The sequence below is a fragment of the Pantoea sp. KPR_PJ genome (assembly GCF_041386365.1).
In the GTDB taxonomy this organism is placed as follows: domain Bacteria; phylum Pseudomonadota; class Gammaproteobacteria; order Enterobacterales; family Enterobacteriaceae; genus Pantoea.
Map to the genome: position 1 here is coordinate 461,374 of NZ_JABMIK010000002.1, position 57,671 is coordinate 519,044.

Here is a 57,671-nt window from a genome sequence, read left to right on the forward strand (position 1 = left end):
AGTCACAACACACTCGACCGCTAAGGAATAATTTCTGGCATGAATCGAAGAATGTTTATGAAAGCGTCAATGGCCTTTTCCGCCGTCAGCGGCATGACTGGCCTGTCAACGCTGTTTGCGCAATCCGCCTGGGCAGAAGATGGTATTGCTGACGGTGCCGCCGTTCGCTTCGATTTCGATGTACTGAAAAAGAAAGCCGCTGCACTGGCCAGACAGCCCTGGGGCGGTGCGCCGGGTGCCCTGCCGGAAACGCTGGCGACCCTGTCCCCGCAGGCGTACAACGAAATTCAGTACGACGCTGGTCACTCGTTGTGGAACAACATTCCCGACCGCGAACTCGACGTGCAGTTCTTCCACGTTGGCATGGGCTTTAAGCGCCGTATCCGCATGTTTTCGGTGGATGCCGACAGCCGTGAAGCGCGGGAAATTCACTTCCGTCCTGAGTTGTTTAACTACAACGATGCGAAAGTCGATACGCAGCAGCTGGCAGGCAAAAACGATCTGGGCTTTGCCGGTTTTCGTGCCTTTAAGAAACCTGAGCTGGCGCGTCGCGATATTGTCTCTTTCCTCGGCGCCAGCTACTTTCGCGCCGTCGACGATACTTATCAGTATGGCCTCTCTGCCCGCGGCGTAGCGGTTAATACCTTTAGCAACGGAAATGAAGAGTTTCCGGACTTTACCGCATTCTGGTTTGAAACGCCGAAAGGTGATGAGACCACCTTTGTGACCTACGCCCTGCTGGATGGTGCCAGCCTGACCGGTGCCTACAAGTTCACTATCCACTGTGAGGCGGAGCGTGTGGTCATGGAGGTGGAAAACCATCTCTATGCGCGCAGGGAGATCCGCCAGCTGGGTATCGCGCCCATGACCAGCATGTTCAGCTGCGGGACTAACGAGCGCCGCATGTGCAATACCTACCATCCGCAGATCCATGATTCCGATCGTCTGGCAATGTGGAGCGGCAGCGGCGAATGGATTGCCCGCCCGCTAAATAACCCGCAGAAATTGCAGTTCAACGCCTATCAGGATGAGAATCCACGCGGGTTCGGCCTGTTGCAGCTTAATCACGACTTTAAAGACTATCAGGACGTTATTGGCTGGTACGACAAGCGCCCCAGCCTGTGGGTTGAGCCCGTCGGCAAATGGGGCAAAGGGGCTGTTAATCTGATGGAGATCCCGACGACCGGTGAGACCCTGGATAATATTGTCTGCTTCTGGCAGCCAGCCGAGCCGGTGAAAGCCGGAAGCGAATTCAGCTTCTCCTATAAGCTCTACTGGAGCAGCCTGCCGCCGGTTCGCAGTGGCCTGGCACGCGTAGATGCGACACGCACGGGTATTGGCGGCTTCCCGGAAGGCTGGGCACCGGGCGAGCATTTTCCTGAGCAGTGGTGCCGACGCTTCGCTATCGACTTTGTCGGCGGCGATTTGAAAGCCGCAGCATCAAAGGGAATCGAACCGGTGATTACCCTCTCCTCAGGCACCTTTAAGCAGGTTGAGATCCTCTACGTTGAGCCGATGAACGGCTATCGCATTCTGTTCGACTGGTATCCCAACAGCGACGCCACCACGCCAGTAGAGATGCGTCTGTTCCTGCGAACCAAAGAGGAAACCCTGAGCGAGACCTGGCTCTATCAGTACCTCCCGCCGCCGCCGGATCAGCGCAAATACGTTGATGACCGTCAGATGACGGTGGGCTAAACGAGACGCGGCAAGCCAGCAGGCTTGCCGTTTTTATTTGCGCATATCGATATGCGGGATAGCGTCTTCAAGGTAAACCTCACTGCACGCCTCAAAACCCAGCCCGCGGTAAAAGCGCTGCAAATGCGCCTGCGCAGAGAGATAAACGCTGCGCCCTGGCCAGTGCTGTTCGCAGCTGAGTAGCGTCTGCACCATCAGCTGATAACCCAGATTCAGGCCGCGCGCGCTGCCCGAAACAACCACTCGTCCAATCGCCACCGGCGCAGCCTTATCGGCAGGCGTCAGAATACGCGCACAGGCCACCAGTTCATCGTCACGCATTCCCAGAATATGTCGGTTCTCTGCAACCAGATCCTGTCCGTCGACGTCCTGATAGGGACAGCTTTGCTCAACCACAAATACGGCGCAGCGCAGCGCCAGTACGGCATAAAGCTGCTGCGCGCTCAGATCGCGATGGTGCATATCGTGCCAGATGATTTCCACAGCTTCTCCTTCAGACAAAAAAAATCAGGCCCGCAGGCCTGATTTATTTGGGGACAGAAACAGTTTACATCAGCGGCTGAGCCATCTGCACCAGCGTAATCAGCGGCTGCGGATAGACGCCAAGCAGCAGGACCAGAATCGCTGAAATCAGTACCACCACACCGCCAGCGGTAAGCGCCCAGTTGGCTGGCGTATCACGCGTATGCAGCTCCGGCGGGCTAAGGTAGAGACTGACCGTCACGCGCAGATAGTAGTAGAGGCCGATGGCGCTGCCGACGACGACCGCTGCGGTCAGCCACCACAACTGCGCATTGACGCCTGACGCAATCACATAAAACTTGCCCATAAAGCCCAGCGTGGCCGGGATCCCTGCCAGCGACAGCATCATCACCGTCATTACCGCTGACAGAACCGGACGATGCCAGAACAGGCCGCGATAAGAGTAAAGCGAATCGGCGTCTGGACCGCGGTACGGGCTGGACATCAGGCTCACGACGCCAAAGGCACCCAGGCTACTGAACAGATAACCCGCCAGGTACACCCCTGCGGTCTCCAGCGACAGCTGATGGGTTTTCACCGCAATCAGCGCCACCAGCAGATACCCCAGATGCGCAATCGAAGAGTAACCCAGCAGACGCTTGATGTTGCTCTGCGAAATCGCCATCAGGTTACCGAACAGAATCGATACAAAGGCAATCAGGCCCAGCACGGTGCGCACCGCTTCGCTGTCGGTCAGCGGCGCATACATGAACAGACGCATAATGACGCCAAAAATAGCGATCTTGCTGGCGGTAGCGAGGAAAGTCGAGACCGGGGCAGGCGCACCCTGATAGACATCCGGCGTCCAGAGATGAAACGGCACCAGCGACAGCTTAAAGCCGAGGCCGATAATCATCATCCCCAGACCAACCAGCAGCAGCGGTTGCTGAATCATAGTGTCGTTCAGGCTCTGGCCAAGTCGCACAAAGCTCAGGCTACCGGAATCGGCATAAACCAGGGCAATACCGAACAGCAGGAATGAGGAGGCTGCGGCGGAGAGGATCGTGTATTTCAGCGCCGCTTCCAGCGAGCGCTTCTGGCGGAAGGCATAGCCAATCATACCGAACAGCGGCAGCGACAGAAGCTCAACGCCGATAAACAGCGACGCCAGATGGTTAGCGCTTGCCAGGACAATGCCGCCAAGCGCCGCAATCAGCACCAGCAGATAGAACTCATCCTTGTTGTCCGGGAAGCCAGAGAGCCAGGGATAGGCAAAGGTACAGGTGGCCAGGCTCGCCAGGATCACCAGCGCGGTATAGAACACGGCATAAGGATCGACGCGCAGCAGCGGCGTCACATCCATGGCACCCGCCTGCGCGACAAACCAGAGTGAAACCAGCGCCAGGTTCAGGCCGATGACCGTCAGCGTGGCGTTGACAAAGTGGTTGCGTCGCCAGGCAATGGACAGCATCACCACCACCACTGTCAATCCGACGATTAACAGCGGCAGTAACGCGATCAATTGTTGAAGAGTTATTGTCATGGCGAATTACGGCCTTGTAGTTGAAATTGAAGCGGTAAACCACTGCTGAATATTACTCATGGCAGCATGGGACGTATCCAGAATCGGCTGTGGATAGACGCCCAGCAGCACCAGCAGAACCACCAGCACCATGATGATGGTAAATTCACGCGGTGACATGCCCGGCAGCGGATCTTTCGATTTCGCTTCGCCGTAATAGGCGCGCTGCATCATGATCAACGAGTAAACCGAGGCGAACACCAGACCAAAGGTCGCAATCACAATGATGACCGGCACCACCTGGAAACTGCCCGTCAGAATCATAAATTCGCCCGCAAAGTTACCTGTGCCCGGCATCCCCAGATTGGCAACCGCAAAGAAGAGCGACAGGCCTGGGATCCACTTGATACGCGACCAGAGACCGCCCATCAGACGCATGTCGCGCGTATGCAGACGCTCATAGAGCTGGCCGCACAGGATAAACAGCGCCGCTGCCGACAGGCCATGTGCAATCATCTGCACCACCGCCCCCTGGAAGGCGAGCTGACTGCCGGTATAGATGGCGATAAGAACAAAGCCCATATGTGAGACAGATGTATAAGCAATCAGGCGTTTGATGTCAGTCTGTGAGAATGCCATCCACGCGCCATAGAAGATACCGATAACGCCGAGCCACATGGCGATGGGCGCAAACTCCGCCGACGCATTGGGGAACAGCGGCAGGCTGAAGCGCAGCAGGCCGTAGGCGGCGGTTTTAAGCAGAATCCCGGCCAGGTCAACTGAACCTGCGGTCGGTGCCTGGCTATGGGCATCCGGCAGCCAGCCGTGCAGCGGCACCACCGGCATTTTTACCGCGAAAGCGATAAAGAAGCCGAGCATCAGCAGGTATTCCACCGTATGCGACATCGGCGTTTTTAACAGCTGCTCATAGTTAAAGGTCCAGACGCCAGTGGCGTTATAGTGCACAAACACCAGCGCCAGAATCGCAATCAGCATCACCAGACCTGAAGCCTGGGTATAGATGAAGAATTTGGTGGCGGCGGTGATACGGGTTTTACCGTCGGATGCCTTATGACCCCAGAGTGCGATAAGGAAGTACATCGGCACCAGCATCATTTCCCAGAAAAAGAAGAACAGGAACATGTCGATGGCAAGGAACACGCCGATGACGCCACCGAGTATCCACATCAGGTTAAGGTGGAAAAAGCCCTGATACTTCTCAATCTCATTCCAGGAGCAGAGCACCGCCATCAGACCCAGCAGACCGGTCAGCACCACCATCAGTAGCGACAGACCGTCAAGCGCCAGATGGAAGTTGATGCCGAAACGCGGGATCCAGGCGGCGGCAAACTCTGACTGCCACTGCGGCATACCTGCCGCCTGCGTCAGTGAATAGCCACCCTGCAGCCAGAGCTGCATGGAGAGTGCCAGCGTCAGGCCCATCGTGATCAGGGCTATCCAGCGCGGCGTTTTTGCGCCAAGGCGCTCAGCCAGCCAGCAGAGCAAACCGCCGACAAATGGAATGATTATTAGCCAAGGTAATAGCACTGAAGTCTTTCCCTTTTTTCTGCCTGTATACGGCTGTCTGGCTGGCCATTTTGCAGCTGGCTGAGCCGAAACCACACATATATCAGGCAATTTTTAACATTCTTGACCTGGGACGCCTCACCGAAACGCCCCGCTCATCAACCTTAAACCACCAGCATCAGCGCCAGCACCACCACGGCACCAATGCTCATTGAGGCGACATACCAGCGCAGGTAACCGCTTTCGCTGACCACCAGGCCTTTGTTGCCAATACGCGACAGCAGCGCAGGCAGGTTCATCACCGCATTGAGCGGATCGCGCTGAAGCAGCCACGCGATGCCAAGGTAGGGTTTGACGAAAACCTTGTCGTACAGCCAGTCAAAGCCCCAGGCAGCAAACCACCAGGTTGCGAAGAAGCGCCCCGGAGCGCTGTTGGCCACGCGGCTAACCAGGTCGCGTTTGCCCAGCCAGAGCGCCGCCGCAATCAGAATACCGACCACAGCAACGACGCCAGAGGCGATCTCCAGCCCGACTTTGCCCGTTTCGCCTGCTTCACTCTGCGGCAGGACGCCCGCCAGCGGCGGGGTAATCAGCGCGCCCACAAAGGTTGACAGTACCAGCAACACAATCAGCGGCAGATGATGAGTAATCCCTTTACCCGCATGGGCATGGATCTGCTCTTTACCGTGGAAGACGATAAAGATCATGCGGAAGGTATAAACAGAGGTCAGGAAAGCACCGACCAGGCCCGCCACCATCAGATTGATATGGCCATTAGCCAGCGCACCGAACAGAATTTCATCTTTACTGTAGAAGCCCGCCGTAATCAGCGGCAGCGCGGCCAAGGCAGCGCCACCCACCAGGAAGCAGGCATAGACCAGCGGAATACGCTTACGCAGGCCGCCCATTTTAAAGATGTTCTGCTCATGGTGGCAGGCGAGGATCACGGAACCCGACGAGAGGAACAGCAGCGCTTTAAAAAACGCATGCGTCATCAGATGGAAGATTGCCGCGTCCCACGCCTGAACTCCCAGCGCCAGGAACATGTAGCCAATCTGACTCATGGTTGAGTAGGCCAGCACGCGCTTGATGTCCGTCTGCACCAGCGCGGCAAAACCCGCCAGCACCAGCGTGATGGCACCCACGATGCCCACCAGGTGGAGCACGTCGGGAGTCAGCAGGAACAGGCCGTGGCTGCGGGCGATCAGGTAAACGCCCGCCGTCACCATGGTTGCAGCATGAATAAGCGCAGAGACCGGTGTTGGACCAGCCATTGCATCCGCCAGCCAGGTCTGCAATGGCAGCTGGGCTGATTTACCCACTGCACCGCCTAACAACATCAGCGTGGCCCACTGCAGCATGGTGTTGTCTGCGGCGAAGTGCTGCGGTGCCAGTTCCATCATCTCGCGGAAGTTCAGGGTGCCCAGTTCGTTGTAGAGAATGAACAGCGCAAACGCGAGAAAGACGTCGCCAACGCGGGTGATGATAAAAGCCTTCATCGCCGCTTTGCCATTTTCCGGATTGCTGTAGTAGAAGCCGATCAGCAGGTAAGAGCAGAGCCCTACCCCTTCCCAGCCGAGATACATCAGCATCAGGTTGTCGGCCAACACCAGTACCACCATGCTGGCGATAAACAGGTTGGTATAGGCAAAGAAGCGGGAGTAACCCTCTTCTCCACGCATATACCAGGAAGCAAACATATGGATCAGGAAGCCGACACCCGTGACCACCGACAGCATGGTCAGCGAGAGACCATCCAGCGCCAGATTGACTTTGATGTCGAAATTGCCCACCTGCATCCAGGTCCAGAGGGCCTGATTAAAAGGTTGCTGGCCCTGAGCAAAAAAGTCGATTCCGACATAGAGCGTGACCAGCGCCGCCAGGCCTACCGAGCCCATACCTACCGCGGCAGACAGGTTCTCCGACCAGCGGCCACGGGAAAATGCCAACAGCAAAAAGCCGATCAGCGGAAACAGGATTGTTAAGTAGAGAAGATTCATCCGCGCATCTCGCTCACAGTATCAATGTTCAGCGTCTGACGACGACGATAGAGCTGGAGCAGCAGCGCCAGACCGATGCTCGCTTCCGCTGCGGCGAGGCTGATCGCCAGGATATACATTACCTGCCCGTCTGCCTGCCCCCAGTAGCTGCCCGCGACCACCAGCGCCAGCGCGGCCGCGTTGATCATGATTTCAAGACCAATCAGCATAAACAGCAGGTTGCGACGCAACACCAGTGATGTCAGTCCAAGGACAAACAGCACGGCGGCAAGAATTAAGCCGTGTTGTAACGGGATCATGCGTGCTCCTCCTTATTGGCGTCGCGATGACTCAGCACCTCGCCCTGACGCTCTTCGCGTCCGACGTGGAACGCTACGACCAGACCGGCCAGCAGCAGCATAGAGGCCAGTTCAACCGCCAGAACATAGGGTCCAAACAGGCTGATACCGACCGCTTTCGCGTCGATAACCGTTCCGTCGATGCCCTGATCGTTGGCCGTCAGGATGGCATAGACCATGACCACCAGCAGCAGCAGTGAAACGATGCCCGGCCCAATCCACAGCGACGGCTGTAGCCAGTCACGTTCCTGCTTCACGGTCGCGCTGCCCAGGTTAAGCATCATGACCACAAAGACAAACAGCACCATGATGGCCCCGGCGTAAACGATGATCTCCAGTGCTCCGGCGAAGTAAGCGCCAAGCGAGAAGAAAACGCCCGCTACCGACAGCAGCGACACGATAAGGTACAACAGCGCATGTACCGGATTGGTGTGGGTGATAACGCGCAGTGTTGTCAGCACCGCCACCAGACCGCAAATATAAAACGCAATTTCCATGCCGGGCTCCTTAAGGTAACAAGCCTTTGACGTCGACAGGCTTGGCTTCATTTTCCGCTTCGCCCTTCTCTTTCCCTTCGATCGCCATACCTGCCATGCGGTAGAAGTTGTACTCAGGGTATTTGCCCGGACCAGAGATCAGCAGATCTTCTTTCTCATACACCAGATCCTGACGCTTGAACTCACCCAGCTCAAAATCTGGCGTGAGCTGAATGGCCGTTGTCGGACAGGCCTCTTCACACATGCCGCAGAAAATACAGCGGGAGAAATTGATGCGAAAGAACTCTGGATACCAGCGCCCGTCTTTGGTTTCTGCTTTTTGCAGAGAAATACAGCTGACCGGACAGGCAACCGCGCACAGGTTACAGGCGACGCAGCGCTCTTCCCCGTCAGGATCGCGCGTTAATACAATGCGTCCGCGATAGCGTGGCGGCAGATAGACCGGCTCTTCCGGATACATCTGGGTTTCGCGTTTGGCGAAGGCGTGCATGCCTATCATCCAGATACTGCGCACTGTCGTGCCGAAGCCAACGACAATATCTTTTAAAGTCATCTCAAAAACCCCTTACTGCGCGTTGTACAGAATCACTGCGGCGGTCGCCAGCAGGTTCAACAGCGTCAACGGCAGACAGACTTTCCAGCCGAACGACAGCACCTGGTCATAGCGTGGACGCGGAAGCGCAGCACGTATCAGGATAAACATCACCATAAAGAACGCCGTTTTCAGGGCGAACCAGATGAACGGCGGCAGGAACGGACCATGCCAGCCGCCAAAGAACAGCGTAACGATCAGCGCTGACACGGTGGTGATGGCAACATATTCACCCACAAAGAAGAGGCCGAACTTCATCCCGGCATATTCAATGTGATAACCGTCAGCCAGTTCCTGTTCCGCTTCCGGCTGGTCAAACGGGTGGCGGTGACAGACTGCCACGCCAGCGATGCAGAAGGTCAGGAAACCAAAGAACTGCGGAATGATGTTCCACAAATGCGTCTGGCTCTCAACGATCGCATTCATATTGAAAGAGCCTGCCTGCGCCACTACGCCCATCAGCGACAGGCCAAGAAACACCTCGTAGCTCAGCGTCTGGGCAGACGCTCGCATCGCCCCCAGCAGCGAGTATTTATTGTTACTTGACCAGCCCGCGAACAGCACCGCATAGACGGCCAGACCGGCCATCATCAGGAAGAACAGCAGGCCGATGTTGAGATCGGTCACCATCCAGCTCGGCGATACCGGCACAATAGCAAAGGCCAGCAGCAGCGAGACAAAGGCAATAACCGGCGCAAGGGTAAAGATAAAGCGATCGGTAAACGGCGGAACCCAGTCCTCTTTAAAGAACATTTTGATCATGTCCGCCGCCAGCTGGAGCGAGCCGCCCCAGCCTACGCGGTTCGGCCCATAACGGTTCTGCCACAGGCCAAGCAGACGACGCTCGGCGAAGCTCATAAAAGCCCCACAGGCAACGACAACCAGCAGAATCACGATCGCCTTGACCACGGCCAGAATGATGTCGATAACATCCGGTGTTAACCAGCTCATTGTGCCGCCTCCTGCAGTTTGTCAATGCTTGCGCCCGCAAGGAAAGGCGGTACGCCCGGCATCCCCAGCGGCAGGCCAACCTGCCCTGGCTGGAGGGCGCTGGAGAAGCGCACCGGCAGTCGCAGGGTTTCACCTGAGCAGGTGCACTCAACGGCCGCGCCTTCATTGACGCCAAGCTTCAAAGCATCCTGCTGGTTAATCACCAGCATGGGCTGCGGCATGCGTTTCTGGAAGACCGCTGAACGCTGAGACATCTCCTCACTGCCGAACAGCTGGTAGTAAGGAGCCACGCGCCACTGTTCACCGCCGACAAAAGCGGTCGGCACGTTGGTGAACCACGGCAGGGAGGCTTCGCCCGCGTCAAACAGTCGCACACCCGGATCGCCATTGCGCAGCTTGCCACCCACTTCAGCCTGGAATTTATTCCACGCCTGCGGCGAGTTCCAGCCTGGTGCCCAGGCGAACGGGATTTGCGAACGCGGTGCGCTCGGCTGGTTATTCCCCTCCATGGAGAAGGCAAACATGGTATCGCGGTCCTGCGGCTGGCGCGGCTCGTGCACGCTGATATTGGCGCGCGCGGCGGTACGTCCACTGGAACGAATCGGTGAGCGCGACAGCTTTTGCCCACGAATGCGGAAGCTGGCGTCAGGTGCCGCATCCTTGATGCCTTTCAGCTGGGGCAGCTTCGCCACCACGGCGTCAATAACGTGATCGAGCTGCGTCCAGTCGATGTGACGGCTTTCCAGCGCGCTGTGCAGCGAGTGGAGCCAGCGCCAGCTCTCCAGCATCACAATGCTGTTGTCATAATAGGCGGGATCGTAAACCTGGAAGAAACGCTGCGCACGGCCTTCATGGTTGATCGAGGTGCCGTCACTTTCTGCAAAGCTGGCGGTAGAGAGCACCAGGCCCGCTTTCTCCAGCGTGGCGGTATGCTGATGATCGACCACGATCACGTTTGAAACGTTGGCCAGCGCGGCATCGACCTGCGCTTTTGGCGCGTGGCGATAAAGATCGTTTTCCAGTACTACCACGGCATCCGCTTCACCGCCGCGCAGCTGTTCCAGCGCACTGTCGAGCGTATTACCGCCCATCAGACCCAGGCCCATGCTGTTTGCCGCACCGGCCAGCAGAGTAATGCCGACATCCGCTCCGCGCGCTTTCAATGCTTTCGCCACGTTGGCTGCGGCTTCAATCATCGCCGAGCTACCCGAATGGGTGCCCGAGATAATCAGCGGCTTCTTCGCCCCGGCAAGCGCCTGGACGACCACGTCCAGTTTGCCGTTCAGGCTGCGGTCGAAATCGCTTACCGCCGGTGCACTCTCATCCAGCGCACTGGCAATAGCAAAGCCAAGACGCGCCTGGTCCTCTACCGGCGCGCGATAGCTCCACGCGGCGATATCATCAAGGCGGGTTTCATCAACGTTAGTCACAAACAGCGGATGCTTAGCGTGCTGACCAATGTTGAGAATGGCCGCAATCTGCCAGTCGGCAACTTTTTGTGCCGCAGCCATCTCGCGCGCCTTGCCCTTCACCGCCTGACGCACCGAGAGCGCCACGCGTGCGCCAACCTGGGTCAGATCTTCGCCCAGCACCAGCACCGCATCGTAGCTTTCCATTTCGCGCAGCGATGGCGTATAGATGCCGCTTTCACGCAGCACCTTGATCATCAGTTCCAGACGCGCCTGTTCCCCCGCAGGCATGCCGGTTGAGAAGTTTTCTGCGCCCACCAGCTCACGCAGCGCGAAGTTGCTTTCAATGCTGGCTCGGGGAGAGCCGATACCGATCACGCGTTTTGCCTGACGCAGAACGTCAGCTGCGGCGTTGACCGCCTGCTCTGCGTTCAGCATCACGCGGTCATTACCGCGCAGCAGCACCGGATGACGTGGACGATCTTTGCGGTTGACGTAGCCATAGCCAAAACGGCCGCGGTCGCAGAGGAAGTAGTGGTTTACCGTGCCGTTATAGCGGTTTTCAATGCGGCGCAGTTCGCCATAGCGCTCACCCGGGCTGGTGTTACAGCCAACGCTGCACTGCTGGCAGATGCTCGGCGCAAACTGCATGTCCCATTTACGGTTATAGCGCTCAGAGTGGGTTTTGTCAGTGAAAACGCCGGTCGGGCAGATCTCCACCAGGTTACCGGAGAATTCGCTCTCCAGCGTGCCCTCTTCCGGACGACCGAAGTAGACATTGTCATGCGCGCCGTACACGCCCAGATCTTTGCCGTCAGCATAGTCTTTGTAGTAACGCACGCAGCGATAGCAGGCGATACAGCGGTTCATCTCGTGAGAAATGAACGGGCCGAGATCCTGATTCTGGTGAGTACGCTTGGTAAAACGGTAACGACGGAAACTGTGGCCCGTCATCACTGTCATATCCTGAAGGTGGCAGTTGCCCCCCTCTTCGCAGACGGGACAGTCGTGCGGGTGGTTGGTCATCAGCCACTCCACCACGCTTTCGCGAAACTCTTTTGCCTCGCCGTCGTCGATAGAAATAAAGGTGCCGTCAGAGGCCGGCGTCATGCAGGACATAACGAGACGACCACGCGTATCTTCGGCATTCTGGAATTGCTTCACCGCGCACTGGCGGCAAGCCCCAACGCTGCCCAGCGCCGGATGCCAGCAAAAATAAGGAATATCAAGGCCCAGAGAGAGACACGCCTGTAGCAGGTTGTCCGCTCCGTTCACATCATATTCTTTACCGTCTACATGGATTGTAGCCATAGTGAACATGCTTCCGTAAGGCTCGTCGGAGACGAGCGTTAATCATATTCTCGCCCTGGTTCCAGGGCAGCGGCGCAGAGCCGTTTCCGTATGCTGCGGTGAATTACCAGCGGGCTTTCAGCAGGTTAGGCTGAATACCGCCAATCGCGCGCGTATTGCCAAAGACCTGTGGTGCCATACCGGCTTCAAACTCTTCACGGAAATATTTAATCGCGCTTTGCAGCGGCTCTACCGCACCGGGTGCGTGGGCGCAGAAGGTTTTACCGGGCCCAAGCTGGCGGCAAAGCTGCAACAGGGTTTCAATATCGCCCGGCTGACCTTTACCCTGCTCCAGAGCGCGCAGAATTTTCACGCTCCACGGCAGGCCGTCACGGCATGGTGTACACCAGCCGCAGGATTCACGCGCAAAAAACTCTTCCAGGTTGCGCACCAGCGACACCATATTAATCTCGTGGTCCACCGCCATCGCCAGTGCGGTTCCCAGACGGCTGCCTGCCTTACCAATGCTGGCAAACTCCATCGGCAGATCGAGGTGCTGCTCGGTCAGGAAGTCGGTGCCTGCACCGCCCGGCTGCCATGCTTTAAAGCGTAAACCGTCACGCATGCCGCCCGCATAGTCTTCCAGAATCTCACGTGCGGTAATGCCGAACGGCAACTCCCAGACGCCGGGATTTTTTACGCGGCCTGAAAAGCCCATCATCTTGGTGCCGGCGTCTTCGCTTTTCGACAGGCCTTTGTACCAGTCGACGCCGTTAGCCAGAATCGCCGGGACATTGGAGAGCGTTTCCACGTTGTTTACGCAGGTCGGCTTGCCCCATACGCCTGCGCTCGCCGGAAACGGCGGCTTGGAGCGAGGATTCGCACGACGGCCTTCCAGCGAGTTGATCAGCGCCGTCTCTTCACCGCAAATATAGCGGCCTGCACCGGTATGAACGATCAGTTCAAAATCGAAACCCGTGCCGAGAATATTTTTACCGAGGAACCCCGCTTCCGTTGCTTCAGCAATGGCGCGGCGCAAGTGCACTGCTGCTTCAATATACTCGCCGCGCAGGAAGATGTAGCCGCGATAGGCTTTCAGAGCGAAGGCGCTAATCAGCATGCCTTCCACCAGCTGATGCGGCATCTGCTCCATCAGCAGGCGGTCTTTATAGGTGCCCGGCTCCATCTCATCAGCGTTACACAGCAGATAGCGGATATTCATGGATTCGTCTTTCGGCATCAGACTCCACTTCAGACCGGTGGAGAAGCCCGCGCCGCCACGCCCTTTCAGGCCGGAATCTTTTACCAGCGAGACGATCTCGTCAGGTGCCATGCCGTTTAGCGCTTTTTCTGCACCCGCATAGCCGTTTTTACTGCGGTACTCTTCAAACCACACCGGCTGCTGATCTTCACGCATGCGCCAGGTCAGCGGATGAGTTTCCGCAGTACGAATGATCTGTTTCATCGTCATTGATACTGCTCCAGTAGCGAGGCGATGCCTTCCGGCGTCAGATGAACATGAGTATCTTCATCCACCATCATGGTCGGGCCTTTGTCGCAGTTGCCCAGGCAGCAGGTCGGCAGCAGCGTAAAGCGACCGTCCGCGGTGGTCTGGCCAGGCTTAATATTAAGGTTTTGCTCCAGCGCGGCCTGAATTCCCTGATAGCCGGTGATGTGGCACACCACGCTGTCGCAGTAGCGAATAACGTGACGGCCAACCGGCTGGCGGAAAATCTGGCTATAAAACGTCGCCACGCCTTCTACGTCGCTGGCCGGGATGCCCAGTACGTCGGCAATCGCGTGGATGGCACCATCCGGTACCCAGCCGCGCTGCTTCTGCACGATCTTCAGCGCTTCGATTGACGCCGCACGCGCATCTTCATAGTGGTGTTTCTCGTGCTCGATAGCGTGATGCTCTTCTGCGCTCAGCACGAAGACCTCAGTTGGGTCGATCGTATGAATGGCAATTTTTTGATCGTGCATAATTAGCGGTCCACGTCTGACATAACAAAATCGATACTACCGAGGTAAACGATCAGATCGGATACCAGGCTGCCGCGGATCACCGACGGGATCTGCTGCAGGTGCGGGAAGCTCGGCGTGCGCACGCGGGTGCGGTAGCTCATGGTGCTGCCGTCGCTGGTCAGGTAGTAACTGTTGATCCCTTTGGTTGCCTCAATCATCTGGAAGGATTCATTGGCCGGCATCACCGGACCCCAGGATACCTGGAGGAAGTGGGTGATCAGGGTTTCAATGTGCTGCAACGTACGCTCTTTCGGCGGCGGTGTAGTCAGCGGATGATCGGCCTTGAACGGGCCTTCCGGCATATTGTTCAGGCACTGCTCCAGAATGCGCAGCGACTGCCACATCTCTTCCATCTTCAGCTGCACGCGCGTGTAGGCGTCGCTGATACCCGCGCCGACCGGGATCTCAAAGTCGAAGTTTTCATAGCCGGAGTAAGGACGCCATTTACGCACGTCAAAGTCGAGGCCGGTAGCACGCAGGGCAGCACCCGTGGTGCCCCAGGCAAGCGCTTCATCCATGTTATAGGCGGCCACGCCTTTAGAGCGGCCCACCAGCACGCTGTTGCGCAGCGCGGCCTTGTCATACTCTTTCAGGCGTTTCGGCATCCAGTCGAGGAACTCGCGCAGCAGGCGCTCCCAGCCTTTCGGCAGGTCGTGCGCCACGCCACCGATGCGGAACCATGCCGGGTGCATACGGAAGCCGGTAATCGCCTCCACCACGTCATAAATTTTCTGGCGATCGGTAAAGGCAAAGAACACCGGCGTCATCGCCCCGACGTCCTGGATGAAGGTTGAGATATAGAGCAAGTGGCTGTTAATGCGGAACAGCTCAGAAAGCATTACGCGGATGACATTCACGCGATCTGGCACCACGATACCGGCCAGCTTCTCTACCGCCAGCACATAGGGCATTTCGTTGACGCAGCCGCCAAGATACTCAATGCGATCGGTGTACGGGATGTAGCTGTGCCAGGACTGACGCTCGCCCATCTTCTCGGCACCACGATGGTGATAGCCGATATCCGGTACGCAGTCGACTATCTCTTCGCCGTCGAGTTGCAGAATGATTCGGAAAGCACCGTGCGCTGACGGGTGGTTCGGCCCCAGGTTGAGGAACATAAAGTCCTCACTGCTGGTGCTGCGCTTCATCCCCCACTCTTCGGGCTTGAAGGTCAGCGCCTCCATCTCCAGATCTTCTTTTTGTTTGGTCAGCGTAAAGGGGTCAAACTCGGTGGCACGCGCCGGGTAGTCTTTACGCAGCGGATGTCCTTCCCATGTCTGCGGCATCATGATGCGCGTCAGGTGCGGGTGACCATCAAACGTAATGCCAAACATCTCCCAGGTTTCACGCTCATACCAGTTAGCGTTGGGGAAGATTTTGGTCAGCGTAGGCAGGTGCAGATCGTTTTCCGACAGCGCCACTTTAAGCATGATGTCGCGGTTACGTTCGATCGACAGGAAATGATAGAAAACGGAAAAATCCGCGGCGGGCAAACCGGCGCGGTGGGTACGCAAGCGCTCATCCATACCATGCAGGTCATACAGCATGATGTAGGGTTTTGGCAGCTTACGCAGGAAGGACACGACCTCCAGCAGCTGTTCGCGCTTGACCCACACAACAGGAATACCTGTACGGGTTGGCTGAACGGTAAAGGCATCCGGCCCAAAACGGTTACGCAGCTCGCCAATCACCGGGTCATCCAGGTGATCCCGGGTTTGCCATGCTGGTTGAGCGAGATCGTGCGTGGTTAAATCTGTCATACGTTACTCACCATTCCGGCCTGTCGCCAGGCACTCAAAAGAAGGCGTCAGGATGGGGCCGCGCATTAAATTGTGATGTTTTGCTGCGGGCCTGAAGTCCATCCATGTACGGTGTTCTTACACTTCGTCAGGCGTGCGAAGATTGGTAACAGCGATGCGCTCGCCGCGTTTCCTTTCACGTTCCGACTGCATGTTGGCGCGATACACGCCCTGGTCGCCCACGACCCATGACAGTGGACGGCGCTCTTTGCCAATCGACTCACGTAGCAGCAACAGCGCCTGCATATAAGCTTCCGGGCGTGGCGGGCAGCCAGGAATGTAGACGTCAACCGGCAGGAATTTATCGACACCCTGCACCACGGAGTAAATGTCATACATGCCGCCAGAGTTCGCGCAGGCACCCATTGAGATAACCCACTTTGGCTCCAGCATCTGGTCATACAGACGCTGTATGACCGGTGCCATTTTGGTAAACGGCGTGCCGGCAATCACCATAAAATCTGCCTGACGCGGTGAGGCGCGCATAACTTCCGCACCAAAACGCGCAACGTCGTGCACAGCAGTAAATGAAGTGGTCATCTCTACGTAACAGCAGGACAGACCAAAGTTGTAGGGCCACAGAGAGTTTTTGCGTCCCCAGTTCACCATGTCATGCAGGGCATGTTCGAGCTTGCCCATGTAGACGCTGCGATGAACGTGCTGCTCAAGGGGATCGGCGACGACCTCCTGTTTTTGCAGAGGATAACGGTCGTTCTCACCACCGTTAGGGTCTATGCGGGTGAGCGTATAGTCCATCAGATTGCCTCGCTTTTACTGCTTATGAGGGTTGGTGTGACCGATCGGGCTGGATTTGACCACCACGCGACGGCGTGCAGGTGCCCAGTCCAGCGCGCCAATACGCACCAGATAGACCAGTCCTGCCAGGAGCACCAAAATGAAAATTGCGGCTTCCACAAAGCCGACCCATCCACTTTCGCGGATTGAGGTCGCCCATGCGTATAAAAAGAGAGCTTCTACGTCAAAGATGACGAAGAACATGGCGACAAGGTAGAACTTCGCCGAGAGGCGGATATGGGTATCACCCACAGATTCAATACCGGATTCAAACGGGGTTTCTTTATGACGGGCGCGAGCGCGACCGCCTAAAAGCCATCCTCCGGTAAGCATAAAGGCGCAAAGGCCGAAAGCGATAATGACAAATATGATAAACGCCCAGTGATGAGCGACGACTTCGGTGGCTGTTGACATACTCTTTGCTTACTCATCAAAAGTGGCGATGGCATCCTGCGCGGGTCACTTGCAGCAAACGCACCACATCGATTCAAGGGAAGGAAAAAAACCTTATAAATTATGCTGTCATTATCAATTAGGCAGCAATTTTATGGGGTTTTTTACTCCTTTCTATAACCTTTTGTCAACTTTGACAAAAGTATCCAAACATTATTTTACACGCGCATCAAAATTTTAACATATGATGCGCGTGATGCCAGCTAAATCGCTTCAGTCTGTAAGGTCTTTTGAAGATAGCGGGAAATCAAATGCATGGATCGTGCATTTATCCAACATATTTTGGCAGGGTTTAGCGCTTTTTCCTTCCCCTTAGCAGGGATATTTTTTTGATCCAGAACACAAAATCAGGCTTTTTGTCCTTTTTTTCAGCAATTGACAGCCAAATACGAAACAGTGCTTTCACTTGAGCAGCTAAAACATTTCATCTTTTTTTAAAAAGGAAGCAGCGTTTTAATTTGTTGTTACCAGAATAAAAAACAGGCTCTGTTTCGCCCAAAAACAGAAAGCTGAAGAGATAAAAAAAGCCCTTCGCAGTAAAAAAATTGCGAAAGGCTTTTTTATTACACTTTTAACAAGTGAACAGCGCTTTAAAAAGCGCCGGGAACAAGATGCTATGAATTACTCATCATCATCCAGCAACAACGTCCCGTCTGGATTTGCACTCAGATTGTAGGGATCGTTAGTGGACTGCATGGCATTGAAGATGGCCAGCGCCAGTTCGTTCTCGCTGTCAGGATTACGACACAGCAGATACTGGGTATCCGGCAGTACCGGCAGGCCTTCCGCAGCCCCCATAACGCGCAGCTCAGGACTCATCATCTCAACCGGACGCGCCGTAACGCCCAGCCCGGCTTTCACCGCAGCTCGTACGGCAGCCAGCGTGGAGGCCACATATGAGATGCGCCATGGGATGCCCGCCTCGTTAAGATGATCGATAGCCATATCACGGTATGGACTCGGTTCATCCAGCAGAACCAACGGGATCGCTTCGCCGCGTTGAAAAATGTAATCTGCCGCGCAGTACCACAGTGTTGGAGACGTACGCAGTACCTGATGGGTAAAGCTGCCAGGACTTGACGTGGTCACCACCAGATCGACTTCGCCCTGATTCAGCATCTCCATCATAAAGGGATTACGCTTTACGCGGACATCAATCGCCAGTTTTGGATAGACCGAGGTCACGCGGTTAAGCAGAAATGGCAGGATGGTATCTGAGGTATCATCGGAAGCGCCAATAGTCAGAACGCCCTGAATATTGCTGTACATCAGAGACGTGCAGGCTTCGTCATTAAAACGCAGGATCTTCCTGGCGTAGCCCAAAAGCTGAATACCGTGCTCGGTTAATAGTTTATTACGTCCATGTCTGGCAAACAGCTCTTTACCTACCAATTGCTCCAGACGCTGCATCTGCTGGCTGACTGCAGACTGAGTTCTGCACACAGCCGCAGCCGCAGCCGCAAAAGTGTTCAGGTCCGCAACGGCAACAAATGTTCTCAGCAGATCGAGGTCGAGATTCAGTATCGGACGATTTGCATTAGTCATGTTTTCTTCACTTATAAGATTTTTAAAATACTACTACCCTGGTGTAATTACGCGTTTTATCAAAGAGATAAACGGTAATGGTGCTCATTGTTGGTCCTGTGTGAGACCAGCAAAGAAATTTGTGTCAGGTGAATACCGACAAACGCGCATCCTGACCTGGCAGGACAACAGCGTTGAGCAGACAGAAACAACTTCTGGACTGACAGCGCGGGAGCGCAAATGCAGGAAGCTGCGTTGTTGTCTAAAGTCCCCCTGTTTTCAATAGACAGAAGGAAAACTCGCTACAAGAGTATGAAGTGCGTAGCAGTAAAAGGCGACAAATAATAAATTATACTTAATCATTTTTAACTTCAAAATGGAAATGATTTTGTGAAAACCATCGTAATTTTTGACCAAATCGCATTTCTCGGTCCTCCTGGCCTGCCACTGATTGCTTTTTGACCAGCCCATTTCTAAAAGTCGAGGCAAAGTCAGAAGATACGCCTTAAATACCTTTTATCTGATGCAAAATGGTCCTTCCAGATACGGAACTTTTCTGGTTCATAACGTCCCTGCAGATGGCCGTAACGGGCTGGCTGCTTCCGGGCTGGCTTATTAGCCATCCAGTCCTGCCACTATTTTGAGCTTTCCTGTAAAAAACCTTAACTGTTTCGGTATTGACACATCTGCCTGCCAGCGTCTATCGCTCACTAAAATTACTCGATTGGAATGTCAGACGCCGGACAGCGTTGTTTACAGCTAATCGCTCACAGCATGGTGCAATATACTAAATAACGAAAGCATTGCAGTTTTTTTATCTAGTTTATTCAAAAGGAATTTCTGTTTACGCTACAGGAAAGGCAAAAAAAGATGACAAACACGCCAAAACCTGCCGCTGCCCTTCTTTTGTCACGATGAGGAGAGTACATTGTGCTGGTTTGATTTCTGCGGCAGTAAAAGGATTCTGCCCCTAAAGGCGATTAAAAATGACTTTTCAAATTGATAAATCCGGCAAACTGGAAAATGTCTGCTATGACATTCGCGGGCCGGTACTTAAAGAGGCCAAACGTCTCGAAGAAGAAGGTAACAAAGTTCTTAAGCTCAACATCGGCAACCCCGCCCCTTTTGGTTTTGAAGCTCCCGATGAAATCCTGGTCGATGTGATTCGTAACTTGCCCAGCGCGCAGGGTTACTGCGATTCCAAAGGGCTCTATACCGCACGCAAAGCGATTATGCAGCACTATCAGGCACGAGAAATGCGCGATGTGACGGTTGAGGACATCTATATTGGCAACGGTGTTTCTGAACTGATTGTGCAGGCGATGCAGGCCCTGCTTAACAGCGGCGATGAGATGCTGGTACCGGCCCCCGACTACCCGCTCTGGACGGCAGCCGTCTCCCTCTCCAGCGGCAAAGCCGTGCACTATCTGTGTGACGAGTCCTCAGACTGGTTCCCGGATCTGGACGATATCCGCAGCAAGATTACACCTCGCACACGCGGGATTGTGATCATCAACCCCAATAATCCAACGGGCGCGGTATACAGCAAAGAACTGCTGCTGGAGATCGTTGAGATCGCACGCCAGCATAACCTGATCATTTTTGCCGACGAAATCTACGACAAAATCCTTTACGATCAGGCGCAGCACCATTCGATCGCCGCGCTGGCACCCGATCTGCTGACCGTCACCTTCAATGGCCTCTCCAAAACCTACCGCGTTGCCGGTTTTCGTCAGGGCTGGATGGTCCTCAACGGACCGAAAAAACATGCGAAAGGGTATATTGAAGGGCTGGAGATGCTGGCGTCCATGCGCCTGTGCGCTAACGTGCCGGCACAGCATGCCATCCAGACTGCACTGGGCGGCTACCAGAGCATTAGCGAATTTATTGCTCCGGGTGGACGTCTTTATGAGCAGCGCCAGCGTGCCTGGGAACTGATTAATGATATTCCTGGCGTCACCTGCGTGAAGCCAAACGGCGCGCTCTATATGTTCCCACGCATTGATGCGAAGAAGTTTAATATCCACGACGATCAGAAAATGGTGCTCGACTTCCTGCTACAGGAGAAAGTGCTGCTGGTTCAGGGAACCGCCTTTAACTGGCCGTGGCCGGATCATGTGCGTATTGTCACTCTGCCTCGCGTCGACGATCTGGAAATGGCTATCGGCAAGTTTGACCGTTTCCTGCAAGGCTATCGTCAGTAAAACTGGCCGCGTATACTGACAGCATTTGGGGAAGCGCGATGCTTCCCCCGCTTGCAGACAGGATAACGCATGACCCGTAGCCATTTTTTTGCCTATCTCTCCCGCCTCAAACTGATTAACCGCTGGCCGCTGATGCGTAACGTGCGCACTGAAAATGTTTCGGAGCATAGCCTGCAGGTTGCGATGGTGGCGCATGCGCTTGCCGCCATAAAAAACACGAAGTTCAACGGTAATCTCAACGCCGATCGGATTGCGATGCTGGCGCTCTATCATGACGCCAGCGAAGTACTGACCGGTGACTTGCCCACGCCGGTAAAATATTACAACGCGCAGATTGCACATGAATACAAGCAGATAGAGAAGATCGCCCAGCAGAAGCTGATTGAGATGCTGCCGGAAGCGCTTCAGGATATATACCGTCCGCTGCTGGATGAGCATCAGCACAGTGAAGAGGAGCAGTCGGTGGTCAAGCAGGCAGACGCGCTATGCGCCTACCTGAAGTGTCTGGAAGAGCTATCGGCGGGTAATAATGAGTTCCTGCTGGCGAAGGCACGACTGGAAAAAACGCTACAGCAGCGGCGTTCGCCAGAAATGGACTATTTTGTCGAGGTTTTTATTCCCAGCTTCAGCCTGTCGCTGGACGAGATCTCGCAGGATTCGCCGCTGTAACTCAGCGTTTCACACCGAGCGTAAAACCACCCTGCGCCTGCGGAGTCACCACCAGCGATTCCAGCGTGGTGAGTTGCAGCAGTGACTCATTCAGGCGCGGCGCATCGGCCGGGGCATTCACAGCGACAACGGCACAGCCTGCATTCAGACCCGAGAGGATCCCCGCTGGCGCATCTTCAACCACCACGCACGCTCTCGCAGGCAGCCCCAGCTTTTCCGCGCCCAGCAGATAGGGATCGGGTTCAGGCTTGCCTCTGGCAACCTGCTCTGCCGTGATAAAAACCGATGGCAGTGGCAATCCGGCAGCCTTGTGACGGGCATGTGCTACCGGCAGGGTGCCTGACGTCACAATCGCCCAGGGGATCTGCATCTCATTCAGTGAAGTGAGCAGCGCCTGCGCGCCCGGCAGCGCGCGTACGCCATCAGTGTCCTGCGCTTCACATTGTTCCAGCAGGTGAAATTCGGCCTGAATAGCGTCATCGGGCTGGCCCGCCATAAAATGGCGCAGCGAGGTGATGGCCTGCTTGCCGTGTATAAAGTTCAGGATCTCATCCGCTGCAATGTTGTGACGCGCACCCCAGTTGCTCCATGCACGCTCAACCGCGGGCAGGGAATCAACCAGCGTGCCATCCAGATCAAACAAAAAACCACTATAGGTCACAGGCTGCTCCCGTCAGGCATTAATAATCTGCGCAATTTCAGTCGCGCACAGGTGATATTGACGGGGACAAGTGTGCCATACTGCCAGCATGCGTTGATACTTTTCCCACATGGGAACCTGTGCATTGAACCCATGCGTACCTGAGTCGAAGTGGGTGTAGCGCCCCTCGGTATTCACCATAAAGCGCACGTAGCCGAGAAAGCGCGCTTCGGTGGCCGCATCAAACCCCATGAATGCCAGCCGACGTGCGTCGAGCTGAGAGGTGTCGCTGAGATTTGACCAGGAGACATGCAGCGCATGGTGCATCTCCATCACATCGATAATGGTGCGGCAGGTCTCTTCGGAAAGTTCGCCAAACTCTTTGTCGAGCTCGCGCATCTGCAACCCATAACCGCGCTCAATAATGGTCTGATAACGGCGATAGCGTTCCGCATTGTCCGGCTCCAGCATGGCCATTATTTTATACTGGTTAGAGAGAATAAGACGCTGGGCGTGGGTCATTTCCATCACAGGCTCCTGGCCAACTGGCCGCTCAAGAATCAGGCGAAAATGATGGCACAAGGCGAGTGATGCGGGTATGCCCGCATCACTATTCTTTGATTTAAACCGGGTAGAGAGAAGAATTCTCTGCGAAAGAAACGCGCTCAGGATCAAAGATCGTCGAGGAAGGTACGGTCCAGCTGTTTAAAGGCACGCTTAAGCAGATCGGCCAGCGCCTGATAGGTGGGCTTTCCTTCTACGGGGGCGATAGCCTGCCCCGCTTCTTCGAGGCGGGCACGCACTTCATGAAACCAGTGCAGCAGCGTAGGCGGCAGCGGCGTCACTGAGCGTTTACCCAGCCACCACAGCCCCTGCATCGGCAGGCTACAGGCAAAGAGCGCTGTCGCGACCGCTGGCCCCAGCTGCCCACCCAGCGCGATTTGCCAGGTCAGCGTGAACACCGCCAGTGGCGGCATAAAGCGGATAGCGAAGCGTGTGACGCTCGATACGCGGTTTTCAGGAAAGATCGGCGCGAGGCGTTTATCATTCGGCCAGGTCTTCATATAGTGCTGGCCGTTTTGAAAAGTACGGACCCAGCCAGTATTGCCAGAATCATTCGCCATTGCGGACCTCAACTAAAACAGCAAAAAATAAAAACATTTTATAACTACACAACTTTACGTGACTTCCTTCAAAATTTTTTGTCTTTAAAGGGGACACTCGCTATTCTGACCCGCATCTATACCGTACGGGAAGCGTGTCAGGCCGTAAATAACAACCGTAGCGGCTCGGTTTTGCTAAGTAAAATTCAAATTTTTGCGTAAAATTACCGAAATTTTTTTGCGGAGAAGCAACATTTTGACTACCGCAACGAGGTTATGATTAATCTCACCGCTTTCATGGACTACGCTGATAGTCTGATTGCTTTATTTTTCGCCACTTTTAACAAATAGGTACTTCCATGTCGAGTAAGTTAGTACTGGTTCTGAACTGCGGCAGCTCTTCCCTGAAGTTCGCCATCCTGAATGCCGCCAGCGGAGACGAATATCTCTCGGGCCTGGCTGAATGCTTCCATCTGCCAGAAGCACGCATCAAATGGAAACTGGATGGAGAGAAGCATGAAGCGCCTCTTGGCGCGGGTGCTGCACACAGCGAAGCGTTAAACTTCATTGTTAAAACTATTCTGGCACAAAAACCAGAGCTTTCGGCACAAATTGCTGCAATTGGTCATCGCATTGTGCACGGCGGCGAGCAGCTGACGGAATCGGTCCTCATTACGGATGCCGTAATTCAGGGAATCAAGGATAACGCCTCCTTTGCCCCGCTACATAACCCGGCTCACCTTATCGGTATTGAAGAGGCCATGAAAAACTTCCCACACCTGTCGGATAAAAATGTGGCGGTTTTTGACACGGCTTTCCATCAGACAATGCCGGAAGAGTCTTACCTCTATGCCCTGCCCTATGCACTTTATAAAGAGCACGGCGTCCGCCGCTACGGCGCACATGGCACCAGCCATTACTACGTGACGCATGAAGCGGCAAAAATCCTGAACAAACCCGTCGATGAGCTGAACATCATTACCTGCCACCTGGGTAATGGCGCATCTGTGGCGGCAATACGTAACGGCAAATGCGTTGATACCTCTATGGGACTGACGCCGCTGGAAGGCCTGGTAATGGGCACCCGCAGCGGTGACATCGATCCAGCCATCATCTTCTATCTGCACGACACGCTTGGCATGAGCGTCGATGCCATTAACAAGCTGCTGACCAAAGAGTCCGGCCTGCTGGGTCTGACCGAAGTCACCAGTGACTGCCGCTACGTGGAAGATAATTACGAAACCAAAGAAGACGCGAAGCGCGCCATGAATGTTTTCTGTCATCGTCTGGCAAAATATATCGGCAGCTACAGCGCCATGATGGACGGTCGCCTGGATGCGGTGATTTTTACCGGCGGCATCGGCGAAAACGCCGCTATGGTACGCGAACTGTCCCTGAAAAAACTGGGCCTGCTCGGTTTCGAGGTGGATCACGAGCGCAATCTGGCCGCGCGCTTCGGCAAGTCCGGCTTCATTAACAAGGAAGGCACCCGCCCGGCGATTGTCATCCCGACCAATGAAGAGCTGGTCATTGCCCAGGATGCGGCGCGTCTCACCGCCTGATATCTCCTTCACCGTCAGCTCAGGCTGACGGCGTCGTTTTTGACACTACCTAAAAGCGAGGTTTAAACGTGTCACGTACAATTATGCTTATTCCGACCGGCACCAGCGTCGGTCTGACCAGCGTCAGCCTTGGCGTTATTCGTGCCATGGAGCGTAAAGGCGTTCGTCTTAGCGTCTTCAAACCTATCGCGCAGCCGCGCGCTGGCGGTGATACACCTGACCAGACCACCATGATCATCCGCAAAAACTCATCGATTCCCGCCGCCGACCCGCTGAAGATGTCGCGCGTGGAGTCACTGCTGAGCGCAAACCAGCAGGATGTTTTAATGGAAGAGATCATTGCCCGCTATCACGAAAACACCAAAGATGCGGAAGTGGTTCTGGTAGAAGGCCTGGTGCCCACGCGTAAACACCAGTTTGCCAACGCGCTCAACTACGAAATTGCCAAAACGCTGAACGCTGAAATTATCTTTGTGATGTCACTGGGTAATGACTCCCCGGCCCAGCTGAAAGAGCGTATCGAGCTGACGCAAAGCAGCTTTGGCGGCAGCAAAAACAAAAACATTACCGGCGTCATCATCAACAAACTGAATGCGCCTGTTGATGAGCAAGGCCGTACTCGTCCAGATCTGTCAGAAATCTTTGATGACTCTACCAAGGCCAGCGTCGCGAATATCGATCCAAAACAGCTGTTTGCCGATAGCCCACTGCCGGTATTAGGCTGCGTGCCCTGGAGCTTTGACCTGATTGCTACGCGCGCCATTGATATGTGCCGCCATCTGAATGCAGAGGTGATCAACGAGGGTGAGCTCGCTACGCGTCGCGTGAAGTCGGTGACCTTCTGCGCGCGCAGCCTGCCGCATATGCTGGAACATTTCCGCCCTGGCTCGCTGCTGGTGACCTCTGCGGACCGTCCGGACGTGCTGGTGGCTGCCTGTCTCGCCGCGATGAACGGCGTGGAAATTGGAGCCATCCTGTTAACCGGCGGCTATGAGATCGATAGCCGCATTGCAAAACTATGCGAGCGCGCCTTCCAGACCGGTCTGCCGGTATTTATGGTGAAAACCAATACCTGGCAAACCTCGCTCAGCCTGCAAAGTTTCAACCTGGAAGTGCCGAGTGACGATACCCAGCGCGTTGAGAAAGTGCAGGAGTATGTCGCGAACTATATTAACGCTGACTGGATTGAGTCGCTGACCGCCGCGTCTGAACGTAGCCGTCGCCTCTCACCCCCTGCTTTCCGCTATCAGCTGACCGAACTGGCACGCAAAGCGGGCAAACGCATTGTGCTGCCGGAAGGCGACGAACCGCGCACCGTAAAAGCCGCCGCTATCTGCGCCGAGCGTGGCATTGCCACCTGTGTCCTGCTGGGCAATCCGGACGAGATCCAGCGCGTCGCAGCCGCTCAGGGTGTCGAGCTGGGTAAAGGCATTGAGATCGTCGATCCTGAAGTGGTACGTAATCACTATGTGCCGCGCCTGGTAGAGCTGCGTAAAAACAAAGGCATGACCGAAGTGGTGGCGCAGGAGCAGCTGGAAGATAACGTGGTGCTGGGTACCATGATGCTGGAAAGGGGAGAAGTGGACGGGCTGGTCTCTGGCGCGGTACACACCACGGCCAATACTATCCGCCCACCGTTGCAGCTGATTAAAACCGCGCCAAACAGTTCGCTGGTCTCCTCTGTGTTCTTTATGCTGCTGCCAGAGCAGGTGCTGGTCTATGGCGACTGTGCCATCAACCCGGATCCAACTTCAGAGCAGCTGGCAGAGATCGCCATTCAGTCTGCGGATTCCGCTCAGGCGTTCGGCATTGAGCCGCGTGTAGCAATGATCTCCTACTCAACCGGTAACTCCGGCGCAGGCAGCGACGTCGAAAAAGTCCGTGAAGCGACGCGCATCGCCCAGGAGAAACGTCCGGATCTGGTTATTGACGGTCCGTTGCAGTATGACGCAGCCATTATGGAAGATGTGGCGAAGTCTAAGGCACCTGACTCTGCCGTAGCGGGTCGCGCCACGGTCTTTATTTTCCCGGATCTCAACACCGGCAACACGACCTATAAGGCGGTGCAGCGCTCTGCGGATCTCATCTCCATCGGTCCGATGCTGCAGGGGATGCGCAAGCCGGTCAACGACCTGTCGCGCGGTGCGCTGGTTGACGATATCGTCTACACCATCGCCCTGACCGCAATCCAGTCACAGCAGGCAGAAGGCTAACGACACCCCGCCTTCAGCCTGTCGGATAAGAGCATGCCAGCGCGCATGCTCTTTTTTTTTGCTGCATGGGCAGCTGGCGAATATTGCCCGCCACGCTAACACTGAAAGATGCCCTTTCGGTGAAATCAGCGAGGCCCCGCCATGAGTCACAGTGAGTTACATGCCCGTCGCCTGAATGCCACACCGCGCGGTGTTGGCGTTATGTGCGACTTTTTTGTCGTGAAAGCGGAAAACGCCACGCTCTGGGATAGCCAGGGACGCACCTATACCGACTTCGCCGCCGGGATTGCGGTGCTCAATACCGGCCATCGCCATCCCCGGGTCATTGAGGCGGTCAAAGCGCAGCTCGACTGTTTTACGCACACGGCCTTCCAGATTGTTCCCTATGAAAACTACCTGACGCTGGCAGAGCGCCTGAACCAGCGCGTCCCGATTGATGGTCCGGCGAAAACCGCTTTCTTCTCAACCGGGGCCGAAGCGGTAGAAAACGCGGTAAAAATCGCGCGCGCCGCCACCGGACGGCCCGGCATTATCGCTTTTACCGGTGCCTTCCATGGCCGCACGCTGATGACACTCTCGCTCACCGGCAAAGTCGCGCCCTATAAAACCGGCTTTGGCCCCTTTGCCAGTCCGGTCTACCACGCCCGCTATCCTGATGCATTGCACGGTGTAAGCACCGGGGATGCGCTGGAGAGCCTGGCCGCGCTGTTCCGCAGCGATATCAGCCCGCAGCAGGTCGCGGCGATCATCTATGAACCCATTCAGGGCGAAGGTGGCTTTTACGTCGCGCCGCCCGACTTTGTGCAGGCGCTGCGCCAGCTGTGCGACCAGCACGGTATTCTGCTGATCGCTGATGAAATTCAGAGCGGTTTCGCACGCAGCGGCAAACTGTTTGCCAGTGACTACCATCCCGACGCAAAACCGGACATCGTGACGATGGCGAAAAGCCTGGCAGGCGGCATGGTGCTGTCGGCGGTATCGGGCCGCGCGGCGATTATGGATGCGCCTCAACCCGGCGGGCTGGGCGGCACTTATGCAGGCAGTCCCCCCGCCATCGCCGCCGCGCTCGCGGTATTAGACATTATTGAGGAGGAAAAGCTGTGTGAGCGTGCGCTACAACTTGGGGAGCAACTGCGTGAAACGCTGCTCGGCGCGGGCTGCCGTGCGCTGGCGGAAGTCCGTGGACGCGGCTCCATGCTGGCAGCAGAATTCCACAACGCAGAGGGTCAGCCCTGTGCCGCCACGGCGAGCGCTATTCAGCGTCAGGCTCTCGAACAGGGTCTGCTGCTGCTCACCTGCGGGGTACACGGCAACGTTATTCGTTTTCTCTATCCTCTGACCATACCAGACGCACAGTTCAGCGCTGCACTCAGCCTGCTGGCGACCATTCTGGCGGCGCATTAAAAAGGAGGAGCGGTCATTCTCAGCGTCATAACGGGGCGAATGACCGCCGGTGAAGCAAAGCCCTTGCCAGGGCACGCCGACCTGCCCACAGCGGCGTTACGCAACGCGTCATTATCTGTGCGTGAAAACGCGATGCGCGTCGCCTGAAAAACGCCCTGCGGGGCGTTTTTCAGGCGACATAATCAGGCTTCACCGTTGCGCGTCAGCCACAGCGACAGGGCCTTAAGCGAATCATCGGTGAATTCATCGCAGCGCGCGGTAATCTCATCCGGGGTCATCCAGAACACCTCATCCACCTCTTCTTCCTGCATGGCGAACGGGCCGTGGTATACGCAGCTAAACAGACCGCCCCAGACGCGGACATGCTCATCTTCAAAATAAAACTTACCGTGCTCCGCGAAAGGCACATCAGCAATACCCAGCTCCTCTTCCGCCTCACGACGCGCCGACTCCAGCAGATCTTCCCCGCTCTGCACCACGCCCCCTGCGGTGGCGTCCAGCATGCCGGGCATGAAGTCTTTGGTCGCGGTGCGACGCTGCACCAGGATTTTACCTGCCCCATCATGCACCACAATATAGGTGGCACGGTGGCGCATACGCTGCGCGCGCATCTGTGCGCGTGTCGCCTGTGCGATCACGTCATTTTCTTCGTTAACGATATCGACCCACTCAATACCGTCGCCCGCGGTTTGATCCACCATCCGGAAACCCTTATCTGTTCTGGCGTGCCGTGCGACACGCACTTGATTGCCACGTCGTTGTTATAGTGTGCTGTAAGGTAATCACTTCCGCTCGCCTGAGCAAGCGGCGAAACCTATCGTTGTTTACCGCTTTCCGCCAGCCAGAGCTGCACCGAGGCGCGCTGCCACTGAAATTCAGCATAATCCCGCAGCTTAGTCGGTAGCGCGTCACCGTGCAGCGCCAGACGGTTTAACATCACCGCTAAATCCGTATCGGCAACAGACCACTCGCCAAACAGATTCTGCTGATGAGCCGGCAGCAGCCGCAGCGCGGCTTCGGTCAGCTTCTCCACTGCCTGCACCGCCGCTGGCGAGAGCGGTGGAAACTGCTCGCCAGCAAACAACACCTCTGTCGGCCGTTCCTGCCGAATGGGCAGCAGATCGCTGCGCAGCCATGCCTGTATTTCACGTGCCCGTGCACGCTTCTCGCGATTGCGCGGATAGAGGCGCTCAAATTCCGGGGCCGGAAAACGTTCCTCAAGATATTCAGCAATAGCAGAGGATTCATTCAGGACAAATTCATCAATCTGTAGCGCTGGCACGCGGCAGGTCAGCGACAGTGCACGGTAGTCGCTGTTGAACTGCTGATTATGTGAGAGATCGATACGCTTAAGCGTGAAAGGAATGCCTTTCTCAGTGAGAGCAACGTAAACCGACATAACGTAAGGACTAAAAAACGATGAATCTGACCACAGCGTGATGGACGGGTAATTCATCTGCTACCTCAACAGGCGGATCCGGGTTGCCTGATTTTTACCGGTTTCTTTTCTGCAAAGCAACGCCAGGCTGGTCCGATCTTCGTAAACCGCGACGCAGCCCATCAGCGCGTGAGCGCTCTTCTTCTATGCTAATTCAGTGCGTAACAAAAAAATGATAAGGAGACGCAACATGCACATTCTCGTGACCGGCGGTACCGGGCTGATTGGCCGCCATCTTATTCCCCGCCTGCTGGTGCTCGGGCACCAGGTCAGCGTCGTTACCCGTGATGTCGCCAGCGCACGCGAAAAGCTCGACTCGCGTGTTGCCCTCTGGTCAGGTCTGGCACAGCAGCACAACCTTGACGGCGTTGACGCTGTGATCAATCTCGCTGGCGAACCCATTGCAGACAAGCGCTGGACCGAACAGCAAAAACAGCGGCTGTGCGAAAGCCGCTGGCAGATCACCGAACGTATCGCCTCGCTGATTAATGCCAGCCAGCATCCGCCGCGTGTGCTGATATCCGGCTCGGCCACCGGCTACTACGGTGACACGGGCGAGCTGGTGCTCACAGAGGAGGACAGCGGCCAGGATGAGTTTACTCATCACCTTTGCGCACGCTGGGAGCAGCTGGCGATGACCGCCCAGAGCGATCGCACCCGCGTCTGCCTGCTGCGCACGGGCGTGGTGCTGGCAAGCGAAGGCGGTGCGCTAGGTAAAATGAAGCTGCCGTTTAAGCTCGGCGTAGGTGGCCCAATCGGCAGCGGTAAACAGTATCTGCCGTGGATCCATATTGACGATATGATCAACGCTATTCTCTGGCTGCTCGACCACGACGAACTCAGCGGCCCGTTCAATATGGTGTCGCCCTATGCCGTGCGTAACGAGCAGTTCGCCGCCACGCTCGGCCACGTGATGCATCGTCCGGCGTTTATGCGCACGCCCGCCAGCGCCATCAAACTGATGATGGGTGAATCGGCCGTGCTGGTACTGGGTGGGCAGCATGTGCTGCCGAAGCGACTTGAGGCATCCGGCTTTGGTTTTCGATGGTATGACCTGCAGGAAGCGCTGCAGGATGTTGCTGGCTGAGACCCGTAGCCGGCAGCGTTTTCACGTAAGCGGCAGGGATATGCACGCCAGAGCGACAGACTGAACGATTTGTCGCTCGATCCTGCTCAGCCTGTCGCCCTGTCAGGCGTGAGATAAAGCACATGAAACAGCAAGGGTAACCGTGGCACCTGCCGCAACCGATGCGGCAGGTGCACGCTCAGCTGCGCTGCTGCGCAACGGACGACTTCACCGCTGACGCTTTCTGCGCGTGTCCCGGCTGTGGCACACGAATGATAAAGGTCAGTACGCCTGCAAACAGGTAAAGTGCGGTATAGGCCCACACCACGCCGACGATATCGAAGAACGGCAGCAGTAGCGAGGCAATCGCCGGCGCAACAAAATTACTGAGTCCAGCCGACAGATTGTAAATCGACACCGCCGCGCCTTTATGATGGGGTTCCAGCGTCGGAAATACCGCCGTCATCGGTACAAAAGCAGCGACAAAGATCCCCAGCATGACGGCTGGAATCAGCGCCACCCAGACGTTATGCCCGGCATAGACCGGCAGGTAATAAAATGCCAGGCTGGAGATCGCCATGCCCAGACAGCCAAACCAGCGTACCTGCCGGATCCAGCCCAGCTTTTCGCCGGTAATGCCCCAGAAAATATTGGTAAAGATGGTGACAAAAAAGAATACCGCCCAAATTTGCAGCCATTCAGAGAGGGTAAAGCCCAGCCGATCGACAAACAGCAGCGGCATAATGATGGCAAAGCCAAACAGCGACAGCGTATTGATAATGCGGATCAGACAGGCATAAAAGACATGCTGGTTAGTGAACAGAATGGTCACCGCACGCGACATCTCAGTCATTTTATCTCGCAGTGGCAGATTCACGCGCGAACGATCCACCGGAACGTGGCGCAAACTGAAGTAGGCCAGCACGCCGCCGCAGGCGACCCAGACAATCGCCAGCCATAAGGTGCCGGTTTCGCCCAGCATCGGGATGGTCAGGCTGGGCAGATAGCTGCCCACCACGCCAATACCCACGGAATACATTGCCCAGAACCAGCCAGTGGCGGCGGCCAGCTTGTCACGCGGCAGAACCTGCACCAGCATCATCATAAATGAATAGATAAACAGCGGATAAGCCAGGCCGCGAATGCCGTAGAACAGCACCATCAGCGGATAGTTACGTAGCCCCAGCCCCAGCGACATAAAGAGCGCATGCATAACAATCCACAGCACAAAGCCCGTCATCATGGCACGCTGCGGCGTAATCAGCTCCGCTACCACGCCAGAAGCCCAGGCTGCCAGCGCGGCGGCCAGGCCATAAAACGTAAACACGACGGCCGACTGTGCCGGTGAAAAGCCCATATCAGTGATATGGCGAGAGAGAAACGCCATTTCAAAGCCGTCACCCGCCATAAAAATTGCGATGGCTATAAAGCCCCAGAACATCTTTTTCGGTAAGCCAAACCAGTATTCGCTCGATTGCATGACAATCTTCCTTCCGTTCGCTAGTCCGATCAGGCAGGCAGTAACGCGCGCACCTGCTGCTGTTGTACATAAAGTTCACGAAACAGGCGCAGACGCTGTTGCAACATGGCTCCGCGCGCCGCATCAGGCTGGTAGCGCGCCTGCACCGGTGGCTTCAGGCACACGTCGGCTTCACAGCCGCCATCCGCCAGCCACGCCAGCCGTGCCGCCCCCAGCGCGCCGGAGGCGCTGGCCGGATGCGTCACTATCGGCAGTTGCAGCACGTCGGCGATCAGCTGCGCCCACAGCGTGCTTCGCGCACCGCCGCCGGTCAGGCTGCACTGCGCTATCTGCTGCTTTGACTCGCCCAGCACGGCCAGACCATCGGCAAGGCCAAAGGCGACGCCCTCAATCACCGCATAACCCAGCAGCGCGCGCGGCGTTTCATGGCGTAAACAGTAAAACGCCCCGGTCGCCTGTGGATCGTTGTGCGGCGTGCGCTCCCCGGAGAGATAGGGCAAAAAGAGCGGTGCCTGACGCAGCTGTTCCGCGCTGAGCAGAGCCATCTCCTCCATCAGCTGACTTTCCGTAACCGACAGCAGCGTGCACAGCCAGCGCAGCGCGCTGGCGGCGCTGAGCATCACGCTCATCTGATGCCAGCGACCCGGTAGCGCATGGCAGAATGCGTGCACCCCCGCTTGCGGGTCGGCGCGCAGCCGATCGTTAACCACAAAGATCACGCCAGAGGTGCCAAGGGAGATAAAGGCATCGCCCGCGTTGACCGCGCCGACCCCTACCGCGGATGCCGCATTGTCACCCGCGCCGCCAGCCAGCCGCACCGTGGTCGCTAAGCCCCATTTAGTGGCCAGATCGGCGCGCAGCGTGGCGCTAACTGCACTGCCCTCAACAAGTTCCGGCATCTGCGCACGCGTCAGCCCGCTCGTCGCCAGCAGTTCGTCGGACCAGTCGCGCCGCGCCACGTCCAGCCACAGCGTTCCGGCGGCGTCTGACGGCTCAGTGACAAAACGACCGGTCAGCCGCCAGCGCAGGTAATCCTTCGGCAGCAGCACTTTACTGATGCGGCGGAATATCTCTGGTTCATGTTCAGCCACCCAGCGAAGTTTCGGCGCTGTAAAGCCGGGCATAATCGGATTTGCGGCGATCTGCACCATCTGCGGATAGCGCTGACGCAGCGCATCACACTGCGCCGCGCTGCGCATGTCGTTCCACAATATGCAGGGACGCAGCACCTCACCGGCCGCGTCCAGCAGCACCGCGCCGTGCATCTGACCGGAGAGACCGATGGCGCGAATGGCGGCCCATGCCGCGGGTGCCTGCTGGCGCAGCCCGGCAACCGCCTGGTCACAGGCCTGCCACCAGCACTCAGGATCCTGTTCCGCCCAGTGCGGATGTGGGCGCTGAACGCTGAGAGCGACGTGAGTGGACGCCACGATCTCACCCTGCAGATTAACGATCAGCGCCTTGAGTTCAGAGGTGCCAATATCCATGCCGAGATACATGATGTCTGCTCCTTACACCGTCGCTGTCTGCATCAGCTGCTGCTCAAGCAGGTTTACGCTACGCGTCACCAGCGCATGAAAGGCGCGATCGTGTGCCAGTTCAGCAAACAGTGAGGTATCGCTGAGAAATGTCTGCAGCGCATCGTCGCTGACCAGCTGCTGACGCAGCGCTTCGGCGTTAAGCACGCCGTCCTGATAAGCGTAAGGCAACTGACGGCTGGCCCAGCGCTGCAGGAACAGGTAGAAGAGTGCTGGCAGCATGGCGGTAGCGGCCGGTTCTGCGCCGCGCTGATAACACTCACGCAGCGTGGGCGTGACCATACCCGGAATTTTTGACAGCCCGTCCGCACCGACGCGCTGGTTGGTGTCCTTGATGTGGGGATTGCTAAAACGTGCCAGTACCACGTCGCGATAATTCGCCAGATCCAGTGGGCTGGGCGACAGCGATGGCATCACGTCCCGGGTGATGTAGTCATACGCCAGTTGATAAATCGCCGGCTGACGCAGGCTGTCATCAATGTACTCCTGTCCAGCAAGCGTGCCAGCCCAGGCTACTGCCGCGTGCGTGGCGTTGAGGATACGAATTTTCGCCTCTTCCCACGGCAGCACCGATGCCACCAGCTCCACCCCTACCTTTTCCAGCGCCGGGCGTCCGGCAATAAAGTCATCCTCAATTACCCACTGGATAAAGGATTCTGCCATAACCGCTGCGCCATCATCTTTACCGGTGGCCGCCTTGACGCGCACGGCCACATCCGGCGTCGGACGAGGCGTAATGCGGTCAACCATGGTGTCGGGCGAGGTGGTGTGACTATGCACCCACTGGGTCAGTCTGCTGTCGCCCTGCGCGGCCAGAAACGCCAGCAGGCCATGACGGAAACGCTCACCGTTGTGGCGCAGGTTATCGCAGCTCAGCAGCGTGACCGGCGCACCGCCGCTGGCTATGCGCTGGCGCAAAATACGCGCCAGTGCGCCGTAAATGGTGCGCACGTCACCGTTAATATCGGCCTGGATATCCGCCTGGCTGAGATCGAGCTCATGTCCGGGCGTCAGATAGTAGCCCGCTTCGGTCACGGTAAAACTGATCACTTTCGTGTCGGCATGGGCTCCCTGCGCCACCAGCGCGCTGATTTCCGCGTCCCACGGCAGAATAGTGCGCAGCGACGTGATGGTTTCATAGGCGCGCTCGCCCTCGGGCGTAACGGTCTCCAGCACGTATTCGCCGTTTTGCGCTTGCAGCTGATCGAGTAGCGCAACCGCATCGCCGCGGATATTGCCGAGGGCGATGCCCCAGCTGTCATCGCCCTGCTGGCGCAGCTGATGCAGATACCACGCCTGATGTGCCCGGTGAAAAGCGCCTGCGCCAATATGCATCCAGACCGAATTTGTTGTCATAACCACCTCGATTTAAACATTTGCCATCCAACAGGGCATTTGCCCGATAAGCCGTAGCATAGTCGTCACGAGGGCCACTGTTCTGCGAGATTTGTCACACTTAAGACATTTGCTCTTTTCAGGAGCTTTTGCTCAGTTAGCGCTTTCGACGCAAGACGCGATAAACTGACGCATCGGTTTTTGACGGAACAAGGCGATGAGCAGAGAAGACAAGAAACAGGAGCTGGCGGCACGGGCAGCCTGGATGTATTACGTGGCGGGCGTGACGCAGCAGGAGATTGCGCGCGCGCTGGGTTTGTCGCGCCAGGTGGCGCAGCGGCTGGTTTCAAACGCACGTGAAATGGGCATGGTCAGCGTAAAGATTGAGCATCCGGTAACCCACTGCCTGCAACTGGCGCACGAGATAGCGCAACAGTTTGGCCTTACCCTGTGTCGCGTGGTGCCCTCAGCCGGGCTGGATGATGCGGCGATCCAGCAAATGCTGGCCGTCGAGGGCGCGGCGGTGATGGCACAGTTTATTAATGAAGAGACCCCGCAGGTGTTTGGCATTGGTTCCGGCAAAACGCTGCGCGCAATTATTGATGCGCTGCCGCGCGTCGAACGTCCACAGCATCAGTGCGTTTCGATGATTGGCGCGATTGCGCGCGACGATTCTGGTACGCGCTACGACGTGCCGCTGAAGATGGCGGAAAAAATGCAGGGCAAATATTTCTTTATTCCGGCACCGCTTTACGCTGATACGCCGCAGGATAAAGCCATGTGGGTTCAGCATCAGGTCTATCAGCGCGTCATTCAGCGAGCGCGGCTGGCGGACGTTGCTTTTGTCGGCATTGGTGAAGTGAGGCCAGGCTGTCCGCTCAATGCGGAAGGATTTATCACCGATGCCCAGGTTGAGGCGCTCAACGCGCAGGGTGTGGTAGGCGAAATGCTGGGCCACTTTTTTAACCAGCAGGGAGAACGCGTTTACGGCGAAACGGATGAGCTGCTGACCAGCGTGCCGCTGGAAAGCCAGGCACAACGTAATATTATCGGCTTTGCCGGCAGCGCGCGTAAATACGCCGCTATTCAGGCCGCGCTACACGGCGGCTGGGTTTCCGGGCTGGTGACGGATGAAGAGACCGCACTGAAGCTGCTGCGCGAATGATCAACAGGCGTCGTTGAAAGGGTGCGGCGCGCTCACGCGCGGGCGTTGCCGCCGAGGAACGGGCAAACGCGCGATAAACGGCGCCGCTGCGGGTCTACTGCCTACTTCAGCGATCCCTTTAAAAACTGCTGCAGACGCGCGCTTTTGGGCTGAGTGAACAGCATTTCCGGCGGTCCTTCCTCTTCAATTTTGCCCTGGTGCAGAAAGATCACGTGGCTGGATACGTGGCGCGCAAACTCCATTTCGTGCGTGACCACCACCATGGTTTTGCCCTCTTCTGCCAGCTTCTGCATGATGCGCAGCACCTCGCCCACCAGCTCAGGATCGAGCGCAGAGGTGGGTTCATCAAACAGCAGCACCTCGGGCTCCATTGCCAGCGCACGCGCAATAGAGACGCGCTGCTGCTGACCGCCAGAAAGATGCACGGGATACTTAGCCTGAGCGCGCTCGTCAATCCCCACTTTATTGAGGTAATTCACCGCGCGGGCGCGCGCCTCCGCCTTGCTCAGCCCCAGCACCTGAATCGGCGCTTCCATGACGTTTTCCAGCACCGTCATGTGGCTCCACAGGTTGAAGTGCTGAAACACCATGGTCAGGCGAGTGCGCAGTGAACGCAGCTGCTCTTTGTCAGAGACCTTAAGTTGACCATCGGTGTCGCGCACCAGATTGATCGGCTCGTTAGTCACGGAAATAGTGCCTTCACTCGGCTTCTCAAGAAAGTTGATGCAGCGCAGGAAAGTACTTTTGCCGGAACCTGACGATCCAATAATGCTAATCACGTCGCCCGCATTGGCCTGCAAAGAAACGCCCTTTAAAACTTCATGGTCACCGTAACGCTTATGCAGTTCGGTCACGCTTAATTTGTTTTCAGCCATAGTTCTACTCAATGCGATGACGAGGGTTTGATGTGTGCGAGGAAGCGGCGCTCCGCCAGACGGAACAGGCTAATCAGCACATAAGAGATAATCAGATAGAGCACCGCAGCGATGCCAAATGCAGTGAACGGCTGATAGGTCGCCGAGTTGATATCACGGGCGATCTTCAGCAGATCCGGCACCGTGGCGGTAAAGGCCAGCGCCGTGGAGTGCAGCATCAGAATCACTTCGTTGCTGTAGGCAGGCAGCGCGGTACGCAGCGCGGACGGCAAAATAATACAGCGGTAGAGTTTGAAGGTAGAGAAGCCGTAAGCGCGCGCAGCCTCGATCTCGCCGTGAGGCACGGCACGAATCGCCCCGGCAAAAATCTCGGTGGTATAGGCGCAGGTATTCAGCGTAAACGCCAGCAGCGTACAGTTCAGGCCACTGCGGAAAAACGCATTAAGCAACTCAGAGCCTTTGACCACTTCCAGCGTATACATGCCGGAGTAAAACACCAGCAGCTGCACATAGAGCGGCGTGCCACGAAACACATAGGTAAACAGCCAGACAGGCAGACTGATAAAGCGGTTCGGCGATACGCGCGCAATGGCCAGCACCACCGCCAGACAGCCGCCAGTAACGACGGACAAAATCAGCAGCCATAGCGTAATGGCAACGCCGGTAAAACGGTAGCCATCGGTCCAGAGCAGCGATTTCCAGTACTCCTGAATAATATCGATCATAGCTCTGCCCTTTTAACACCAACCGAGTAGCGGCGATTGAGCCACCACAGCACACCGTTAGAGAGCGTGGTAAAAATGAGATAAATTACGCCAGCCACGATCGCAAAGTAGAAAGGCTGCCAGGTACTTTTACCGGCCAGCTGCGTGGCCTTCACCACATCTTCCAGTCCCAGCAGTGAAACCAGCGCGGTCGCTTTTAACACCACCTGCCAGTTATTGCCGATGCCGGGCAACGCGTAGCGCATCATGCCGGGAAACAGGATGCGGCGAAAAACCTGCGAGCCGGTGAAACCGAACGCCGTGGCGGCTTCAATTTGTCCTTTTGGCACAGCAAGAAAAGCACCGCGGAAGGTTTCGGTAAAGTAGGCGCCATAGATAAAACCGAGCGTGATAATACCGGCCACCATCGGGTCGATATCAAACTGGGTCAGGCCCATCGCATCGGTTAGCGCGTTAAGAGCGATCTGCAAACCGTAAAAGATCAGCAGCATCAGTACCAGATCGGGCACGCCGCGAATCAGCGTGGTGTAGCCTTCCGCGACCATCGCCAGCGGACGACTGCGAGAGAGTTTTGCACCCGCGCCAATCAGGCCGAGTACCACCGCCAGCAACACCGAGCTGAGCGCCAGCTCCAGCGTGACCAGGGTGCCTTTGAGGATGACCTCAGAATAGCCGTACAACATTTGAACAATCCTGTCGTGGAGAAAAATACAGTGTTCTGCCCACTGGCGAACCAGCGGGCAGTCCTGATCGATTTAAGCAGTAACCATCAGGCAGAGGTCGACAGGTTTAGTCACCGTACACATTGAAATCAAAATATTTTTTCGCAATCTTATCGTACGTGCCATCTTTGCGCATCGCTTCAAACGCTTTGTCGATTGCGGCTTTCAGCTCGGTATCGTCTTTACGCAGTCCCATACCGGTGCCGACGCCAAAGATTTTGTCGTCTTTCACCGCCGGGCCGGCAAAGGCGTAGTTTTTACCTACCGGCTGTTTCAGGAAGCCTTCACTTGCCTGTATCTCATCCTGAAACGCCGCGTCGATGCGGCCCGCATTCAGATCCTGATAAACCAGATCCTGGTTGGCATAAGGCGTGATGTTAACGCCCTTTGGACGCCAGTTCTGGTTTGCGTAGGTTTCCTGCGTGGTGCCTTGCAGCAGGCCGATATTCTTGCCTTTCAGCGACTCGATGGTCGGCTGGATCGACGAGCCTTTGGCTGCAACCAGACGGGCGTTGGCCGCATAGAGCTTATCGGAGAAGGCGATCTCTTCCTGACGTTTTTCCGTAATGGAGAGTGAGGAGATGATGGTGTCAATCTTCTTCGCCTTGAGCGAAGGGATCAGCGCATCAAAATCGCTTTCGACATAGGTGCACTTCGTGTTGATACGTTTACAAATTTCATTGGCCAGATCGATATCGAAGCCCACTAACTGCCCCTGGGCGTTTTTCGATTCAAATGGCGGGTAGGTCGGGTCGGTCCCAATGCGAATTGATGACGGCACCGCGGCGAACACGCTGGCGGCGCTGGTCAGGCCCAGCAGAAGAGAAAGAGCCAAAACTCGCTTTTTCATAGATTACCCTCAGTGAAGTGCTTTTTGTTATGGGTGCGTGATGTGTTTGCGCTTGTTAAGCCACATATTTCTTGCACATTTCATGCCAGCAATGCAAGTCGATCGCGTGTCCGGCAGCGCCCTGGCAGAGCGGCACAACCGGGTTAATGAGGGGAATATATCAGCGAAGCAAAAGAGAAAAAGCGACTTTGTTAACTTTTGGTGCACCAAATGCACGAAGAGTGATCGCCAGCGCGCATTTGCCCCTGATAAGGGCAAAAAAAATGGCGCTACGCACCATTCCAGCGCGTGAAAAGGTCGTGTGGTAGTGTGATATCAAACTGATCGACAACGCGGTTTACCGTTTGATCCACCAGCTCCATGATCGACTGGGGGCGATGATAAAATGCCGGAACGGGCGGCATGATGACTGCGCCCAGTTCCGCCGCCGTGGTCATCATCCGCAAATGGCCAATGTGCAGCGGCGTTTCGCGCACGCCCAGTACCAGCTTGCGCTGCTCTTTTAGCACTACGTCGGCAGCGCGCGTGAGCAGGCTGTCACTGTAGCTGTGCACAATGCCCGAGAGGGTTTTCATGGAGCAGGGCAGAATCGCCATGCCGAGCGTTTTGAAAGAGCCCGAAGAGATGCTGGCGGCAATATCGCGTACGTCGTGCACCACGTCAGCCAGCGCCTGTACTTCGCGCAGCGTGTAGTCGGTTTCAAGACTCAGGGTCTGCCGCGCTGCCGGACTCATCACCAGATGGGTTTCCACCTCGCTAACCTGTTGCAGCACCTGAAGCAGCCGTACGCCATAAATTGCGCCGCTTGCGCCAGAGATGCCAATGATGAGTCGTTTCATACCTCTTCCTTGCCTGTTCAGTAGGGCGTCATGATACCCGTTTGCCGGTGACGAAAACAAACGGGGCGGATTTCTCCGCCCCGTTGCTCATCTCATCATAGCTGAAAACGCGCTTAACCTTCGTTATGCAGCTCGAGATTCTCGACTTCGTTCTGGCGCTGAAGGGCTTTGGCGTCATCGTTACGCAGCGACTGAAGATATTCGAGATACTGCTGATCGACATCTTTCGTCACGTAAACGCCGTTGAAGACCGAACATTCGAACTGAGCAATATCCGGGTTCTCTTCACGCACGGCGTCAATCAGATCGTTCAGATCCTGGAAGATCAGCGCATCTGCCTTGATCAGCTGGCAGATTTCATCGACTTCGCGTCCATGGGCGATCAGCTCAGTCGCGCTCGGCATATCGATACCGTAAACGTTCGGAAAACGAATTTCCGGCGCGGCGGAGGCGAGATAAACCCGTTTGGCTCCCGCTTCGCGCGCCATTTCAATAATCTGCTCGGAGGTGGTGCCGCGCACAATGGAGTCATCTACCAGCAGCACATTTTTATCGCGGAACTCAGCGCGGTTGGCGTTGAGTTTGCGGCGAACCGCGCTGCGGCGCAGCTGCTGTCCTGGCATGATAAAGGTGCGGCCAACGTAGCGGTTTTTCACAAAGCCCTGTCGGTAAGGCTTGTTAAGAATACGGGCAATTTCCAGGGCAATATCGGTAGAGGTTTCCGGAATCGGGATCACGACGTCGATATCAAGATCTTCCCACTCGCGGGCAATTTTCTCACCCAGCTTGGTGCCCATACGCACGCGTGCGCTATAGACAGAGATCTTGTCGAGGAAAGAATCCGGACGCGCAAAGTAGACATATTCGAACAGGCACGGATTGCTTTTAGGGTTCTCTGCACACTGGCGGGTAAACAGCTGGCCCTGCTCGGTGATGTAAACGCCCTCGCCCGGCGCAACGTCGCGCAGGAATTCAAAGCCCAGCGTATCCAGCGCCACGCTCTCCGAGGCGACCATATACTCAACGCGGCTGTCGGGCAGCACGCGCTTGCCCAGCACCAGCGGACGGATACCGTTGGGATCGCGGAAGGCGACCATGCCGTGGCCGATAATCATCGCAACCACGGCGTAGGCACCGCGCACGTGCTGATGCACGGCGGCCACCGCAGCGAAAATATTATCCGCTTCCAGCGGGTCATTCTGAAAACGGTCCAGCTCCTGCGCAAAAATATTCAGCAGGATTTCAGAATCGGAGGTGGTGTTAACGTGACGGCGGCCCTTTTCGAAAAGATGCTTGCGCAGCTCGTGCGCGTTGGTCAGGTTGCCGTTATGAGCCAGCGTAATACCGTACGGCGAGTTCACGTAAAACGGCTGCGCTTCAGAGGCGCTGGAGCTGCCTGCGGTTGGGTAGCGAACGTGGCCGATCCCCATATTGCCCTGCAGGCGCTGCATGTGGCGAGCTTCAAAGACATCGCTGACGAGACCGTTTGCCTTACGCAGGCGGAAACACTTCAGCGCATCAATAGTACAAATGCCTGCGGCATCCTGCCCGCGGTGCTGCAGCACCGTTAACGCATCATAGATCGACTGGTTGACCGGCATAAATCCGGTGATCCCAACAATACCGCACATGTTGTCATTTCCTCATTAGCCGCACTCCCGATGGTGTCACCGGGGTATAAAACTCGACGTGCTTTTCAGGTAGTCAAAAAACCATCTGATTATGTAACTGAACTGGGGAATGAGCTGGGACTGCTGCCAGTCCGGGCTTTTGGAAAAGCCGGTGAATGTATCGAGGAAAAACAGCATCGCACTGACAATCAGCACGCCACGCAACGCCCCGAAACAGACTCCCAACACCCTGTCAGTTCCCGACAGGCCGGTCTTTTCAACCAGCGAGCCGATCACATAGTTGACTATCGCGCCGACAATCAGCGTCGCGACGAACAGCACCGCGATGGCGATGCCGTTTCGCACCAGTTCGTCGTCAAAACCTGTAAACCAGACTGCAAGGTAGGCGTAGTAGTGACTGGCGACAAAAAACGCGCATCCCCAGGTAACGAGAGATAAGGCTTCCCGGACAAACCCGCGAATCAGGCTGACCAGAGCCGAAAAACCAACTACCGCAATAATGACGTAATCTATCCAGATCATGAACTCTTCCAGCGCCAGTGCGTCTGCACCCCTGCATCCAGTTCGGGGCGCATTCTAACAGAAAAAGAAAACGTTTGCGTAGCGGTTTTCCTTTTCCCTTTCCATAAAAAGGGCGATGAAAAAAACTTTCCTCGCCCGACGGAGATTCAACCGATGAACGCATTGAATTTAAACAAATTATTTTTTCACACGCGGCATTAACACGGCGTGCGGTACCGCCTTTTTATGCAATCGGCGGTACCAATCGCTGCCTTAACGCGCGCTATATGGCTTCACAACCCCGCCCAGTCCGGAAACGCTTTGCAGCTCTGAAAGTGAGCTTTGCAGCTTCGCTTTTGACGCGTCCGGGCCGACATAAAGACGGGTGATCTGTCCCTGAACCGGCGTCGAGGGCACGGTAAAGGCGCGATAGCCTGACAGGCGGAGTTTGGCCACAATCTCATTCACTTTCGCAGCGTTCTTCAGCGCGCCAAGCTGGACCACATATGCCTGACCGGCGGGCGCGCTCTGCTCAGCGGGCCTGGCCGTTTCGGCCGGCTTAGTGCTTTCGCTCTGCCGTGTCTCAGCCGGTTTGCTCTCCGCGGGTTTAGTTTCTGCCGGTTTCGTTTCGGCTGGCTTCACCTGCGTTTTTGGCTTCGGCTGCTCAACCTGCTTCGGTTTCGGCTGCTCAACCTGCTTCGGCTTCGACGCCTCAACCTGTTTAGGCTTAACCGGTTCGCTCTGATGCACCGGCGGCGGCGTCACCACACTCGGCTCGCTATTACTCTGTGGCGCGGCGTTGCCCTGCTCTGCCACAGGGTTGGTGGCGCTGTTGCTGCCGCTGCTGACCGCGCGGCCTGCGCCCTGCGGTGGCTGAGAAGGCAGCGGCTGTGTAACTGGCGGCACCATTTCGCTGTCTTGCTGGTCATCCGGTTTCGGAACCAGCGGGATAGCTGCAAACTCTTCCTTATAGTGCTTCTTTTTGCCGTCCAGCAGGCCCGGCAGGACAATTACGCCGACCGCCACCAGGATAATGGTGCCGACCAGACGGTTCTGAAACTTACTCGCCACGACCTTTCTCCGCTTCTGTCGATTCCATGACCTGCGCCACGGTATGGAAGGATCCACACACCAGCACAATGTCCTGCTCCTCAGCCTGCTGGCGAGCCGCCTGCCAGGCGTGCTCCACGTCGGCAAATGCCGTCGCTGCGTCGGCGGGCAGATGCGCCATCAGCTCATCTGCACTCGCGCCGCGCGGGCCGTCAAGCGGCGCGCAGTACCAGCAGTCAATTTGCGGAGCCAGCGCCGCCAGCGTACCGGCAATATCCTTGTCGTGCAGCATGCCCACTACGGCATGAACGCGGCCGGTGTTAGCCAGCTGCGCCAGGCGTGATGCCAGATAGCCCGCCGCATGCGGGTTATGCGCCACGTCAAGGATAACGCGCGGGGATTCGCTGACCGTCTGAAAACGACCAGGCAGGACTGCCAGCGGCAGATACTCCCGCACGATCGCCTCGCTGACGTTCAGGCCAGATGCACGCAGCGCCGCCAGCGCGGTAGCAGCATTCGGTAGCGGAACCTGCGGCAGCGGCAGATCGTTCAGCTCGCCCTGGGCGTCGCGAAATGCCCAGCTCTCCGCCTGCTGGCTATAGTGCCAGTCGCGATCGCGCTGTCGCAGCTGCGCCCCTTTTTCCGCGGCTACTGCGGCAATGCTGGCCGGCATTGCAGGCTCTCCCACAACGGCAGGCTTGCCGCCGCGAAAGACGCCCGCTTTCTCACGGCCAATGCTTTCGCGATCCGGGCCGAGCCAGTCGGTGTGATCAAGCGCGATGCTGGTGACGATCGCCACGTCAGCGTCAACAATATTGGTGGCATCCAGGCGACCGCCCAGGCCCACCTCCAGGATCACCACGTCCAGCTGTGCCTGCTGAAACAGATTGAGGGCAGAGAGCGTGCCAAATTCAAAATAGGTCAGGGAGACATCGCCCCGTCCGGCTTCGATTTTCGCAAAGCTGGCGCTGTGCAGCGAGGGATCAAGCTCCTGCCCCTGTACACGTACCCGTTCGGTATAGCGCACCAGATGCGGCGAGCTGTAAACCCCCACGCGGTAGCCCGCCGCCATCAGCAGGGTTTCCAGGGTGCGACAGGTGGTGCCTTTGCCGTTGGTTCCGGCGACGGTGAAGACAAAAGGTGCAGGTTTCAGCAGGTCGAGGCGCTGCGCGACGCAGCGAATGCGATCCAGCCCCAGTTCGATGGTCTGCGAATGCAGATGCTCAAGATAATAAAGCCACGTGGCCAAAGGCGACGTGGCTTGAGGAAGGTGAAGAGTATCCATATGTCCCGTTTAACAAATTTTGACCCGGTTCAGCCGGTTCGACGGTGCATTGGTGAAAGACGCGCCGCGCGCGTCTCTCTCTCCTGTCAGGCCTCGTTGCTTTCCGGCTCTTCCGCAGGCGCGGTTGGTTCGCCATCGTGCAGCGGCGCGGGAAGATTCATCATCTTCGCCAGCAGGCTTGCCAGCTTATAACGCATTTCCGGGCGACGAATGATCATATCGATCGCGCCCTTCTCAATCAGGAACTCACTGCGCTGGAAGCCCGGCGGCAGTTTTTCGCGAACGGTCTGCTCAATAACGCGCGGGCCTGCAAAGCCAATCAGCGCTTTGGGTTCAGCCACGTTGAGATCGCCCAGCATTGCGAAGCTGGCAGAGACACCGCCCATCGTGGGATCGGTCAGCACAGAAATGTACGGCAGACCGCGTTCCTGCATTTTTGCCAGCGCTGCGCTGGTTTTTGCCATCTGCATCAGCGACATCAGCGCTTCCTGCATACGTGCACCGCCGCTGGCAGAGAAGCAGATCAGCGGGCAGTTATCTTCCAGCGCCTGCTCAACCGCACGCACGAAGCGCGCGCCAACCACCGAGCCCATGGATCCGCCCATAAAGGCGAACTCAAATGCTGCTGCCACGACGGGCATGCCGTGCAGCTGGCCTTTCATTACGATCAGCGCGTCTTTCTCGTCGGTTGCTTTCTGCGCGGCAACCAGGCGATCTTTATACTTTTTGGAGTCGCGGAACTTCAGGATATCCTTCGGCTCCAGCTCGCTGCCCAGCTCAGTCTGCGTGCCCTGGTCGAGCAGGCTGTTGAGGCGCTCGCGGGCGTGCATGCGCATATGATGGTCGCACTTCGGGCAGACCTCAAGATTACGCTCCAGCTCGGCGCGGTACAGTACCTGACCGCAGCTGTCGCACTTGGTCCAGACCCCTTCCGGAATACTGGCACGGCGTGCAGGCGTAACGTTGCTTTTATTAAGAATGCGTTCAATCCAGCTCATTGAAGACCTTTTTATTTAAAACTGACCTGGTCCAGTCATCTTATTTGCCGCTGAAAACCGCTTCAGCCGACATGAAATGTCGCTCATTAAACCACAACCACTTCTGACTGTGGATAAAAATCTGGTCTAACCGCGACGCGACCGGACCTGCTACGGCTGTTTTTGCTGCTTCGCCTGACGGCGGTGACGCCAGACCTCAATCATACCCGGCAGTATCGAAACCACGATGATGCCGACAATCAGCAGCTTAAGATTTTCCTGCACCACCGGCAGGTCGCCAAACAGATAGCCCGCGTAGGAGAACAGCAGCACCCACGCCAGCGCGCCCGCGACGTTGAACAGCGCAAAATGGCGATAGGACATATGCCCCATCCCTGCGACGAAGGGCGCAAAGGTGCGCACAATCGGCACGAAACGCGCCAGAATAATGGTTTTTCCGCCGTGACGTTCGTAAAACGCATGGGTTTTATCGAGATAGCTCCGGCGGAAAATACGCGAGTTCGGGTTGCTGAACAACCGCTCTCCGAACAGGCGGCCAATCGTATAGTTTACCGCGTCACCCAGCACTGCCGCGACAATCAGCAGCGCCGCCATCAGATGGATATTGAGATCGTTGCCCGGCAGCGCCGCCAGCGCGCCTGCCACAAACAGCAGCGAATCGCCCGGCAAAAATGGCGTGACCACCAGACCGGTTTCACAAAACAGGATCAGGAACAGAATGGCGTAGATCCAGATGCCGTACTGCGCCACCAGTTCAGCCAGATGCACATCAATATGCAGAATAAAATCAACCAAAAAATGGACGAACTCCATAACGCCTCTCTGACAATGACCTGCTAAGTTAATCCACCAGGAACAGGGGTCCCATGGGCGGTTCGGGTAGTGCAAAATGCGCGGGATAATCCACCGCGACCAGGTAGAGACCTTCTGCTCTGGCTGTCGCCGCCGCCAGCGTGCGGTCTTTTGCCGCCAGCAACGTCGCCATCCACGATTCCGGCTGATTACCGCAGCCGATCTCCATTAAACTGCCGACGATATTGCGCACCATATGGTGCACAAAAGCGTTGGCCTTGATATCAACAATCACAAATGCACCCTGTCGCGTGACGTTGAGATGCATTACGTTGCGCCACGGCGTGCGTGACTGACACTGCACAGCGCGAAACGAGGTAAAGTCGTTTTCGCCCAGCAGGCACTGTCCGGCGCGGTGCATCTTCTCTGCATCCAGCGGATGATAGAAGTGCGTCACGCCGCGCCCGAGGATCGCCGGACGCAGCCGCTGGTTGTAAATCAGATAGCGGTAGCGACGGGCCGTCGCGCTAAAGCGCGCGTGAAACTCATCCGGCACCGCCTTTACCCAGCGCACCGCAATATCTTCCGGCAGATTAGCGTTAACGCCCAGCGTCCAGGCTCCGTCAGCGCGCAGCGACGTGGTTTCGAAATGCACCACCTGGCCGGTGCCGTGCACGCCTGCATCGGTTCGCCCGGCGCAGAAGACGTTTACCGGATGGTTCGCGACTTTTGACAGCGCTTTTTCCAGCTTTTCCTGTACGCTGCGGACTTCCTGCTGGCGCTGCCAGCCGTAATAACGGCTGCCGTCATACTCAATGCCGAGCGCCAGTTTATGCGTCTGACCTTCTGGCAACATTAGCAGAGATACTCCTGCACCAGTTTCTCAGCGGTTTTCACCGCCATCAGCGCGCCACCGAAACGGATATTGTCCGCTACCGACCAGAACTGCAGCAGCTCGGGAATGCCATAATCGTTACGCACGCAGCCAATGCTCAGCTGTTCATTGCCTGAGGCATCGCCTACCTGCGTCGGGTAATCATCTTCGTCGCTCAGCGTAATATCAGCTGCCTGCATCAGCTCGGCACGCGCCTCCTCCGCTGAGAGCGGGCGCAGGCTCTCCAGGTGCACAATCTGTGCGTTACCGTAAAATACCGGCGCCTGAACGCTGCTGACTGCAATCGGCAGTCCCTCGTCCTGCAGGACTTTACGCACCTGCTCAACCAGGCGACGTTCGCTGGCGACGCTGCCTTCCGCATCCGCCAGCTGCGGCAACAGGTTGAACGCCAGCTGACGGCCAAAGTAATGCTCGTCTGCCGGAATGCCATTCAGCAGGCGTGCGCTCTCTCCCGCCAGCCCATCCACCGCGCTTTTACCGTGGCTGGAGGCGGAGATCAGGTTGGTGACCTGTAGACGGCCTAAGCCGGCCGCGTCCACCAGCGGTTTAATCGCGCTAAGCAACTGGCTGGTCAGGCTGTCGGCCACGCTCACCAGATTGCGGTTGCGGTAGTCCGCCAGCACATGCGGGTTAACGTCTGGCACCACCAGCGGTACATCGGGCGACAGCGCAAACAGGTCGCTGCTGTCGATCACCAGACACCCGGCGTTAGCCGCATCCTCGGCATAACGTGCCGAGGCGTCGCGCCCGGCCACAAAAAAGGCCAGTTGCGCCTGCGACCAGTCGAAATCAGCCGCGTTTTCTACGCGCACCGAGCGCCCCTCGAAACGCACCATTTCACCGGCGCTGTTTTCGCTCGCCAGCAAATATAACTCACCAACCGGGAACTGGCGTTCTGCCAGCAGTTCCAGTACAGCGTTCCCTACTGCGCCTGTCGCGCCGAGTAGCGCAATATTCCAGCCGTCAGACATGTTGGTTTACTCCAGACAATGACATAAAAACAGAAGGCGGTGATATTCACCGCCCAGGATTCGGAATTATCCCCCGGCCATGACTGGCACGGTGAGAAGGTAAATTTAGTTGTTATTGAGCCGCGCGCAAAAACCGAGTGCCTCAAGCAGGCTGACGGTCCCGGCATCGTTGCAGATGACCTCCAGCGATGACCACTCGCGGCGCTCTTCATACTCCTTGCGCAGGCGATCAAACTCGCCCGGTTTAGCCGCACCTTTACGCAGCGGCGCGTCGTCGCGGCGCACATCATACACCAGATGCGCCAGACGTTTCAGCGTTGGCTGATCGAGCGGGCCATTCAGCGTCACGCTGCTGAACTCCGGCGCTGGCAGCAGCTCGCTGAGCGACACCTGCTGCGGCTGGCCCAGGAAGTCACACCAGGCCTCAAATACCTGCGTGGTGCCGCGCGCCTTGCCTTCCAGCGTGTAGCCCGCGATGTGCGCGGTAGCAATATCTACGCTCTCCAGAAGATCGAGCGACAGCGCCGGTTCCGGCTCCCAGACATCCAGCACCACGCTAAGGTCGTGGCGCATCTTCAGCACCTCCAGCAGCGCGGCGTTATCGACAACCGGGCCACGGCAGGCGTTAATCAGGATCGCGTTCGGCTTCAGCGCCATCAGCAGCGCCGCATCGGCAAGGTGCCAGCTTTTATAGGGCCCCTCTTTGAACAGCGGCGTATGAAAGGTCAGGATATCGGCTTCGGCGACCAGCTCATCAAGCGAGCGGAAGTCACCTTCGTCACCACGATCGGCGCGCGGCGGATCGCACAGCAGGGTTTTCACGCCCCAGGCTTCCAGCCGCTTTTGCAGCCGCCCGCCGACGTTGCCCACGCCGACGATGCCGACGGTGCGGTCGCGCAGGTCAAAGCTGTCACGCTCTGCCAGCAGCAGTAAGGCGGAGAACACATACTCCACCACGGCGATGGCGTTGCAGCCCGGCGCGGCAGAAAAAGCAATACCCGCCTGTTGCAGCCAGGCGTCATCAATATGGTCGGTGCCCGCCGTGGCGGTGCCGACAAATTTCACCGGTTTACCCGCAAGCAGCGCCTCATTGACCTGAGTCACCGAGCGCACCATCAGGCCATCAGCATCATTTAGCTCCTGCTGCGGCAGCGGGCGACCCGGCACCGCCAGCACGCTGCCGGTACGACTGAACAGCGCTTGCGCATAGGGCATATTTTCATCGACAAGGATCTTCACCACGGCTTTCCTGCAGGTTGCATTAACAAGGCCGCTATTCTGGCACAAACAGGAACATTAGCCCATGCGCGCGCGGTAACGATCTGGCGTGGTGCCCGCCTGCTGCTGGAACATGACAATCAGCGCGGAAGCCGAGCTGTAGCCAAGATCGTGGGCAATGGCCTGCACGGTTCTGCCCTGCCCCAGCTGGGCGACGGCATGTAAAAAACGCAGGCGCTGCCGCCATTCGCTAAAGGACATATGCAGCTCCTGACGGCAGCGCCGTGCCAGGGTTCGCTCGGTGGTAAAGACGCGCGCGGCCCATTGCGCCAGCGTGGTATTGTCGCCGGGATGCGCCTCCAGCGCATGCAGCACCGGCGCAAGAAACTTATCCCTCAAGGTGGGCAGATAGCTCTCCTGCACCGGTGCAATACGCAACCGGTCGCGCAGCACGTCGCACAGCCGCCACGCTTCCGGGCTTTGCGGCTGTTCCAGTCCGGTGCGAGCAAACTCATCCATAATCGCATGAACTATCGCGTCAACATTGAGCAGACACGCGCGCTGCGGCAGACCGTTACATAGTGCGGCGGCAAGGTTGAAGGTGCGGAACTGGGCCTGCTGGTGGTTGTAGCTGGCGTGCTGCTGGCGCGGCGGGATCCAGACCGGAATGCTGGCGGGGGTTAACAGGCGTCTCCCCTCTACGTTCATCTCCAGGACGTGACGCGTCACAAAGATCACCTGCCCCCACTCATGCGCGTGAGGAAGGTACTCGGTTTGCGCATTGGTTTGCTCATAGCGCATAAAGTAGCGCAGCTGCTCCGCGGCCCTGGGCGGCTGATATTCAACCTGAAGCGTCATTCTGTCTTGTCAGCAAAGAATTTTGTCTGAATTTAACTATCTCCTTAAAACCCGTCAAACGTAAACTGGCTGGACTTACTCTCTGGAGCCCATCATGAATTTACTTTTTCCGCTGCTGGCGGTGCTAATCTGGTCGGTGAACACCATCGTCAGCAAACTCTCTGCCGGCAGTATCGATCCTGCCGCCATTTCCTTTTATCGCTGGTTACTGGCGCTGATTGTTCTGACGCCCTTTGCGCTGCCGGGCGTCTGGCAGCATCGACACACCCTTCGCGCTAACCTGTGGCGTCTGCTGGTTCTGGGGCTGCTGGGCATGGTGCTCTATCAGAGCCTGGCCTACTATGCAGCACACAGCGTGTCGGCAGTGATGATGGGTATCCTGGGGGCAACCATTCCGCTGCTCACCATTCTGCTTAGCCTGCTGGTACTGCGGCTGGCACCGACGCGCGGCATTCTTGTCGGCGGTATCCTGTCATTTGCCGGGCTGGTATGGCTGGTGAGCGAGGGCCATCCTGCGCAACTGCTAAACCAGCGTCTCGGTAGTGGTGAGCTAATGATGCTGGCGGCATCCACCTCCTACGCGCTGTACGGTGTGCTGACGAAACGCTGGGCGATCCCGCTGCCTAACTGGCAGAGCCTCTACGTTCAGATTTGCTTTGGCGTTTTGCTGTTACTGCCGGGCTTTTTGCACGCACCCGACGTGACGCTTAATGCGCATAATCTTCCGCTGGTGCTGTTTGCCGGGCTGTTTGCCTCTGTTATCGCCCCCTTTATGTGGATCCTGGGTGTGCAGCGTCTGGGCGCCAGCACCACCAGCATTTTTATGAATTTTGTCCCGGCGTTCACCGCCATCATCGCTGTGCTTTTCCTGCATGAACAGCTTCACCTCTATCACTGGATTGGCGGCAGCATGACGCTGGCAGGGGTTATTCTCGCCCAGCGGCTGAAAACGCCGTTGAAGCGACGCAAGGTAACGCCAGCGCACGGCTGAATATGCGCAGCTCCCCGTGGGATTTCACAGGGGCTTTTGCTATCATGGCGCATCTTTTTTTCGGCGCACCCCACGCTGTTCTGTTTTCAAGGATTCCGCCATGCAACCTCTTAGCGGCCCCGGTGCGCCGATGGGCGATCGTTCTGCTGTCACGCCGTCAACCGGCGCGCCCCGCTCCGGCGAACAGCCTCTTTCACCGGCCCAGCGCACCACGCTGGAACGTCTGATTGTGCGTATTATGTCATTCAGCACGTTAAAAGCGCCTGAACTCTGGGCAGGCGTGCAGCGTGAAGTGGGGGTAAAAAGTGAGGCGGAGTTGCAGTCGCGCCACTTTCCCGCAGCGGAGCACTATCTGAACAGCCGCCTGGCCCAGGCGGAAAATGGACGCGCTACGCGCCAGCTGCTGACCCAGCTCACCGATCTGCTGCCGCAGGGCAATAATCGCCAGGCGGTCAGCGACTTTATTCGCCAGCAGTTCGGCCAGACAGTGTTAAGCTCACTCTCGCAGGATCAGCTACGCCAGGTACTGACCATGCTACAGAATGGTCAGATGGCCATCCCGCAGCCGCAGCAATCGCGCGTCACCGACCGCACGCTGCTGCCTGCTGAGCACCAGACGCTGAATCAGCAGATCGCCCGGCTGGCAGCGGCAACCGGCGAATCGACCGGGAAAATCTGGGCTTCGGCGCTTAAGCTGGTGAACCTGACCAGCGGCGATCCGATTCCTTCACGCCATTTCCCGCTGCTGACGCAGTATCTTCAGGTGCGTCAGACGTTGAGCCAGCACAGCGCGCCAACATTGCAGGTACTGGAAGCCTCGCTAAAACAGCCGCTGGATCGCAGCGAACGTCAACAGCTGGAAGATTACAGCCAGCTGCGTTTTCAGGCGACGCCACAGACCATTCTGACGCCGGCGCAGACCCAGGACCTGCTCAACCAGCTGTTTACGCGCCGCGCTGAGAAGAATCAGGAACAGCCGCTGGCCGACAGTGAACTGCGGCCTCAGCCGATCTGGGCTCCTTTTGTTGCTTCCCTGCCACAGCCGCTGGCGCAGCGTCCGGTGCTGAGCGCCGTTGCACTGTTTGCTGTGATCTTTTTCCTGCTATGGCTGTTTTTTTAAATTAACAGCCACACTGTGCGCCGGGCACGGCCTGAGGCCATTCGCCTGGCGCCTCGCCCCAGGCCATCGGATGGCCGTCGCGTCGCCAGAAGTCCAGCCCACCAATTAATTCTTTCACCTGAAATCCCAGCGCCGCCAGCTTAAAGGCCGCTTTAGTTGAGCCGTTGCAGCCAATACCGTCGCAGTAGGTGACATAGACTTTGCTCCGATCCAGCCTTGCCGTGCTTTCAGCGTCCATAACGCGATGGGGAAAACTCACTGCGCCGCAGATATGCCCGGCGCGATAGTGCTCTGGTGAACGTGCATCGATCACCACAATCTCCGTGACCTGATGCGCAAGATCCTCTGCAACATCCCAGGCGTCGGCGTAGCAGGCCAGTTTATGTTGCAGGTAGCTGAGGCTCTGCTGTGGCGAAGGCGGAGGGAAGCGTAAAACCTGTGACATGGTGATTCTCCTGTTGTGGTGTCTGGCTAGTTTACGGCAAAGTGGACTGCTCAATCAGACCCATCTTAGCTATGAGATAAGACCATTATGAGCACGCCGCTGCTGACGCTTTTTAGCCATCATGCACAGGGCGGACTGCGTGAACGCCTGTGTGCCACGCTGCGCCAGGCAATAGCAGGCGGCCATCTTACTTTCGGGCAAAAAGTGCCTTCGACGCGCCAGCTGGCGGGCGATCTTGGTCTGTCGCGCGTTACGGTGGAAGCCGCCTATGCGCAGCTGGAAAGTGAAGGCTATTTGCAACGTGAAACCGGGCGCGGCACCTTTGTCGCTATCGTGATGCCCGCGCAGACAACGCACACGACGCCTGCGGACAGGCCACGCTTCTCCACACGCGGCAGCGCGGTTATTGCCACCGGGGGCTGTCAGGATCCTCCCTTTCCGCACGCTTTTGCTGCCGGTTCACCGGAACTACGCGCTTTTCCGCACCCGCTATGGCGACGGCTGAGCGCCAGCGTGCAGCGCACCCACGGCAGCCAGCTGATGGGCTATGGCGATCCGCTCGGTTATCTGCCGCTGCGCAGCGCGGTGGCGGATTATCTGGCGCTGTCGCGCGGCATGCATTGCCGACCGGAGCAGGTGATTATCCTGACCAGTTCACAGCAGGCGTTGCAGCTGCTGGCGATGATGTTTCTCGATCCTGGCGATGAGGTGTGGCTGGAAACGCCGGGTTATCCCGGCGCGCGTAATGCGTTTCTTGCAGCTGGCGCACGCTGTCGCGGCGTGCCGCTGGATGATGAAGGTGCGATAGTCCAGTGCGGTGCGGCGAAGCTGCTTTACCTGACGCCTTCGCACCACTATCCCACCGGCGTAGCGATGAGCCTGCCGCGTCGTCTGGCATGGCTGGGATGGGCACAGCGACACGGCAGCTGGATTATAGAGGATGACTATGACAGCGAGTTTCACTATGACGATCGCCCTACGCCTGCTATGCAGGGGCTGGATCGCCATGGCCGGGTGATTACGCTGGGAACCTTCTCTAAATCGTTGTTCCCCTCCCTGCGACTGGCCTGGATGGTGGTGCCGCCTGGGCTGGCAGAGCCGCTCGGTCAGGCTCGCAGCGTGATGGACGGACACAGTGCGCTGATGCCGCAGGCCGTGACCGCCGCGTTTTTGCAGCAGGGCCACTTTGCCAGCCATCTTCGTCTGATGCGCCAGCTCTATCGCAGCCGCCGCGATCTTCTTCTGGCTCAGCTAAGGCCACTTTCGCGCTGGCTGACGCCGATTACGACACCCGGTGGTTTGCAGTTGACGGTTAGGTTAAAAGAAGGTGAGGAGGCGGCGTTGACTGCCCTGGCGGGCAGGAACGGGCTGACGCTGCCGCGCCTTAGCCCGCTGGCAACCGATTCACCGGCGCAGTCGGGCTGGATACTGGGATTTTCGGCATTGTCACCTGGTGAGATTGCTGCGGGGTGCGGCAAGCTGGGGGCGCTGTTCAGGTAAAAGAAGAAGAATGTATAGTGAAGATGCTGGCTAACATGAAGGCGGCCAGAGAAGAGTTAATACAGACGCGGGCTGAAGGTGCGCTAACCCGCCCGCTGTGCAGTCGCACCTCTCCGCCGCTCTCCAGCATGGTCTCGTTCCAGGCGGTGCGGCTGCCTGACTCGCTGCCCCGGCTTGCGTTGCCGCTTAGCGTGCTGAGCAGCAGGCGATCTTTTTCCCGATTGTTGCTGACCGACGAGGTGCGGCTGTTAGCCTCAAGATACGTGCGGTTCGTGGTCGTCTCCGCCAGCAGATGAATGTCCTCACCCGCCAGCCACTGACCCGCACTATTGTTGATCTCGCCCGACGCCGTGTCAGATGTCGCGGTTAGCTCAGATGGGTGTAAACAGCTGTTTAACGGTGGCGCGACAGCCCGGCGTTCATCAGGAAGAATGAACATTGCTACAGCGGTGAAAAGAGAGCGAGGAAATAAAAAAGGCCGGATAAACCGGCCTTATAAACAGGACAAGAAATTATGCCTGGTATTTACGCATGGTCAGCGTGGCGTTAGTGCCACCGAAGCCGAAGCTGTTAGACATCACGGTGGTCAGCGCTTTCTCTGTCGGTTTGGTCACGATGTTCATGCCTTCCGCCGCCGGGTCCAGCGACTCAATATTGATGCTTGGCGCAACAAAGCCGTGCTCCAGCATCAGCAGGGTATAGATCGCTTCCTGCACGCCTGCTGCGCCCAGCGAGTGGCCGGTCATCGCTTTGGTAGCCGAGATTGCCGGGGTGTTGTCACCAAAGACTTCACGGATTGCACCCAGCTCCTTCACGTCGCCTACCGGCGTAGAGGTACCGTGGCTGTTCAGGTAGTCGATCGGCGTGTCTACGCCGTGCATTGCCATCTTCATGCAGCGCACTGCACCTTCGCCTGATGGCGCCACCATGTCTGCGCCGTCAGAGGTCGCACCGTAGCCAACGATTTCAGCGTAGATATGCGCACCGCGCGCCAGCGCATGTTCCAGCTCTTCAACCACCACCATACCGCCGCCGCCAGCGATGACGAAGCCGTCGCGCTCGCTGTCGTAAGTGCGGGATGCTTTTTCCGGTGAGTCGTTATATTTGGTAGAGAGCGCGCCCATCGCGTCAAACTCACACGCCATTTCCCAGCACAACTCTTCGCCGCCGCCAGCAAAAACGATATCCTGTTTGCCCAGCTGGATCTGCTCAACCGCGTTACCAATGCAGTGCGCAGAGGTCGCACAGGCTGAGCTGATAGAGTAGTTTACACCGTGGATTTTAAACGGCGTGGCGAGGCAGGCAGAAACACCAGACGCCATCGCTTTGGTTACGACATAGGGGCCGACTGCCTTCAGGCCGCGCGGGCTGCGCATAGCGTCAGCGCCAAATACCTGGAAGCGCGGCGAACCGCCGCCTGAACCCGCAATCAGACCCACACGCGGGTTGCTCTGATATTGCTCGTCAGTCAGACCGGAATCTTTGATGGCCTCTTCCATTGAGAGGTAAGCATAGATGGACGCATCACTCATGAAACGCACAATTTTGCGATCGATAAGGCCGGTGGTATCCAGTTTGACGTTACCCCAGACGTGACTACGCATACCGGAATCCTTCAGCTCTTGAGAGAAGGTGATGCCGGAACGGCCTTCACGCAGAGAAGCCAGCACTTCCTGCTGGTTGTTACCAATGCTGGAAACAATCCCCAGGCCAGTAATCACTGCACGTTTCATTCAGTTGTCCTCATTCCACTTCTTTTGGATTGACGTGCACTCTAGCTTACACTTGTACGCCGAACAAGTCCGATCAGCCATTTCCTTTTGTAAATTTGCGTCATGTGATCCTGGTCGCTATGATCGCGCCACTGCCTGAAAAACGAGCCTTTACCGTGAAATTAACGCCTGTTGAACATGCACAGCTAAAATGGAATGAACAGGGTACACCTGTTTCCCGAGCCTTTGATGACGTTTACTTTTCCATTGATAACGGTCTGGAAGAGACGCGCTACGTCTTTCTGGGCGGCAACGATCTGCCGGCGCGATTTGCGCAGCATCCGCGCGATCTCTTTATCGTGGCGGAGAGCGGCTTTGGCACCGGGCTTAATTTTCTGACGCTGTGGCAGGCGTTTGATGCTTTTCAGCGCGCGCAGCCCGATGCCACACTGCAGCGACTTCACTTCATCAGCTTTGAGAAATTCCCGCTGACGCAGGCGGATTTAATCGCTGCACATGCGCGCTGGCCAGAACTCGCGCCCTGGGCCACGCAGCTGCAACAGCAGTGGCCGATCGCCCTGCCCGGCTGCCAGCGCCTGCTGTTTGACGGCGGGCGCGTGACGCTTGATCTCTGGCTCGGCGATATTAATGCGCTTATTGAAACCTTTGATGACAGCCTGCACCGCCAGGTTGATGCCTGGTTTCTGGATGGTTTTGCGCCGTCAAAAAATCCCGATATGTGGACCCCTCAGCTGTTCAGCGCGATGGCGCAGCTGGCACGCCCTGGCAGTACCTTTGCCACCTTTACCGCCGCCGGTTTTGTCCGGCGTGGGCTACAGGAAGCCGGGTTCAACGTCACGCGTCGCAAGGGATTTGGCCACAAGCGCGAAATGCTGAGCGGCACGCTGATGCGCGCGGCGGATCTGCCTGCCGCACACCCCTGGTATGCGCGTCCTGCCGCGAAGGAACATGAGGTGGCCATTATTGGCGGCGG

53 protein-coding genes (1 of these 53 running past the window's edge) are annotated in these 57,671 nt (G+C 57.0%); 12 read left to right on the plus strand and 41 right to left on the minus strand.

Annotated elements, in window-relative coordinates; genetic code table 11:
• The first annotated feature begins 39 nt into the window (after positions 1-39).
• Positions 40-1,698, plus strand: coding sequence for a glucan biosynthesis protein D (locus tag HP564_RS06835; protein WP_371241436.1), 1,659 nt, complete (start codon positions 40-42; stop codon positions 1,696-1,698).
• Between the two features lie 33 nt (positions 1,699-1,731).
• Here the strand turns inward: HP564_RS06835 and HP564_RS06840 are convergent, their stop codons facing one another.
• The 15 genes from HP564_RS06840 to lrhA form a co-directional block, all read right to left on the minus strand.
• Positions 1,732-2,181: a GNAT family N-acetyltransferase gene (locus HP564_RS06840; RefSeq protein WP_371241437.1), complete on the minus strand. Its 450-nt coding sequence runs from the start codon at positions 2,179-2,181 to the stop codon at positions 1,732-1,734.
• Positions 2,182-2,245: 64 nt separating this feature from the next.
• Positions 2,246-3,703: an NADH-quinone oxidoreductase subunit NuoN gene (nuoN, locus tag HP564_RS06845; protein ID WP_371241438.1), complete on the minus strand. Its 1,458-nt coding sequence runs from the start codon at positions 3,701-3,703 to the stop codon at positions 2,246-2,248.
• A gap of 6 nt (positions 3,704-3,709) precedes the next feature.
• Complete coding sequence (gene nuoM, locus HP564_RS06850) at positions 3,710-5,230, minus strand: NADH-quinone oxidoreductase subunit M (protein ID WP_371241439.1); 1,521 nt, start codon at positions 5,228-5,230, stop codon at positions 3,710-3,712.
• Between the two features lie 143 nt (positions 5,231-5,373).
• Positions 5,374-7,209 carry an NADH-quinone oxidoreductase subunit L gene (nuoL, locus tag HP564_RS06855; protein WP_371241441.1) on the minus strand — a complete coding sequence of 612 codons (1,836 nt, stop codon included), beginning with the start codon at positions 7,207-7,209 and terminating at the stop codon, positions 5,374-5,376.
• Positions 7,206-7,508, minus strand: coding sequence for an NADH-quinone oxidoreductase subunit NuoK (nuoK, locus tag HP564_RS06860; RefSeq protein WP_013509877.1), 303 nt, complete (start codon positions 7,506-7,508; stop codon positions 7,206-7,208). The genes nuoL and nuoK overlap by 4 nt, the downstream gene beginning before the upstream one ends.
• A complete protein-coding gene (gene nuoJ / locus HP564_RS06865; protein ID WP_371241442.1) occupies positions 7,505-8,044 on the minus strand; it encodes an NADH-quinone oxidoreductase subunit J in 540 nt (179 codons plus the stop codon). Before nuoJ ends, nuoK begins: the two co-directional genes overlap by 4 nt.
• 10 nt (positions 8,045-8,054) lie before the next feature.
• Positions 8,055-8,597, minus strand: a complete 543-nt coding sequence (gene nuoI / locus HP564_RS06870; RefSeq protein ID WP_371241444.1) for an NADH-quinone oxidoreductase subunit NuoI — start codon at positions 8,595-8,597, stop codon at positions 8,055-8,057.
• A 12-nt stretch (positions 8,598-8,609) separates the two neighbouring features.
• Positions 8,610-9,587, minus strand: coding sequence for an NADH-quinone oxidoreductase subunit NuoH (gene nuoH, locus HP564_RS06875; protein ID WP_371241446.1), 978 nt, complete (start codon positions 9,585-9,587; stop codon positions 8,610-8,612).
• Entirely contained in the window at positions 9,584-12,307 is a 2,724-nt protein-coding gene (gene nuoG / locus HP564_RS06880; protein ID WP_371241448.1) for an NADH-quinone oxidoreductase subunit NuoG, read from the minus strand. Before nuoG ends, nuoH begins: the two co-directional genes overlap by 4 nt.
• Before the next feature lie 103 nt (positions 12,308-12,410).
• Positions 12,411-13,751 carry an NADH-quinone oxidoreductase subunit NuoF gene (gene nuoF, locus HP564_RS06885; protein ID WP_371242008.1) on the minus strand — a complete coding sequence of 447 codons (1,341 nt, stop codon included), beginning with the start codon at positions 13,749-13,751 and terminating at the stop codon, positions 12,411-12,413.
• A gap of 2 nt (positions 13,752-13,753) precedes the next feature.
• Positions 13,754-14,269: an NADH-quinone oxidoreductase subunit NuoE gene (gene nuoE, locus HP564_RS06890; RefSeq protein ID WP_371241450.1), complete on the minus strand. Its 516-nt coding sequence runs from the start codon at positions 14,267-14,269 to the stop codon at positions 13,754-13,756.
• A 2-nt stretch (positions 14,270-14,271) separates the two neighbouring features.
• Entirely contained in the window at positions 14,272-16,071 is a 1,800-nt protein-coding gene (gene nuoC, locus HP564_RS06895) for an NADH-quinone oxidoreductase subunit C/D (protein WP_371241452.1), read from the minus strand.
• Between the two features lie 117 nt (positions 16,072-16,188).
• Positions 16,189-16,866, minus strand: a complete 678-nt coding sequence (locus HP564_RS06900) for an NADH-quinone oxidoreductase subunit B family protein (protein ID WP_371241454.1) — start codon at positions 16,864-16,866, stop codon at positions 16,189-16,191.
• Positions 16,867-16,881: 15 nt separating this feature from the next.
• Positions 16,882-17,319 (minus strand): NADH-quinone oxidoreductase subunit A, encoded by a 438-nt coding sequence (locus HP564_RS06905; RefSeq protein ID WP_033750490.1) that lies wholly within the window; start codon positions 17,317-17,319, stop codon positions 16,882-16,884.
• Between the two features lie 660 nt (positions 17,320-17,979).
• Positions 17,980-18,903 (minus strand): transcriptional regulator LrhA, encoded by a 924-nt coding sequence (lrhA, locus tag HP564_RS06910; RefSeq protein WP_371241456.1) that lies wholly within the window; start codon positions 18,901-18,903, stop codon positions 17,980-17,982.
• A 965-nt stretch (positions 18,904-19,868) separates the two neighbouring features.
• Here lrhA and HP564_RS06915 point away from each other — a divergent pair.
• Positions 19,869-21,086, plus strand: coding sequence for a pyridoxal phosphate-dependent aminotransferase (locus HP564_RS06915; protein ID WP_371241458.1), 1,218 nt, complete (start codon positions 19,869-19,871; stop codon positions 21,084-21,086).
• Between the two features lie 69 nt (positions 21,087-21,155).
• The gene (yfbR, locus tag HP564_RS06920) at positions 21,156-21,755 is read left to right on the plus strand and encodes a 5'-deoxynucleotidase (RefSeq protein ID WP_371241459.1); all 600 of its coding nucleotides are present in this window, start codon (positions 21,156-21,158) and stop codon (positions 21,753-21,755) included.
• 1 nt (position 21,756) lies between these two features.
• Here yfbR and HP564_RS06925 read toward each other — a convergent pair whose 3' ends face one another.
• From HP564_RS06925 to yfbV, 3 genes are all read right to left on the minus strand, one after another.
• Positions 21,757-22,416, minus strand: coding sequence for a sugar phosphatase (locus HP564_RS06925; protein ID WP_371241461.1), 660 nt, complete (start codon positions 22,414-22,416; stop codon positions 21,757-21,759).
• Between the two features lie 12 nt (positions 22,417-22,428).
• Entirely contained in the window at positions 22,429-22,923 is a 495-nt protein-coding gene (locus HP564_RS06930) for a YfbU family protein (RefSeq protein WP_371241462.1), read from the minus strand.
• Positions 22,924-23,066: 143 nt separating this feature from the next.
• Positions 23,067-23,519, minus strand: coding sequence for a terminus macrodomain insulation protein YfbV (gene yfbV, locus HP564_RS06935; protein WP_371241463.1), 453 nt, complete (start codon positions 23,517-23,519; stop codon positions 23,067-23,069).
• A gap of 338 nt (positions 23,520-23,857) precedes the next feature.
• On the opposite strand from yfbV, the gene ackA reads away from it, so the two are divergent.
• The 3 genes from ackA to HP564_RS06950 all read left to right on the plus strand — a co-directional run bounded on the left by ackA (position 23,858) and on the right by HP564_RS06950 (position 28,677).
• Positions 23,858-25,060 (plus strand): acetate kinase, encoded by a 1,203-nt coding sequence (ackA, locus tag HP564_RS06940; protein WP_371241465.1) that lies wholly within the window; start codon positions 23,858-23,860, stop codon positions 25,058-25,060.
• A gap of 68 nt (positions 25,061-25,128) precedes the next feature.
• Positions 25,129-27,273 (plus strand): phosphate acetyltransferase, encoded by a 2,145-nt coding sequence (gene pta / locus HP564_RS06945; RefSeq protein WP_371241466.1) that lies wholly within the window; start codon positions 25,129-25,131, stop codon positions 27,271-27,273.
• 141 nt (positions 27,274-27,414) lie between these two features.
• Complete coding sequence (locus HP564_RS06950; protein ID WP_371241468.1) at positions 27,415-28,677, plus strand: 4-aminobutyrate--2-oxoglutarate transaminase; 1,263 nt, start codon at positions 27,415-27,417, stop codon at positions 28,675-28,677.
• A 182-nt stretch (positions 28,678-28,859) separates the two neighbouring features.
• Here HP564_RS06950 and yfcD read toward each other — a convergent pair whose 3' ends face one another.
• Positions 28,860-29,378: an NUDIX hydrolase YfcD gene (yfcD, locus tag HP564_RS06955; protein WP_371241469.1), complete on the minus strand. Its 519-nt coding sequence runs from the start codon at positions 29,376-29,378 to the stop codon at positions 28,860-28,862.
• 113 nt (positions 29,379-29,491) lie between these two features.
• A complete protein-coding gene (gene yfcF, locus HP564_RS06960; RefSeq protein ID WP_371241470.1) occupies positions 29,492-30,133 on the minus strand; it encodes a glutathione transferase in 642 nt (213 codons plus the stop codon).
• Positions 30,134-30,305: 172 nt separating this feature from the next.
• Between yfcF and HP564_RS06965 the strand changes: the two genes are divergently transcribed.
• On the plus strand, positions 30,306-31,202 hold the full coding sequence (locus HP564_RS06965; RefSeq protein ID WP_371241472.1) for a TIGR01777 family oxidoreductase: 897 nt from the start codon (positions 30,306-30,308) through the stop codon (positions 31,200-31,202).
• A gap of 178 nt (positions 31,203-31,380) precedes the next feature.
• On the opposite strand, the gene HP564_RS06970 is transcribed toward HP564_RS06965, so the two are convergent.
• The 3 genes from HP564_RS06970 to dalD are packed head-to-tail and all read right to left on the minus strand — an operon-like array spanning position 31,381 to position 35,555.
• Positions 31,381-32,661: an MFS transporter gene (locus HP564_RS06970; RefSeq protein WP_371241473.1), complete on the minus strand. Its 1,281-nt coding sequence runs from the start codon at positions 32,659-32,661 to the stop codon at positions 31,381-31,383.
• A gap of 29 nt (positions 32,662-32,690) precedes the next feature.
• Positions 32,691-34,160, minus strand: a complete 1,470-nt coding sequence (gene xylB, locus HP564_RS06975) for a xylulokinase (protein ID WP_371241474.1) — start codon at positions 34,158-34,160, stop codon at positions 32,691-32,693.
• A 12-nt stretch (positions 34,161-34,172) separates the two neighbouring features.
• Positions 34,173-35,555, minus strand: coding sequence for a D-arabinitol 4-dehydrogenase (gene dalD / locus HP564_RS06980; protein WP_371241476.1), 1,383 nt, complete (start codon positions 35,553-35,555; stop codon positions 34,173-34,175).
• A 196-nt stretch (positions 35,556-35,751) separates the two neighbouring features.
• On the opposite strand from dalD, the gene HP564_RS06985 reads away from it, so the two are divergent.
• The gene (locus HP564_RS06985; protein WP_371241477.1) at positions 35,752-36,699 is read left to right on the plus strand and encodes a sugar-binding transcriptional regulator; all 948 of its coding nucleotides are present in this window, start codon (positions 35,752-35,754) and stop codon (positions 36,697-36,699) included.
• A gap of 101 nt (positions 36,700-36,800) precedes the next feature.
• On the opposite strand, the gene hisP is transcribed toward HP564_RS06985, so the two are convergent.
• From hisP to HP564_RS07060, 15 genes are all read right to left on the minus strand, one after another.
• Entirely contained in the window at positions 36,801-37,574 is a 774-nt protein-coding gene (gene hisP, locus HP564_RS06990; protein ID WP_371241479.1) for a histidine ABC transporter ATP-binding protein HisP, read from the minus strand.
• A gap of 8 nt (positions 37,575-37,582) precedes the next feature.
• Positions 37,583-38,299: an ABC transporter permease gene (locus tag HP564_RS06995; RefSeq protein WP_371241481.1), complete on the minus strand. Its 717-nt coding sequence runs from the start codon at positions 38,297-38,299 to the stop codon at positions 37,583-37,585.
• Positions 38,296-38,982, minus strand: coding sequence for a histidine ABC transporter permease HisQ (locus HP564_RS07000; protein ID WP_371241483.1), 687 nt, complete (start codon positions 38,980-38,982; stop codon positions 38,296-38,298). Before HP564_RS07000 ends, HP564_RS06995 begins: the two co-directional genes overlap by 4 nt.
• Positions 38,983-39,088: 106 nt before the next feature.
• The gene (gene argT / locus HP564_RS07005) at positions 39,089-39,871 is read right to left on the minus strand and encodes a lysine/arginine/ornithine ABC transporter substrate-binding protein ArgT (RefSeq protein WP_371241485.1); all 783 of its coding nucleotides are present in this window, start codon (positions 39,869-39,871) and stop codon (positions 39,089-39,091) included.
• A 269-nt stretch (positions 39,872-40,140) separates the two neighbouring features.
• On the minus strand, positions 40,141-40,710 hold the full coding sequence (locus HP564_RS07010) for a UbiX family flavin prenyltransferase (protein ID WP_371241487.1): 570 nt from the start codon (positions 40,708-40,710) through the stop codon (positions 40,141-40,143).
• Between the two features lie 113 nt (positions 40,711-40,823).
• The gene (purF, locus tag HP564_RS07015) at positions 40,824-42,341 is read right to left on the minus strand and encodes an amidophosphoribosyltransferase (protein ID WP_371241489.1); all 1,518 of its coding nucleotides are present in this window, start codon (positions 42,339-42,341) and stop codon (positions 40,824-40,826) included.
• Positions 42,342-42,377: 36 nt separating this feature from the next.
• Positions 42,378-42,863: a colicin V production protein gene (gene cvpA / locus HP564_RS07020; RefSeq protein ID WP_371241491.1), complete on the minus strand. Its 486-nt coding sequence runs from the start codon at positions 42,861-42,863 to the stop codon at positions 42,378-42,380.
• A 252-nt stretch (positions 42,864-43,115) separates the two neighbouring features.
• Positions 43,116-43,913: a cell division protein DedD gene (gene dedD / locus HP564_RS07025; RefSeq protein ID WP_371241493.1), complete on the minus strand. Its 798-nt coding sequence runs from the start codon at positions 43,911-43,913 to the stop codon at positions 43,116-43,118.
• Positions 43,903-45,177 carry a bifunctional tetrahydrofolate synthase/dihydrofolate synthase gene (gene folC, locus HP564_RS07030; protein WP_371241495.1) on the minus strand — a complete coding sequence of 425 codons (1,275 nt, stop codon included), beginning with the start codon at positions 45,175-45,177 and terminating at the stop codon, positions 43,903-43,905. Before folC ends, dedD begins: the two co-directional genes overlap by 11 nt.
• Positions 45,178-45,263: 86 nt before the next feature.
• Complete coding sequence (accD, locus tag HP564_RS07035) at positions 45,264-46,175, minus strand: acetyl-CoA carboxylase, carboxyltransferase subunit beta (RefSeq protein WP_081140353.1); 912 nt, start codon at positions 46,173-46,175, stop codon at positions 45,264-45,266.
• Positions 46,176-46,325: 150 nt separating this feature from the next.
• Positions 46,326-46,988 carry a DedA family protein gene (locus HP564_RS07040; RefSeq protein ID WP_371241497.1) on the minus strand — a complete coding sequence of 221 codons (663 nt, stop codon included), beginning with the start codon at positions 46,986-46,988 and terminating at the stop codon, positions 46,326-46,328.
• Between the two features lie 28 nt (positions 46,989-47,016).
• Positions 47,017-47,820, minus strand: a complete 804-nt coding sequence (gene truA, locus HP564_RS07045; RefSeq protein ID WP_371242010.1) for a tRNA pseudouridine(38-40) synthase TruA — start codon at positions 47,818-47,820, stop codon at positions 47,017-47,019.
• Between the two features lie 2 nt (positions 47,821-47,822).
• The gene (locus HP564_RS07050; RefSeq protein WP_371241500.1) at positions 47,823-48,833 is read right to left on the minus strand and encodes an aspartate-semialdehyde dehydrogenase; all 1,011 of its coding nucleotides are present in this window, start codon (positions 48,831-48,833) and stop codon (positions 47,823-47,825) included.
• Positions 48,834-48,938: 105 nt separating this feature from the next.
• Positions 48,939-50,072 (minus strand): 4-phosphoerythronate dehydrogenase PdxB, encoded by a 1,134-nt coding sequence (pdxB, locus tag HP564_RS07055; protein WP_371241502.1) that lies wholly within the window; start codon positions 50,070-50,072, stop codon positions 48,939-48,941.
• A gap of 57 nt (positions 50,073-50,129) precedes the next feature.
• Positions 50,130-50,909, minus strand: a complete 780-nt coding sequence (locus HP564_RS07060) for a helix-turn-helix transcriptional regulator (protein ID WP_371241503.1) — start codon at positions 50,907-50,909, stop codon at positions 50,130-50,132.
• Between the two features lie 94 nt (positions 50,910-51,003).
• On the opposite strand from HP564_RS07060, the gene HP564_RS07065 reads away from it, so the two are divergent.
• Positions 51,004-51,900, plus strand: coding sequence for a DMT family transporter (locus tag HP564_RS07065; RefSeq protein ID WP_371241504.1), 897 nt, complete (start codon positions 51,004-51,006; stop codon positions 51,898-51,900).
• 100 nt (positions 51,901-52,000) lie between these two features.
• The gene (gene flk / locus HP564_RS07070) at positions 52,001-53,020 is read left to right on the plus strand and encodes a flagella biosynthesis regulator Flk (RefSeq protein WP_371241506.1); all 1,020 of its coding nucleotides are present in this window, start codon (positions 52,001-52,003) and stop codon (positions 53,018-53,020) included.
• Position 53,021: 1 nt separating this feature from the next.
• On the opposite strand, the gene HP564_RS07075 is transcribed toward flk, so the two are convergent.
• Positions 53,022-53,465 (minus strand): rhodanese-like domain-containing protein, encoded by a 444-nt coding sequence (locus HP564_RS07075; RefSeq protein ID WP_371241508.1) that lies wholly within the window; start codon positions 53,463-53,465, stop codon positions 53,022-53,024.
• Positions 53,466-53,552: 87 nt separating this feature from the next.
• Between HP564_RS07075 and HP564_RS07080 the strand changes: the two genes are divergently transcribed.
• A complete protein-coding gene (locus HP564_RS07080; RefSeq protein ID WP_371241510.1) occupies positions 53,553-54,965 on the plus strand; it encodes a PLP-dependent aminotransferase family protein in 1,413 nt (470 codons plus the stop codon).
• Here HP564_RS07080 and HP564_RS07085 read toward each other — a convergent pair.
• Positions 54,958-55,404, minus strand: a complete 447-nt coding sequence (locus tag HP564_RS07085) for a hypothetical protein (protein ID WP_371241512.1) — start codon at positions 55,402-55,404, stop codon at positions 54,958-54,960. The genes HP564_RS07080 and HP564_RS07085 overlap by 8 nt on opposite strands.
• Before the next feature lie 73 nt (positions 55,405-55,477).
• Positions 55,478-56,698 carry a beta-ketoacyl-ACP synthase I gene (fabB, locus tag HP564_RS07090; RefSeq protein WP_371241514.1) on the minus strand — a complete coding sequence of 407 codons (1,221 nt, stop codon included), beginning with the start codon at positions 56,696-56,698 and terminating at the stop codon, positions 55,478-55,480.
• 155 nt (positions 56,699-56,853) lie between these two features.
• Between fabB and mnmC the strand changes: the two genes are divergently transcribed.
• Positions 56,854-57,671, plus strand: partial view of a bifunctional tRNA (5-methylaminomethyl-2-thiouridine)(34)-methyltransferase MnmD/FAD-dependent 5-carboxymethylaminomethyl-2-thiouridine(34) oxidoreductase MnmC gene (gene mnmC / locus HP564_RS07095; RefSeq protein ID WP_371241516.1) — the beginning only. 1,195 nt of this gene lie beyond the right edge of the window; the window shows 818 of its 2,013 coding nt (coding positions 1-818); the start codon lies at positions 56,854-56,856; its stop codon lies beyond the right edge, outside the window.

Excerpts from the sequence above, each read along its gene's own strand:
- nuoL (WP_371241441.1), bottom strand. The coding sequence starts at position 7,209 with ATGAATCTTCTCTACTTAACAATCCTGTTTCCGCTGATCGGCTTTTTG.
- HP564_RS06835 (WP_371241436.1), top strand. The coding sequence starts at position 40 with ATGAATCGAAGAATGTTTATGAAAGCGTCAATGGCCTTTTCCGCCGTC.
- nuoE (WP_371241450.1), bottom strand. The coding sequence starts at position 14,269 with ATGCACGATCAAAAAATTGCCATTCATACGATCGACCCAACTGAGGTC.
- accD (WP_081140353.1), bottom strand. The coding sequence starts at position 46,175 with ATGAGCTGGATTGAACGCATTCTTAATAAAAGCAACGTTACGCCTGCA.
- fabB (WP_371241514.1), bottom strand. The coding sequence starts at position 56,698 with ATGAAACGTGCAGTGATTACTGGCCTGGGGATTGTTTCCAGCATTGGT.
- yfbR (WP_371241459.1), top strand. The coding sequence starts at position 21,156 with ATGACCCGTAGCCATTTTTTTGCCTATCTCTCCCGCCTCAAACTGATT.
- dalD (WP_371241476.1), bottom strand. The coding sequence starts at position 35,555 with ATGACAACAAATTCGGTCTGGATGCATATTGGCGCAGGCGCTTTTCAC.
- HP564_RS07075 (WP_371241508.1), bottom strand. The coding sequence starts at position 53,465 with ATGTCACAGGTTTTACGCTTCCCTCCGCCTTCGCCACAGCAGAGCCTC.
- nuoG (WP_371241448.1), bottom strand. The coding sequence starts at position 12,307 with ATGGCTACAATCCATGTAGACGGTAAAGAATATGATGTGAACGGAGCG.
- argT (WP_371241485.1), bottom strand. The coding sequence starts at position 39,871 with ATGAAAAAGCGAGTTTTGGCTCTTTCTCTTCTGCTGGGCCTGACCAGC.
- HP564_RS07060 (WP_371241503.1), bottom strand. The coding sequence starts at position 50,909 with ATGACGCTTCAGGTTGAATATCAGCCGCCCAGGGCCGCGGAGCAGCTG.
- lrhA (WP_371241456.1), bottom strand. The coding sequence starts at position 18,903 with ATGACTAATGCAAATCGTCCGATACTGAATCTCGACCTCGATCTGCTG.
- cvpA (WP_371241491.1), bottom strand. The coding sequence starts at position 42,863 with ATGATCTGGATAGATTACGTCATTATTGCGGTAGTTGGTTTTTCGGCT.
- yfcD (WP_371241469.1), bottom strand. The coding sequence starts at position 29,378 with ATGGTGGATCAAACCGCGGGCGACGGTATTGAGTGGGTCGATATCGTT.
- yfbV (WP_371241463.1), bottom strand. The coding sequence starts at position 23,519 with ATGGCGAATGATTCTGGCAATACTGGCTGGGTCCGTACTTTTCAAAAC.
- purF (WP_371241489.1), bottom strand. The coding sequence starts at position 42,341 with ATGTGCGGTATTGTTGGGATCACCGGATTTATGCCGGTCAACCAGTCG.
- nuoH (WP_371241446.1), bottom strand. The coding sequence starts at position 9,587 with ATGAGCTGGTTAACACCGGATGTTATCGACATCATTCTGGCCGTGGTC.
- HP564_RS07040 (WP_371241497.1), bottom strand. The coding sequence starts at position 46,988 with ATGGAGTTCGTCCATTTTTTGGTTGATTTTATTCTGCATATTGATGTG.
- HP564_RS07065 (WP_371241504.1), top strand. The coding sequence starts at position 51,004 with ATGAATTTACTTTTTCCGCTGCTGGCGGTGCTAATCTGGTCGGTGAAC.
- HP564_RS06905 (WP_033750490.1), bottom strand. The coding sequence starts at position 17,319 with ATGTCAACAGCCACCGAAGTCGTCGCTCATCACTGGGCGTTTATCATA.
- yfcF (WP_371241470.1), bottom strand. The coding sequence starts at position 30,133 with ATGAATTACCCGTCCATCACGCTGTGGTCAGATTCATCGTTTTTTAGT.
- nuoN (WP_371241438.1), bottom strand. The coding sequence starts at position 3,703 with ATGACAATAACTCTTCAACAATTGATCGCGTTACTGCCGCTGTTAATC.
- nuoJ (WP_371241442.1), bottom strand. The coding sequence starts at position 8,044 with ATGGAAATTGCGTTTTATATTTGCGGTCTGGTGGCGGTGCTGACAACA.
- nuoK (WP_013509877.1), bottom strand. The coding sequence starts at position 7,508 with ATGATCCCGTTACAACACGGCTTAATTCTTGCCGCCGTGCTGTTTGTC.
- nuoI (WP_371241444.1), bottom strand. The coding sequence starts at position 8,597 with ATGACTTTAAAAGATATTGTCGTTGGCTTCGGCACGACAGTGCGCAGT.
- HP564_RS06900 (WP_371241454.1), bottom strand. The coding sequence starts at position 16,866 with ATGGACTATACGCTCACCCGCATAGACCCTAACGGTGGTGAGAACGAC.
- HP564_RS06950 (WP_371241468.1), top strand. The coding sequence starts at position 27,415 with ATGAGTCACAGTGAGTTACATGCCCGTCGCCTGAATGCCACACCGCGC.
- hisP (WP_371241479.1), bottom strand. The coding sequence starts at position 37,574 with ATGGCTGAAAACAAATTAAGCGTGACCGAACTGCATAAGCGTTACGGT.
- HP564_RS06915 (WP_371241458.1), top strand. The coding sequence starts at position 19,869 with ATGACTTTTCAAATTGATAAATCCGGCAAACTGGAAAATGTCTGCTAT.
- HP564_RS07085 (WP_371241512.1), bottom strand. The coding sequence starts at position 55,404 with ATGTTCATTCTTCCTGATGAACGCCGGGCTGTCGCGCCACCGTTAAAC.
- xylB (WP_371241474.1), bottom strand. The coding sequence starts at position 34,160 with ATGTATCTCGGCATGGATATTGGCACCTCTGAACTCAAGGCGCTGATC.
- HP564_RS06985 (WP_371241477.1), top strand. The coding sequence starts at position 35,752 with ATGAGCAGAGAAGACAAGAAACAGGAGCTGGCGGCACGGGCAGCCTGG.
- HP564_RS06995 (WP_371241481.1), bottom strand. The coding sequence starts at position 38,299 with ATGATCGATATTATTCAGGAGTACTGGAAATCGCTGCTCTGGACCGAT.
- HP564_RS06930 (WP_371241462.1), bottom strand. The coding sequence starts at position 22,923 with ATGGAAATGACCCACGCCCAGCGTCTTATTCTCTCTAACCAGTATAAA.
- HP564_RS07080 (WP_371241510.1), top strand. The coding sequence starts at position 53,553 with ATGAGCACGCCGCTGCTGACGCTTTTTAGCCATCATGCACAGGGCGGA.
- nuoC (WP_371241452.1), bottom strand. The coding sequence starts at position 16,071 with ATGACAGATTTAACCACGCACGATCTCGCTCAACCAGCATGGCAAACC.
- nuoF (WP_371242008.1), bottom strand. The coding sequence starts at position 13,751 with ATGAAACAGATCATTCGTACTGCGGAAACTCATCCGCTGACCTGGCGC.
- ackA (WP_371241465.1), top strand. The coding sequence starts at position 23,858 with ATGTCGAGTAAGTTAGTACTGGTTCTGAACTGCGGCAGCTCTTCCCTG.
- HP564_RS07010 (WP_371241487.1), bottom strand. The coding sequence starts at position 40,710 with ATGAAACGACTCATCATTGGCATCTCTGGCGCAAGCGGCGCAATTTAT.
- HP564_RS07000 (WP_371241483.1), bottom strand. The coding sequence starts at position 38,982 with ATGTTGTACGGCTATTCTGAGGTCATCCTCAAAGGCACCCTGGTCACG.
- flk (WP_371241506.1), top strand. The coding sequence starts at position 52,001 with ATGCAACCTCTTAGCGGCCCCGGTGCGCCGATGGGCGATCGTTCTGCT.
- HP564_RS07050 (WP_371241500.1), bottom strand. The coding sequence starts at position 48,833 with ATGTCTGACGGCTGGAATATTGCGCTACTCGGCGCGACAGGCGCAGTA.
- HP564_RS06965 (WP_371241472.1), top strand. The coding sequence starts at position 30,306 with ATGCACATTCTCGTGACCGGCGGTACCGGGCTGATTGGCCGCCATCTT.
- HP564_RS06970 (WP_371241473.1), bottom strand. The coding sequence starts at position 32,661 with ATGCAATCGAGCGAATACTGGTTTGGCTTACCGAAAAAGATGTTCTGG.
- folC (WP_371241495.1), bottom strand. The coding sequence starts at position 45,177 with ATGGATACTCTTCACCTTCCTCAAGCCACGTCGCCTTTGGCCACGTGG.